At 59.7% G+C, this 57004-nt stretch carries 52 protein-coding genes and 1 other RNA gene (1 of these 53 cut by a window edge); 23 read left to right on the forward strand and 30 right to left on the reverse strand.

Features of this window, described 5'->3' with window-relative positions; all coding sequences use genetic code 11:
• The 3 genes from ACMX25_RS09160 to ACMX25_RS09170 all read right to left on the reverse strand — a co-directional run.
• Positions 1-572: YceI family protein (locus tag ACMX25_RS09160; protein ID WP_414949397.1), on the reverse strand; the 572-nt coding region annotated here is incomplete at its 3' end.
• A gap of 52 nt (positions 573-624) precedes the next feature.
• The gene (locus ACMX25_RS09165; protein WP_414949398.1) at positions 625-1197 is read right to left on the reverse strand and encodes a YceI family protein; all 573 of its coding nucleotides are present in this window, start codon (positions 1195-1197) and stop codon (positions 625-627) included.
• A gap of 146 nt (positions 1198-1343) precedes the next feature.
• Positions 1344-1904: a cytochrome b gene (locus tag ACMX25_RS09170; protein WP_414949400.1), complete on the reverse strand. Its 561-nt coding sequence runs from the start codon at positions 1902-1904 to the stop codon at positions 1344-1346.
• Between the two features lie 501 nt (positions 1905-2405).
• Here ACMX25_RS09170 and ACMX25_RS09175 point away from each other — a divergent pair.
• From ACMX25_RS09175 to ACMX25_RS09190, 4 genes are all read left to right on the forward strand, one after another.
• Positions 2406-3920: a paraquat-inducible protein A gene (locus ACMX25_RS09175; protein WP_414949402.1), complete on the forward strand. Its 1515-nt coding sequence runs from the start codon at positions 2406-2408 to the stop codon at positions 3918-3920.
• Positions 3913-5586 carry a PqiB family protein gene (locus tag ACMX25_RS09180; RefSeq protein WP_414949404.1) on the forward strand — a complete coding sequence of 558 codons (1674 nt, stop codon included), beginning with the start codon at positions 3913-3915 and terminating at the stop codon, positions 5584-5586. Before ACMX25_RS09175 ends, ACMX25_RS09180 begins: the two co-directional genes overlap by 8 nt.
• On the forward strand, positions 5583-6308 hold the full coding sequence (locus ACMX25_RS09185; protein ID WP_414949405.1) for a PqiC family protein: 726 nt from the start codon (positions 5583-5585) through the stop codon (positions 6306-6308). The genes ACMX25_RS09180 and ACMX25_RS09185 overlap by 4 nt, the downstream gene beginning before the upstream one ends.
• A 230-nt stretch (positions 6309-6538) precedes the next feature.
• Positions 6539-7156, forward strand: coding sequence for a glutathione S-transferase C-terminal domain-containing protein (locus tag ACMX25_RS09190; protein ID WP_414949406.1), 618 nt, complete (start codon positions 6539-6541; stop codon positions 7154-7156).
• 84 nt (positions 7157-7240) lie between these two features.
• On the opposite strand, the gene ACMX25_RS09195 is transcribed toward ACMX25_RS09190, so the two are convergent.
• The 4 genes from ACMX25_RS09195 to ACMX25_RS09210 form a co-directional block, all read right to left on the reverse strand.
• Complete coding sequence (locus ACMX25_RS09195; protein ID WP_414949407.1) at positions 7241-8266, reverse strand: alpha/beta hydrolase; 1026 nt, start codon at positions 8264-8266, stop codon at positions 7241-7243.
• Between the two features lie 689 nt (positions 8267-8955).
• Entirely contained in the window at positions 8956-9531 is a 576-nt protein-coding gene (locus tag ACMX25_RS09200; protein WP_414949408.1) for a TetR/AcrR family transcriptional regulator, read from the reverse strand.
• A gap of 341 nt (positions 9532-9872) precedes the next feature.
• Positions 9873-11024: a tRNA 2-thiouridine(34) synthase MnmA gene (gene mnmA / locus ACMX25_RS09205; protein WP_414949409.1), complete on the reverse strand. Its 1152-nt coding sequence runs from the start codon at positions 11022-11024 to the stop codon at positions 9873-9875.
• A gap of 38 nt (positions 11025-11062) precedes the next feature.
• Positions 11063-11548, reverse strand: coding sequence for an NUDIX hydrolase (locus ACMX25_RS09210; protein ID WP_414949411.1), 486 nt, complete (start codon positions 11546-11548; stop codon positions 11063-11065).
• Between the two features lie 223 nt (positions 11549-11771).
• Here ACMX25_RS09210 and ACMX25_RS09215 point away from each other — a divergent pair, with 223 nt between their 5' ends.
• From ACMX25_RS09215 to ACMX25_RS09275, 13 genes are all read left to right on the forward strand, one after another.
• Positions 11772-12923, forward strand: coding sequence for a Re/Si-specific NAD(P)(+) transhydrogenase subunit alpha (locus ACMX25_RS09215; protein WP_414949413.1), 1152 nt, complete (start codon positions 11772-11774; stop codon positions 12921-12923).
• A 1-nt stretch (position 12924) separates the two neighbouring features.
• The gene (locus ACMX25_RS09220; protein WP_414949414.1) at positions 12925-13254 is read left to right on the forward strand and encodes an NAD(P) transhydrogenase subunit alpha part 2; all 330 of its coding nucleotides are present in this window, start codon (positions 12925-12927) and stop codon (positions 13252-13254) included.
• Positions 13251-14693 (forward strand): NAD(P)(+) transhydrogenase (Re/Si-specific) subunit beta, encoded by a 1443-nt coding sequence (locus ACMX25_RS09225; RefSeq protein ID WP_414949416.1) that lies wholly within the window; start codon positions 13251-13253, stop codon positions 14691-14693. The genes ACMX25_RS09220 and ACMX25_RS09225 overlap by 4 nt, the downstream gene beginning before the upstream one ends.
• A 149-nt stretch (positions 14694-14842) precedes the next feature.
• The gene (locus ACMX25_RS09230) at positions 14843-16171 is read left to right on the forward strand and encodes a THUMP domain-containing class I SAM-dependent RNA methyltransferase (protein WP_414949418.1); all 1329 of its coding nucleotides are present in this window, start codon (positions 14843-14845) and stop codon (positions 16169-16171) included.
• Between the two features lie 31 nt (positions 16172-16202).
• Positions 16203-17609 (forward strand): aminopeptidase P N-terminal domain-containing protein, encoded by a 1407-nt coding sequence (locus tag ACMX25_RS09235; protein WP_414949419.1) that lies wholly within the window; start codon positions 16203-16205, stop codon positions 17607-17609.
• On the forward strand, positions 17599-18825 hold the full coding sequence (locus tag ACMX25_RS09240; RefSeq protein ID WP_414949421.1) for a UbiH/UbiF/VisC/COQ6 family ubiquinone biosynthesis hydroxylase: 1227 nt from the start codon (positions 17599-17601) through the stop codon (positions 18823-18825). The genes ACMX25_RS09235 and ACMX25_RS09240 overlap by 11 nt, the downstream gene beginning before the upstream one ends.
• A gap of 351 nt (positions 18826-19176) precedes the next feature.
• Positions 19177-20289: a tRNA dihydrouridine synthase DusB gene (gene dusB / locus ACMX25_RS09245; protein WP_414949423.1), complete on the forward strand. Its 1113-nt coding sequence runs from the start codon at positions 19177-19179 to the stop codon at positions 20287-20289.
• A complete protein-coding gene (locus ACMX25_RS09250) occupies positions 20286-20519 on the forward strand; it encodes a Fis family transcriptional regulator (protein ID WP_414949424.1) in 234 nt (77 codons plus the stop codon). Before dusB ends, ACMX25_RS09250 begins: the two co-directional genes overlap by 4 nt.
• A 105-nt stretch (positions 20520-20624) precedes the next feature.
• On the forward strand, positions 20625-22190 hold the full coding sequence (purH, locus tag ACMX25_RS09255) for a bifunctional phosphoribosylaminoimidazolecarboxamide formyltransferase/IMP cyclohydrolase (RefSeq protein WP_414949425.1): 1566 nt from the start codon (positions 20625-20627) through the stop codon (positions 22188-22190).
• A gap of 105 nt (positions 22191-22295) precedes the next feature.
• Complete coding sequence (ruvC, locus tag ACMX25_RS09260) at positions 22296-22838, forward strand: crossover junction endodeoxyribonuclease RuvC (RefSeq protein WP_031357515.1); 543 nt, start codon at positions 22296-22298, stop codon at positions 22836-22838.
• 21 nt (positions 22839-22859) lie between these two features.
• Complete coding sequence (ruvA, locus tag ACMX25_RS09265) at positions 22860-23441, forward strand: Holliday junction branch migration protein RuvA (protein WP_414949427.1); 582 nt, start codon at positions 22860-22862, stop codon at positions 23439-23441.
• Positions 23442-23529: 88 nt separating this feature from the next.
• The gene (gene ruvB, locus ACMX25_RS09270) at positions 23530-24594 is read left to right on the forward strand and encodes a Holliday junction branch migration DNA helicase RuvB (protein WP_414949429.1); all 1065 of its coding nucleotides are present in this window, start codon (positions 23530-23532) and stop codon (positions 24592-24594) included.
• Positions 24595-24636: 42 nt separating this feature from the next.
• On the forward strand, positions 24637-25578 hold the full coding sequence (locus ACMX25_RS09275) for an oxygenase MpaB family protein (protein ID WP_414949430.1): 942 nt from the start codon (positions 24637-24639) through the stop codon (positions 25576-25578).
• On the opposite strand, the gene ACMX25_RS09280 is transcribed toward ACMX25_RS09275, so the two are convergent.
• From ACMX25_RS09280 to tyrS, 3 genes are all read right to left on the reverse strand, one after another.
• On the reverse strand, positions 25575-26237 hold the full coding sequence (locus tag ACMX25_RS09280; protein ID WP_414949431.1) for a histidine phosphatase family protein: 663 nt from the start codon (positions 26235-26237) through the stop codon (positions 25575-25577). The two genes, ACMX25_RS09275 and ACMX25_RS09280, sit on opposite strands and share 4 nt — an antisense overlap.
• Before the next feature lie 89 nt (positions 26238-26326).
• Positions 26327-26785, reverse strand: coding sequence for a D-aminoacyl-tRNA deacylase (dtd, locus tag ACMX25_RS09285; RefSeq protein ID WP_414949432.1), 459 nt, complete (start codon positions 26783-26785; stop codon positions 26327-26329).
• Between the two features lie 4 nt (positions 26786-26789).
• Positions 26790-28046 carry a tyrosine--tRNA ligase gene (gene tyrS / locus ACMX25_RS09290; RefSeq protein ID WP_414949433.1) on the reverse strand — a complete coding sequence of 419 codons (1257 nt, stop codon included), beginning with the start codon at positions 28044-28046 and terminating at the stop codon, positions 26790-26792.
• 393 nt (positions 28047-28439) lie between these two features.
• Here tyrS and ACMX25_RS09295 point away from each other — a divergent pair, with 393 nt between their 5' ends.
• Positions 28440-29573, forward strand: a complete 1134-nt coding sequence (locus ACMX25_RS09295; RefSeq protein WP_414949672.1) for an anhydro-N-acetylmuramic acid kinase — start codon at positions 28440-28442, stop codon at positions 29571-29573.
• A gap of 109 nt (positions 29574-29682) precedes the next feature.
• On the opposite strand, the gene erpA is transcribed toward ACMX25_RS09295, so the two are convergent.
• From erpA to rplM, 3 genes are all read right to left on the reverse strand, one after another.
• Complete coding sequence (gene erpA, locus ACMX25_RS09300) at positions 29683-30048, reverse strand: iron-sulfur cluster insertion protein ErpA (RefSeq protein ID WP_031357523.1); 366 nt, start codon at positions 30046-30048, stop codon at positions 29683-29685.
• 251 nt (positions 30049-30299) lie between these two features.
• On the reverse strand, positions 30300-30692 hold the full coding sequence (gene rpsI, locus ACMX25_RS09305) for a 30S ribosomal protein S9 (protein ID WP_056355701.1): 393 nt from the start codon (positions 30690-30692) through the stop codon (positions 30300-30302).
• An 11-nt stretch (positions 30693-30703) separates the two neighbouring features.
• On the reverse strand, positions 30704-31132 hold the full coding sequence (rplM, locus tag ACMX25_RS09310; RefSeq protein ID WP_031357525.1) for a 50S ribosomal protein L13: 429 nt from the start codon (positions 31130-31132) through the stop codon (positions 30704-30706).
• A gap of 657 nt (positions 31133-31789) precedes the next feature.
• Here rplM and ACMX25_RS09315 point away from each other — a divergent pair.
• Positions 31790-32212, forward strand: a complete 423-nt coding sequence (locus tag ACMX25_RS09315) for an OsmC family protein (RefSeq protein ID WP_414949434.1) — start codon at positions 31790-31792, stop codon at positions 32210-32212.
• Positions 32213-32283: 71 nt separating this feature from the next.
• On the opposite strand, the gene rnpB is transcribed toward ACMX25_RS09315, so the two are convergent.
• The 3 genes from rnpB to pyrC form a co-directional block, all read right to left on the reverse strand.
• An RNA gene (gene rnpB, locus ACMX25_RS09320) (RNase P RNA component class A) lies at positions 32284-32701 on the reverse strand.
• A gap of 58 nt (positions 32702-32759) precedes the next feature.
• Positions 32760-33638: a DUF3025 domain-containing protein gene (locus ACMX25_RS09325; RefSeq protein ID WP_414949435.1), complete on the reverse strand. Its 879-nt coding sequence runs from the start codon at positions 33636-33638 to the stop codon at positions 32760-32762.
• Between the two features lie 59 nt (positions 33639-33697).
• Positions 33698-34780: a dihydroorotase gene (gene pyrC, locus ACMX25_RS09330; protein ID WP_414949437.1), complete on the reverse strand. Its 1083-nt coding sequence runs from the start codon at positions 34778-34780 to the stop codon at positions 33698-33700.
• A 358-nt stretch (positions 34781-35138) separates the two neighbouring features.
• On the opposite strand from pyrC, the gene ACMX25_RS09335 reads away from it, so the two are divergent.
• Positions 35139-36041 carry a class II glutamine amidotransferase gene (locus ACMX25_RS09335; protein WP_414949438.1) on the forward strand — a complete coding sequence of 301 codons (903 nt, stop codon included), beginning with the start codon at positions 35139-35141 and terminating at the stop codon, positions 36039-36041.
• A gap of 71 nt (positions 36042-36112) precedes the next feature.
• Positions 36113-36466: a YegP family protein gene (locus tag ACMX25_RS09340; protein ID WP_414949440.1), complete on the forward strand. Its 354-nt coding sequence runs from the start codon at positions 36113-36115 to the stop codon at positions 36464-36466.
• A 149-nt stretch (positions 36467-36615) separates the two neighbouring features.
• Here the strand turns inward: ACMX25_RS09340 and ACMX25_RS09345 are convergent, their stop codons facing one another.
• The 7 genes from ACMX25_RS09345 to ACMX25_RS09375 form a co-directional block, all read right to left on the reverse strand.
• On the reverse strand, positions 36616-37341 hold the full coding sequence (locus tag ACMX25_RS09345) for an amino acid ABC transporter ATP-binding protein (RefSeq protein WP_414949441.1): 726 nt from the start codon (positions 37339-37341) through the stop codon (positions 36616-36618).
• Entirely contained in the window at positions 37338-38015 is a 678-nt protein-coding gene (gltK, locus tag ACMX25_RS09350) for a glutamate/aspartate ABC transporter permease GltK (protein ID WP_414949443.1), read from the reverse strand. The genes ACMX25_RS09345 and gltK overlap by 4 nt, the downstream gene beginning before the upstream one ends.
• Positions 38015-38755, reverse strand: coding sequence for an amino acid ABC transporter permease (locus tag ACMX25_RS09355; protein WP_414949445.1), 741 nt, complete (start codon positions 38753-38755; stop codon positions 38015-38017). The genes gltK and ACMX25_RS09355 overlap by 1 nt, the downstream gene beginning before the upstream one ends.
• Positions 38756-38824: 69 nt before the next feature.
• Positions 38825-39718, reverse strand: coding sequence for a glutamate/aspartate ABC transporter substrate-binding protein (locus ACMX25_RS09360; protein ID WP_414949446.1), 894 nt, complete (start codon positions 39716-39718; stop codon positions 38825-38827).
• Between the two features lie 282 nt (positions 39719-40000).
• A complete protein-coding gene (locus ACMX25_RS09365; protein WP_414949448.1) occupies positions 40001-41323 on the reverse strand; it encodes a Glu/Leu/Phe/Val family dehydrogenase in 1323 nt (440 codons plus the stop codon).
• Positions 41324-41441: 118 nt separating this feature from the next.
• Positions 41442-42401, reverse strand: a complete 960-nt coding sequence (locus ACMX25_RS09370) for a LysR family transcriptional regulator (RefSeq protein WP_414949449.1) — start codon at positions 42399-42401, stop codon at positions 41442-41444.
• Between the two features lie 84 nt (positions 42402-42485).
• The gene (locus tag ACMX25_RS09375; RefSeq protein ID WP_414949451.1) at positions 42486-44381 is read right to left on the reverse strand and encodes an ABCB family ABC transporter ATP-binding protein/permease; all 1896 of its coding nucleotides are present in this window, start codon (positions 44379-44381) and stop codon (positions 42486-42488) included.
• Positions 44382-44676: 295 nt separating this feature from the next.
• Here ACMX25_RS09375 and ACMX25_RS09380 point away from each other — a divergent pair, with 295 nt between their 5' ends.
• Entirely contained in the window at positions 44677-45072 is a 396-nt protein-coding gene (locus ACMX25_RS09380) for an acyl-CoA thioesterase (RefSeq protein ID WP_165086138.1), read from the forward strand.
• Here ACMX25_RS09380 and ACMX25_RS09385 read toward each other — a convergent pair.
• Together ACMX25_RS09385 and ACMX25_RS09390 are read right to left on the reverse strand one after the other, a co-directional pair.
• Positions 45018-48221 carry a sensor domain-containing protein gene (locus ACMX25_RS09385; RefSeq protein WP_414949452.1) on the reverse strand — a complete coding sequence of 1068 codons (3204 nt, stop codon included), beginning with the start codon at positions 48219-48221 and terminating at the stop codon, positions 45018-45020. The genes ACMX25_RS09380 and ACMX25_RS09385 overlap by 55 nt on opposite strands.
• Before the next feature lie 311 nt (positions 48222-48532).
• Positions 48533-49009, reverse strand: coding sequence for a nitrate reductase associated protein (locus ACMX25_RS09390; RefSeq protein WP_414949454.1), 477 nt, complete (start codon positions 49007-49009; stop codon positions 48533-48535).
• Positions 49010-49203: 194 nt separating this feature from the next.
• On the opposite strand from ACMX25_RS09390, the gene fdhD reads away from it, so the two are divergent.
• Positions 49204-50052 (forward strand): formate dehydrogenase accessory sulfurtransferase FdhD, encoded by an 849-nt coding sequence (fdhD, locus tag ACMX25_RS09395; RefSeq protein ID WP_414949455.1) that lies wholly within the window; start codon positions 49204-49206, stop codon positions 50050-50052.
• Between the two features lie 59 nt (positions 50053-50111).
• Here fdhD and ACMX25_RS09400 read toward each other — a convergent pair whose 3' ends face one another.
• The 5 genes from ACMX25_RS09400 to ACMX25_RS09420 all read right to left on the reverse strand — a co-directional run.
• Positions 50112-50876: an enoyl-CoA hydratase gene (locus ACMX25_RS09400; RefSeq protein ID WP_414949456.1), complete on the reverse strand. Its 765-nt coding sequence runs from the start codon at positions 50874-50876 to the stop codon at positions 50112-50114.
• 88 nt (positions 50877-50964) lie between these two features.
• Entirely contained in the window at positions 50965-52164 is a 1200-nt protein-coding gene (locus tag ACMX25_RS09405; protein WP_414949457.1) for an acetyl-CoA C-acyltransferase, read from the reverse strand.
• Between the two features lie 24 nt (positions 52165-52188).
• Entirely contained in the window at positions 52189-54624 is a 2436-nt protein-coding gene (locus tag ACMX25_RS09410; RefSeq protein WP_414949459.1) for a 3-hydroxyacyl-CoA dehydrogenase/enoyl-CoA hydratase family protein, read from the reverse strand.
• 76 nt (positions 54625-54700) lie between these two features.
• Positions 54701-56488, reverse strand: a complete 1788-nt coding sequence (locus tag ACMX25_RS09415) for an acyl-CoA dehydrogenase C-terminal domain-containing protein (RefSeq protein ID WP_414949460.1) — start codon at positions 56486-56488, stop codon at positions 54701-54703.
• A gap of 87 nt (positions 56489-56575) precedes the next feature.
• A protein-coding gene (locus tag ACMX25_RS09420; protein ID WP_158937231.1) for a TetR/AcrR family transcriptional regulator crosses the window boundary here: on the reverse strand, positions 56576-57004 show its 3' portion. 171 nt of this gene lie beyond the right edge of the window; 429 of the gene's 600 nt are visible here — the last part of the coding sequence; its start codon lies off the right edge, out of view — the gene reads right to left on this strand; its stop codon occupies positions 56576-56578.

Raw genomic sequence — 57004 nt, forward strand, 5'->3', positions numbered from 1 at the left:
CCTTCGGCTTGAATATGCAGCGTCGTCTTCATCTTGAAGCCGTATGTCTTGCCATAATCCACGCCGAAGTCGCCGCGATCAAACGTGGCCGTCGATTCCGTGCCGCACACTTCTTTCTTCAGCATCGGGTTCGTGAAGCACTTGAACGATTCGATCTTCAGGTTCAGCGGCTTCGTCACGCCGTGCAGCGTCAGTTCGCCGATCACTTCAACCGGCACATCGCCCTTGTACTTCATCGACGTGCCCTTGTAGGTCGCTGTCGGGAACTTGTCGGCATCGAAGAATTGCGCGCTCTTCAGTTCACCGTTCAGCTTGTCATTGCCGATATCAATCGACGTCATGTCGATAGTCGCGTCCAGCGTGCCCTTCTGTTTTGCGCGATCGAGCGTCACGGTGCCGCTGCTCTTCGTGAACTTGCCGCGCCAGATCGAGATGCCGCCAAAGTGATCGGTTTCAAAGCTCGGGTACGTGTGGTTCGGGTCGAGTTGATACGTGACTTCTTCAGCCATCGCGTTGAACGAAACGGCCGCGAAAAGCGCGCCGGCGGCTGCAATCAGAAGGTTCTTTTTCATGAGTTTTCCAGAATGAATTTGTGAAGACCTAGGATCAAGGTTCGGTGAGCGCTTATTTCTTCGTTGCGACGAGGTGGAACTTGATGACGACTTCGTCGGCGACGACCGAGGTGTCTTTCCATTCGCCCGAGCCGACATCGAACTGCGTGCGTTTGATGGGCAATGATCCGTCGAAGGTTTGCGTCGCGCCCTGGCTCGTCACGGTGACCGGTACGGTGACGTTTTGCGACTTGCCCTTGATCGTGAGCTTGCCGCTGACGTTGAACTTCGTGCCGCCTGCCGGCGCGATGCCCGTCGAAACGAAAGTCGCCGTCGGGAAATGGGCTGTGTCGAACCAGTCCTTGTCAGTGGCCTGCTTGTTGTAGCTCTCGTCGCCGAGATCGTAGCTGCTCGTGTCGATGCTGAGATTCGCACTGCCGGCCGCTGGCTTGGCCGGATCGAAGTCGAGTTGCGCGGTGAACTTCTTGAACTTGCCTTCGACCGGCACGTTCATTTGCTTCGATGTCGCCGTCACCGTGCTTTTGGTCGTATCGACCTGGGCTTGGGCAAAAGCGGACACCGCCGCGACCAGCGATGCGGCGGATACGCCTGCAAGCAACCAACGGGAAAATTTCGCGTGTTTCATGTCTGTCCTGAGGCCACCGGGAAAACCGGTTGAACCGCTATTGAAAAGTCAAACGCAATCCGGCGCAACCCGTGCGGAGGAAACTGGCTATCAACAACAAGGAATCAATTACAGCTCATTTTCGATGAATGCGAACCGGACGATGTTTATCGAAGAAACGGAATCATGCGTGCGAGCAAGCCGTCACGATCGACGAATTGATGCTTCAAAGCAGCCAGCACGTGCATGACGACGAGCACGAGCAGGGTGTAATTCAGGTAAATGTGGACCATCTTCAGCGTGATTTTCAGCGCGTTGTCCGGTCCGATGATCGTCGGCAACGGCACCAGCCCGAGATACACGACCTGAATACCTGCGGCCGAGCTATACAGATAGCCGGACATCGGAATCACCAGCATCAGCGCATAGAGCAGAAAGTGCGTGAGGTGAGCGACGCCTTTTTGCCACGTGGGAATGCGTCGCGGCATGGCCGGAGCCTTATGCGTGGTGCGCCAGAGCACACGCACGACGGCCAGCGCGAAGACCGTCACGCCGATCCATTTGTGCCAGGAGAAATACTTGAGCTTGGTTGGCGTGAAACCGGGAATATCGGTCATGATCCAGCCAAGATAAAAGCCGCATACGATCAGCAGCGCGATCAGCCAGTGAAGGCCGATCGCGGTCCGGCTGTAGCTATCGGAGCTGGCGAAATTCGGGCTGCGTCCCATACGTGATCCACCAGAAAAAGTGCGCAATTGATGACTTGACCCAAGCGGTGTATCGCGCGTTATCCGCAATAACCCCGACGACAAGGTCTCAAGGCCGCCATCCTACCCGAACAAGTAAAAGCCGGCTTTCCGATAAAGAAATAGTTGCCGATCGGTCCACGCCCGCGTTACAAATCTGATATCAGTGGCTTGTGAAGCGGGCTGGTTTTCCAGGTTTTGTTCAAGAGAGCTTTGTCCAAGGTTAACGCGCCATCCACGCCGGCCATTCCATCTGGGCGATGGATCAAATCCAGTTATGCTCATCGGCAGGGGTCGCTGCAACGCCGGGCCTTAAAGCCGTGACGCGACGGCGAGTCAAGTCTCCGCGCTTCTTCCGCGTGGCGGCCCGCCGTTTGTTACCATGCCCGCTGGTCCGGCCCTTGCTGTTTTATGCAGCCGCCCCAGAACAACGACGTTCAAGAAACTAAAACAACACGCCAGCACGAGCCCAGTATTCCACCTATGGAAGAAGACGATCTAATCGCATGCCACGAGTGCGACACGCTGTTTCATAAGCGCGCCCTGCCGTCCCGCAGTTCCGCGAAATGCACGCGCTGCGGCGCCACGCTCTATCAGAGCGTGTCGTCGAATCTGGACAAGCTTTGCTCCATCACGCTCGCCGCGCTGATCACATTCTTGATCGCGCAGGCCTTTCCTATCGTGGAACTGGAAACGAACGGCATCACGTCGCAAACGACCCTGATTGGTGCAATCGTCGCGCTGTGGGGCGAGAACATGGAAGTGATCGCAACCATGGTTTTCTGCGCGACCATCCTTTTCCCGCTGACCGAATTGGTTGCCATGCTGTATTTGCTCGTGCCGTTGCGCGCGGGTTTCATTCCGGCCGGCTTCAGTCAGGTGCTGCGAGCGATTCAATTCGTGCGGCCGTGGGGAATGATCGAAGTGTTCATGCTGGGCATACTCGTCACGCTGGTGAAAATGGTGAGCATCGCCCGCGTCATTCCTGAGGCGGCGCTTTTTGCGTTCGGTGCGCTGACCTTGCTGTTCGCGGTCATCCTCACCTTCGATCCGCGCGCGCTGTGGGACATCGCCGAGCGTGTCAGCGGTCACGGACCGTTGCGATACACGCCTTTCGGCGGCCTCCGGTCCGGCTCGGTATCGGCTTATGCGACCACTTCGCATTCCGGCCCGGCATCTGATTTGTTGCATCCGTTCGTGCCAACGCGTGGGCCGCAGCAAAGTCCGCCGATCGGCACGCAGCGGATGCCTCCCGAGGCCTCCCGAGGCAGCCGCGCCACCGACCAAGCCATGACCGACAAGCCCAATATTCCCGACACGCCCGGCGCATCCGACGTCCCCGATGCCCCCGGATCTCCCGAGCCAGTATTCACGACGGCCAAGGAAGCCGGGCTGATCGCCTGTCACGCGTGCAACCGTGTGCAAAAGCGCGTGTTCACGGTTGAACGCCAGCTTTGCGTGCGTTGCGGTTCGCCGCTGCATCGGCGTAATCCGGACTCGGTCGCGCGCACCTGGGCGTTGTTGTTGTCCGCCGCGATCCTGTACATTCCGGCGAATTTGTATCCGGTGCTGCACACCTCGTCGATAGTCGGTTCCGAAGACGACACCATCATGAGCGGCGTGGCGATGTTCTGGAACGATGGCGACTATCCGCTCTCCGCGATCATTTTTATCGCCAGTATTCTCGTGCCGATGCTCAAGCTCGGCACGTTGGCGTTTCTCACCTGGGCCACCCAATCGGGCTCCAAGTGGCGTCCTCGCCAGCGCACGACGTTGTACAGAATCGTCGAAAAAATCGGCCGATGGTCAATGCTCGATGTCTTTGTCGTGACACTGACCGTCGCGCTCGTGCGCTTCGGCTCACTCGCCGTCATCACGCCAGGGCCGGGCGCACTTGCGTTCGGCTGCGTGGTGGTGCTCACCATGCTGGCCTCCATGCAATTCGACCCGCGACTGATGTGGGATCACATCGAACCTTCAGGAAAGAAACATGACTAGCCCGCAAGGTCCTTCGAACAACACCGTCAAAGGCCCGAGCGAGCCGTCGCGAAACGCGGGCGGCGGTGGTGGCTTGCCGCCCAATCTGCCTGAGCCGGTCATCGAACCGCGCAGCCGCTGGATCCCGTCGCTCGTCTGGGTAATTCCGCTGATCGCCGCGCTGATCGGCATCGTGCTCGTGGTGAAATCGGTGTCGGGACGCGGACCGACGATCACGATCAGCTTCGTGAGCGCCGAAGGCCTGGAGACAGGCAAGACCAAGGTCAAATACAAGGACGTCGATGTCGGCACGGTCAAGGAGATCACGCTGTCGAAAGACCACTCGCGCGTGCTCGTCGATGTCCAGTTGACCAAGGTCGCCGAGGACTTCGCGGTGAAGGACTCGCGCTTCTGGGTGGTGCGCCCGCGCGTGGCCGCCAGCGGCGTGACCGGACTCGGCACGTTGTTGTCCGGTGCGTATATCGGCGTGGATGCGGGGAAATCGAAAGAGGACGAAACCCATTTTGTCGGGCTCGAAACCCCGCCTGCGGTCACCGGCGATCAAAAAGGACGGCAATTCACCTTGCGCGGTGAGTCGCTGGGTTCCATCGATATAGGTTCGCCTATCTATTATCGGCGCGTGCAGGTCGGGCAAGTCGTCGGCTTTTCGCTCGACAAGGACGGCACGGGCGTCACCATGCAAGTGTTCGTGAACGCGCCGTACGATCAGTACGTCGGGACAAATTCGCGCTGGTGGCACGCAAGCGGCGTCGACCTGCGGCTGGATGCGAGCGGCTTCAAGCTGAACACGCAGTCGCTTGCGACCGTCGTGCTGGGGGGTATCGCCTTCCAGACACCGCCGAATCAGGAGCCCGGGCAGCAGGCGCCGGACAACATGACCTTCCGCCTTGGTTCGGACGAGCAGGACGCCATGCGCGATCCGGACGGCCAGCCAATCCGCGTGGTCATGAATTTCAACCAGTCGCTGCGAGGCTTGTCGGTGGGTGCGCCAATCGATTTCCGCGGCATCCTGCTTGGAAGCGTGACGGGTATCGGGATCGAATACGATGCGAAAACGCGCACCTTCCAGATGCCGGTGACCATGAACATCTATCCGGAGCGGCTGGGCAAGCGCTTCCGGGACGCGGTGCCGCGCCAGAACACCGTGGCCGGACAGGAACTGCTCCAGAAACTGGTGTCGAACGGTTTGCGCGGACAGTTGCGTACCGGCAACCTGTTGACCGGACAGCTTTATGTTGCGCTCGATGTCTTCCCGAAAGCCGCCAAGGCGACGGTGGACCCAAGCGCCGATCCGCTCGAGTTGCCGACCGTGCCGAATACGCTCGACGAGTTGCAACTTCAGGTAGCGGATATCGCGAAGAAACTCGACAAGATTCCGTTCGATGAGATCGGCAACAACCTGAACAGCGCGCTGAAGAACGCGAACGGCCTCTTTAACCAGCTCGGCACGCAAGTTGTGCCCGAAGCACGCGACACGCTTACCGCCGCGCGGAAAACCTTCAACGAGGCGCAAAGCACGCTGCAGCAAGACTCGCCGCTGCAGTCAGATGTTCATCAGGCGCTGCAGGAACTCACGCGGACATTGCAATCGCTCAACGCGCTCTCCGATTATCTGGAACGTCATCCGGAATCGCTCGTGCGCGGGAAACCAGGAGATAAGCCATGAGCTTGGCCAGAATATTCAAAACCGTCGGCGGGGTGTCGGCGATAGGTCTGGTCGCCGCGCTCGCCGCGTGCAGCAGTTCGCCGGCAAGCCGCTTTTATACGCTCGGCGGCAATGCCCCCACGGCGCCCGCGACGAGAACGGCCGCGCCCGCTTCGTTCTATCTGGAAGTGTCGCCGGTGGACATGCCGCCGCAAGTCGCGAAGAACCAGATGGTCGTGCAGGACGGCTCGGCGCAAGTCCGCGTGCTCGAGGACGAGCGCTGGGCGTCCCTTCCCGCCGACGAAGTCCGGCGCGCGCTGTCGGCGGATTTGACGCAGCAGACGGGGGCGATTGATGTTTATGGCACGCCGCATCCCGATGGCGTGCCGGTGTATCGCGTGAAGGTGAATGTTCAGAGCTTCGAGTCGTCGCCGGGCCGGCGCGCGTTCATCGATGCCGTCTGGAGCGTGCGCGGCGTGAACAACCAAGCAGTGCTGACGTGCCGGACGCAGGCCGAACAAACTGTCGATGCAGGCTATGACGCGCTGGTGGCTGGCCATCGGCGAGCGGTCGATCAACTCGCCAGGGAGATATCCGCCGGGATTCGCACGGTGAGTTCGGTGCCGGTTCCAGGAGCGTCTTCCGCTACAACGGGCAAGGCCGGAAAAGTTGTAGCTCGCGTGCCGTCAGTGCTTCCTTGTCCTCCGACTGCGATGTCCGCCAACGCCGCTCCGGCCCAGTGAGCACGGCTGACCGTGTTTTTGCGCCGTGCCACTGGGCGACGCGGTGCATAAACTGAAGCATCCGTCATGGGCATGACGTCGGGCCCCGAGACGCAACCCGGTTGCACCGAAAGGTGCGCCGGTTTTTTGTCGCCCGACCACAACGCCGCCATCCCAAATTTACAGTCGGCGCACGTCCGGGCGGTTAAGATCCATCTCCGTGACTACTCTTTGCAGAAACGACAACACAGATGATGAAACTGATCGGTTCGCTCAACAGCCCGTACGTTCGAAAGACGCGGATTGTGATGGCAGAAAAGAAAATCGACTGCGAACTGGTGCTCGAAAACGTCTGGGCATCCGATTCGAAAATCCATAGTTTTAATCCGCTCGGCAAGGTGCCGTGCCTGATTCTGGACGATGGCGAAGCCGTTTTCGATTCTCGCGTGATCTGCGAATACGTCGACACGCTCACGCCGGTCGGCAAACTGCTGCCGCAAGAACGCCGTGAGCGCACGGAAGTTCGATGCTGGGAAGCGCTCGCCGACGGCATGCTCGACGCCGCTGTCCTGATTCGCCTGGAAACTACCCAGCGCGAGGAAGGCCAGCGCAACGAGGCGTGGGTAGCGCGTCAGCAGCGCAAGATTGACGATGGCCTGAAGGCCATGTCGAAGGGGCTCGCCGCCAAGAACTGGTGCTCGGCGAATCACTTCACGCTCGCCGATATCGCTTGCGGTTGCGCGCTCGGATATCTCGATTTCCGTATGCCCAACGCCAACTGGCGCGAGGACTATCCCAATCTGGACAAGCACGTTCAGCGGTTGTCGCTGCGCCAGTCTTTCATCGATACATTGCCGACTGACGCTTAATCGGACGCCGGTCACGGCGTTAGCGAATGATTGCCACAAAAGAGCCCCACTCGCGTGGGGCTTTTTCGTGGCGCGGCGGCTCTCTTATTTCGCCAGCGCCTTCTTCAGCACGGTATTCGCCTGTTCGATCGCGGCACGCGTGGCTGGGGTGTTGGCCAATGCGTTCAACATTACGAAGTCGTGGATCGTCCCGGCGTAACGCACCGCCGTCACTCGGACGCCGGCCTGCGAAAGCTTGCGCGCGTACGCTTCGCCTTCGTCGCGCAGCACGTCGTTTTCGTCGGTGATGACGAGCGCAGGCGGCAAGCCCTTCAACTGATCAAGCGATGCACGCAGCGGCGACGCCGTGATTTTTTCCCGATCGGCGGCGTTGGGCGTGTAAGCGTCCCAGAACCATTTCATCGCGTTTTTGGTGAGCCACGGGCCATCGGCGAATTCGTTGTACGAGCCGTCGTCGAAATTCGCATCGGTGACCGGGTAGAACAACACCTGGTAACGCAGCGCCGGGCCGCCCTGCTCCTTCGCCATCAACGTCACGGCCGCCGCCATATTGCCGCCGACACTGTCTCCGGCCACGGCCATCCGCGTTGCATCGATATTGAACTGCTTTGCATGCTCGGCCACGTAGCGAGTGGCGGCGTAGGCTTCCTCTGTCGGCACCGGGAATTTCGTTTCCGGCGAGCGATCGTAATCTACGAAGACCACCGCGGCCTGCGCACCGTTCGCGATCTCACGGATCAGGCGGTCGTGCGTATTCTTGTCGCCCAGCACCCAACCGCCGCCGTGGAAATACATGATCACCGGCAGCACGCCCTTGGCATGAGCGGGACGTACGATCCGGATCGCGATCTTGCCTGTCGGCCCTGCTTCGATCACGCGGTCTTCAATCTGCGCGGCTTCCTTCGACACCGGCTGCGATTGAGCACCAGCAAGGACGTTGCGGGCATCGGCGGGAGAAAGGGTGTAGATCGGCGGACCTTTTTGCGCCGTGAGCGCATCGATAAACTGCTGCGTCGTGGGCTCAAGCACGGGAGCGGCTTGCGCGGCGGCGCTGACTCCAAGCAATGCAGCAACAGCGGAGGCGATGGCGAAGGACTTGAGCTTGTACATGGTTCTATTCCTGTTAGTAAAAGTACGGCGGTTTAGGGCCCGGTGCGAGAACCGGGTTGCTGCGATGGGTACGGCTGAAACACGGAATGCCGAAAACGGAGTACGAAAAACAAAAAACTGAGGATCGAGGAGCAGGTGACGGATATATAACGAATACATTTTTATCTACTACTAGATAGATAACCGAGTAACATGGCGAACATTGGCTAGCTTTTCTGTGAGTAGCCACGTCAACGCCAACGGAGACGACACTACTGACTCGCGCAACTTGCCTGCGGGCACTGGACAGGCGTTCGGCCACTGAACCCCGTCGCTCAGAAACGCAGTGCACGCCAGCCTGATCGGCTAAAAGTAAACAGTCGCTCCCGATTTACCATTGACATGCCAAGCCGCTGCTTCTGGACTGACTTCTTCAATACTTTTGGATGACGGTAAAAATAACTTCCAAATAACTTAAGGGCACATAAAATCGGCAACCAAAATCTACCTACCTGAAGATAGATAACTTGATAAATGCTGAATCTGGAACACGTCAAATCATTATTAACAATGATGTCGAAAGGCCAGCAGAGCGCACTCGTTTCAACACCTCGCGGCTTCACCCGTCTCATTATTCGATCCCCCTTCCCTCGGGACTCAATTCCTTCGAATAACCGCACCAAGTAATGCGTTTTCACTCACATCGTGAATCACCGTTTCACAGTTTGAGTGACTTCATCCAAACGCACCTTCGTGTGAAATAACCGGCAGGCCAACAGACTTCCCTGGTACGCCGCGAATAACGCTCGCGCCGCCACATCCGGCTTTCCGTTCACGCGTAGAGTTTCTTGCTTTTCGCCCTCGACCAACACCTTTGCCAGCCAGGTTTCGTTAGCTTTGAAAAAAGCTTGAACCGCATGGCGAACACCTTCGGGGAGCGATTCAATATCGGCAGCAAGCATTCCGCAAAGACAAACCTGATCGCCTTCGCCCACAATTTTGCCGAACAGCTTCACATAACGGTCCAACTTTTTCTCGGCGGTGGCAGAGCTATCGATGGCGTAAATAGACGACATCACATCTGCGCTGTATGTATTCACCGCTTCGAGCACCAGATCTTCCTTCGACGGAAAATAATAGTGAATGCTCGATGTCTTCACGCCGACCAACGTCGACAAGTCCCGATAACTAAACCCGTTGTAGCCGCGGGTCATCAGCAAAACCTGGGCGTGATCGAGCAATTGCTCGCGCACGGTATTTTTGTCAGGAGTCTTGTCGGTATTCATTTCGATTTTGGTTCGCTACTTCCACAGGGTTCGTCGCGCAGGTGCTGCCCGCTCGTGCTGCCTTGTGTACAGAGTGACGTTCTGATTAATCCGCTGCAACATAGCGATAATTTATCTACTAGAAGATAGATAGTCAAGCTCCGCGTACGATTTTTTGGGACGCTTTCCGCCAAACAACCGCAATATTTTCGTTCTGGGCTGCTCACAAGGAGCCCAAACGTTACCGGGTATGTACCGATTTTTTATAAATTACTGATTCGACCGCGTTTCCCGCAAGCTCTGCGCAGGAAAAAGCGGGCCGCAGCCCGCTCACATCCTGCACGATGATCTGAACCAGCAAACTACCTGGCCGTGAGCAATGCAGCGCCCGCGTCACGTCGCACAGGCTGGGCAGTTGCTGCCGATTCAATGATCCCGCCGCCCAGGCACACGTCGCCCTGATAAAGCACGGCTGATTGCCCGGGCGTGACGGCCCATTGGGCGTCATCGAAACGGAGCTCAAACTGCCCATCCGCCGGTCCTGACGCACCGACCACGCAAGGCGCATCCGATTGCCGATAGCGCGTCTTTGCCGCGCAAACAGTGGCTTCGACCGGCGCTGCCCCCGCGACCCAACTGGTATTGCCGGCCACGAGCGAGTGCGACAGCAGCCACGGATGGTCATGCCCCTGCACCACGTACAGCGTGTTCGACGCCATGTCCTTGCCCGCGACGAACCACGGGTCTCCGCTGCCGTCCTTGCTGCCGCCGAGCCCGATGCCCTTACGCTGACCGAACGTATAAAACGCCAGCCCGACATGCTCGCCGATCACTTTCCCATCGGGTGTTTTCATTGGACCGGGTTGCGTCGGCAGGTAGCGGTTCAGGAACTCGCGAAACGGCCGCTCTCCGATAAAACAAATGCCCGTGGAATCCTTCTTGGCCGCATTGGGCAAGCCGATCTGCGCTGCAATCTCACGAACCTTCGTCTTGGGCATCTCGCCGAGAGGAAACAGCGTCTTCGACAACTGCGCCTGATTCAGCCGATGCAAAAAGTACGACTGATCCTTGGTCGAATCGGTGGCTTTGAGGAGTTCGAACAGCCCGTCACGCTCACGCACGCGGGCATAGTGCCCCGTCGCGATGGTCTCGCCGCCCAGCGACATCGCATGGTCGAGGAAGGCCTTGAACTTGATCTCGGCGTTGCACAGCACGTCCGGATTCGGCGTACGGCCGGCCGAATATTCGCGCAGGAACTCCGCAAACACGCGATCCTTGTATTCGGCCGCGAAGTTGACCGCTTCCACGTCGATCCCGATCAGGTCCGCCACCGACACCACGTCGATCCAGTCCTGCCGCGTCGAACAGTATTCGCTGTCGTCGTCATCTTCCCAGTTCTTCATGAACAGGCCGATCACGTCGTAGCCCTGCTCCTTGAGCAGCCACGCAGTCACCGACGAATCCACGCCGCCCGACATGCCCACCACGACTTTCTGTTTTCCGGCCTTGCTCATCGCTCTCTCTACGTTACTTGCCTGAGGCTGAAATCAGCCTAGGTCCCAGCCTGCACCGGCGCCACCGAGTGCGTATGAATGAAGTCGAGCGGCACGCGGCGCCCGGCGAGGTAGTGTTCGAGGCATTCCAGCACGGCTGGCGACCTGTGCCGGTCGGCGCAAGCGCGCAACTCGTCAGCGGTCAGCCACATGGCCCGCACGATACCCGCGTCCAGCGCCATGCCCGGCGCCTCGCCCGATGTCGTGCCGCAGAACGTAAACCGCAAATACGTGACCGATCTTCCCGGCCGTTCAAAATGCGTCAGATACGTACCGACAAGCGCCTCCGGCTCAAAACGATGCGCGGTTTCCTCGAGCGTCTCGCGTTTCACGGCGTCGACGAGTGTTTCTCCCGCTTCCAGATGTCCGGCCGGCTGATTAATCTTGAGCCCGTCCGACGTGTGTTCCTCGATCACGAGAAAGCGCCCGTCACGTTCCACAATTGCCGCGACCGTCACGCGCGGTGTCCATCGTTCTGGTTTCATGGGACGGTATTTTACCGTTTTGCGCGTTTTTACGTCGCCCGCGGAGTTCGTGCACGTTGTTGTCCGATGGCGTCATTTTTCACAAAAGTTTCGGTTACAGTGACGATCAGTCGCAAATAACAGCTTAAATAACCGCTTAATCACGTGCAGGCTTGTTGCTGCAAATCAGCGCGAGCGACTACGCACGGCCATATTAAAAACTAGAACGTGAGGAGGATTGAAGATGCATATCGGAGTGCCTGCCGAAACGCGGGCGAACGAGGCGCGCGTCGCCGCCACGCCGGAGACGGTTAAGAAGCTCGTGTCGCAAGGTCACCGGGTCACGGTGCAGCGCGGCGCGGGTGTGCCAGCGAGTTATATCGACGATGCCTACGCCACTGCCGGCGCCGAGCTGGTCGATGTCAACACCGCGTTTGCCGCTGATCTCGTCCTCAAGGTTCATTCGCCCAACGAAGCCGAATTGCTGCTGCTGAAATCCGGCGCGGTGATTGCCGGCATGCTCGATCCGTTCAACGCCGATAACAACGCGCGCCTGGCCGCTTCTGGCATCACCGCATTTGCGCTGGAAGCCGCGCCGCGTACTACGCGTGCACAGAGCCTGGACGTTTTGTCGTCGCAGGCGAATATCGCCGGGTACAAGGCCGTGCTGGTCGCAAGCAATATCTATCAGCGCTTCATGCCAATGTTGATGACCGCCGCCGGCACCGTCAAAGCCGCGCGCGTGCTCGTGCTCGGCGCGGGCGTGGCGGGCTTGCAGGCTATCGCTACGGCCAAGCGGCTCGGCGCGGTGATCGAAGCCTCCGATGTGCGTCCCGCCGTAAAGGAGCAAATCGAATCGCTGGGCGCGAAGTTCCTCGACGTTCCCTACGAAACCGATGAAGAACGCGAAGCCGCGGTTGGCGTTGGCGGTTACGCGCGCCCTATGCCGCCAAGCTGGCTCGCGCGGCAATCCGCGCTGGTGGCCGAACGTGCAAAACAAGCCGATATCGTCATCGCGACCGCGCTGATTCCCGGCCGTCCCGCGCCTACGTTGATCGCCGCGGAAACCGTCCAGGCGATGAAACCGGGTTCGGTCATCGTCGATCTGGCAGCGGGTCGCGGCGCCGAATACGAAGGTCGTCGTGGCGGCAATTGTCCGCTGACCGAAGTCGATCAGGTCGTGACGAAACATGGCGTGCATCTGGTCGGTTACACGAATCTCGCTTCCATGGTCGCCGCCGATGCCTCCGCCCTCTACGCTCGCAACCTGCTTGATTTCATCAAGTTGATTGTGTCGAAGGAAGGGACGCTGAACATCGATATGGCCGACGATATTGTCGCCGCCACGCTCCTGTGCCGCGACGGCCAGGTCACGCGCGGAATAAAAGGAGACTGACATGGAACTGGTAAATCACACGGTCATCAACCTGATCATCTTCGTGCTGGCGATCTACGTCGGTTATCACGTGGTGTGGAACGTCACCCCCGCGTTGCACACGCCCTTGATGGCGGTGACGAACGCGATTTCCGCGATCGTGATCGTCGGCGCAATGCTTGCAGCCGGCCTGACGATAGGCGGTGCCGGCAAGTTCTTCGGCACGCTCGCGGTGTTGTTGGCGGCGGTCAATGTGTTCGGCGGCTTCCTGGTCACGCGGCGAATGCTCGAGATGTTCAAGAAGAAAGCGCCCAAGCAGATTACTAACGCTTCGAAGGGGGCCGCGCAATGAGCATGAGCGTTGTCACTCTCCTGTATCTCATCGCCTCGGTGTGTTTCATCCAGGCGCTCAAAGGGCTGTCGAATCCGAAGACGGCGCGCATCGGCAATACGTTCGGCATGGCCGGCATGGCGATCGCGATTCTCACGACCATCGCGTTGATCGTGAAGCAGGCAGCGGCGCTGGGGTCGGATCTGTCGCTCGGGCTTGGCTTGCTGTTCGCGGCGCTCGTGGTCGGCGGTGCAGTTGGCGCGTACGTCGCGGCGAAGGTCGAGATGACGAAGATGCCGGAACTTGTCGCCGCGATGCACTCGCTGATCGGTCTGGCGGCGGTATGTATTGCTTATGCCGTTGTTTCGGAACCCTCAGCATTTGGTCTTGCCGCGTTGGGTGAACCGATTCCCGTGGGCAATCGCGTGGAATTGTTTATTGGCACGTTTGTGGGTGCGATCACGTTTTCCGGGTCGGTTATTGCGTTCGGCAAGCTCTCGGGCAAGTATCAATTCCGCTTGTTCAAGGGCGCGCCGGTCGTGTATCCCGGCCAGCACATGATCAACCTGCTACTGGCTATCGCGATGCTTGGGTTCGGCATTATCTTCATGCTGACGCAATCGTGGTTGCCGTTCGTGATCATGACGCTGATCGCGTTCGCGCTCGGCGTGCTGATCATCATCCCGATCGGCGGCGCGGATATGCCCGTGGTCGTGTCCATGCTGAATTCGTATTCGGGCTGGGCGGCGGCCGGTATCGGCTTCTCGTTGAATAACCCGATGCTGATTATTGCCGGCTCGTTGGTGGGATCGTCGGGTGCAATTCTGTCGTACATCATGTGCCGCGCGATGAACCGCTCGTTCTTCAACGTGCTGTTGGGCGGGTTCGGTAACGAAGGCGGTGCGGCGGCAACGGGCGGTGCGCAAGAGCAACGTCCGGTGAAATCCGGTTCCGCCGATGACGCCGCGTTCATGCTCGGCAATGCGGAAACGGTGGTGATCGTGCCGGGTTATGGCTTGGCAGTGGCGCGCGCTCAACACGCGCTGAAGGAACTCACCGATAAGCTGCTCGAGAAAGGCATCGACGTGAAGTACGCGATTCACCCGGTGGCTGGTCGGATGCCTGGGCATATGAACGTGTTGTTGGCTGAAGCCGAAGTGGACTATGAGTTAGTCCACGAGATGGAAGATATCAACGGTGAGTTTCAGCAGACGGACGTGGTGCTCGTGCTCGGGGCGAATGACGTGGTGAACCCGGCGGCGAAGACGGACCCGAAATCGGTGATTGCGGGCATGCCGATTCTGGAGGCTTATCGGGCGAAGACGATCATCGTGAACAAACGGTCCATGGCGGCGGGTTATGCCGGGCTGGATAACGAACTGTTCTATATGGACAAGACGATGATGGTTTTTGGGGACGCCAAGAAGGTGATCGAGGATATGGTTAAGGCGGTGGAGTGAGGTTGTTGTAGCGAAAGACGAAACGCCGGTGTGCTCTTGCAGGCCACCGGCGTTTTTGTTGATCTGTAGTGCCCGCCAGCGTATAGCCCGTTCCCTTCCCCTCCCCCGCGTACAATATCCCCCTTTGATTCCCAAAAAAGCACCGCCCCATGGCCACTACTTTCCTTTTCGACTGGTTTGTCCCCTGCCCGCGCGGTCTCGAGGCCCCGCTTGCGGCCGAACTCAGCGAAATCGGAGCGAAGCACATCGAGGGCTCGCAATTCAGAACCGGCAAGGAAGTCCCGGGCGGCGTGCATTTCCGCGGCTCATGGGCCGCCGGCATGGCCGCCAACCTGCATTCGCGCATCGCAAGCCGCGTGTTGCTGAAACTGGCGCAAGGCCCGTATCGCAGCGAACACGACATCTACGAACTCGCATACCAGCAGCAATGGGAAAAATGGTTTTCGCCGAACGAAACCATTCGCGTCGACATCACCGCGATCAAATCCCCGTTACGCAGCCTGGAATTCGCGACCTTGCGCGTGAAAGACGCCGTCTGCGACCGCTTGCGCGAATTGACCGGCAACCGTCCGAGCGTCGACACAGCGCAACCCGACGTCCGCGTCTTCGCGTTCCTCACGCTGAACGAATGCACGCTCTACCTCGACACCTCCGGCGACCCGCTCTTCAAACGCGGCTGGCGCCTGGATAAAGGCGCAGCCCCCTTGCGTGAAAACCTCGCCGCAGGAATCTTGCGCCTGACCGGCTGGACGCCGGGCACGCCGCTTTACGATCCGATGTGCGGCAGCGGCACCTTCCTCGCCGAAGCGGCGCAAGTCGCGCTGAACATCGCACCGGGCGTTGACCGCAGTTTCGGCTTCGAAAAGCTGAAGCAATATGACGTGAACGCGTGGCAAAAGCTGAAAGGCGCAGCCGTCGATGCCAAACGCGCCGCGGCATCATCGCGTGAGGATATCCAGATCTACGGCAGCGACATTTCCGGCGACATGCTCGACAAGGCGTACTCGAATCTGGAACGCGCGGGTTTGCCGGAGTTGTCGTTGAAACAACTCGATGCGCGCCACATGACGCCACCGTCGGACACCCCCGGCATCCTGGTCGCGAATCCGCCGTACGGCGAACGGATCGAAGTACGCGGACGCGGCCCGCGCGGCGAGCTTCGCGAACCGAAGAATCGCGGTCACGACGAAGACGAGGACGCATTCATCCGCGCGCAGCCGGACCCCGCCGACCAGGAGTTTTTCATCTCCTTCGGCAACGCGATGAAACAGCAGTTTCCGGGTTGGCGCGCGTACGTGCTGACATCGGATCGAAAACTGCCGGGCATGCTGCGGCTGCGTGAATCGACGAAAACGCCGCTGTTCAACGGCGCGCTCGAATGCCGGCTGTTCCGCTTCGACATGATTGCCGGCAGCGTGCGCAATCGCCCGGCCGCAGCGGAACCCGCCGCCGATCAAGCGCCCGAATCGAAGGAGTGAAGCCGGGCGGAGGCGGCGCTACAATCGCTGAATGAACTCATCGACTGAAGCCCAATCCTTATTAGCCGTCGACGTCTACCGCAGCCGCCGTGACCGCGTCCTCGCGGCGCTGCGGGAATCGGGCGGCGGCGTGGCAATCGTTCCGACGGCGCGCGAAGTCATGCGCAACCGCGACGCCGATTACCCGTTCCGCCACGACAGCTATTTCTATTACCTGACGGGCTTCACGGAACCGGAAGCAACGCTGGTCCTCAACGCCAGCGCTGACGCAGCTGACCCCGCCGCCATCCTGTTCTGCCGCGAGAAAAACGTCGAACGCGAAACGTGGGAAGGTTTCCGATACGGCCCGGTAGGCGCGCGTCTCGCGTTCGGTTTTGACGCAGCGTTCCCCATCGATCAGCTCGATACGGAAATGCCCCGCCTCCTCGCCGATAACCCCGCGCTGCACTACGCGCTCGGCAGTTCCGGCGAGCTCGACGAGCAGGTTCGCGGCTGGCTCGCGGCGGTTCGGGCACAGAGCCGGATCGGCGTGAAAGCGCCGACGAAAGCAATCGATCTGCTGCCGGTGCTCGACGAAATGCGCCTCATCAAGGACGCGCACGAACTCGAGATCATGCGGCGCGCGGGCACGATCTCGGCCCAAGCGCACCGCCGCGCGATGCAAACCTGCCGCCCCGGCATGCACGAATACGAAATTGAAGCCGAGTTGCTCTACACGTTCTGCCGACGCGGCGCGCAAGCGCCCGCGTACGGCACGATCGTCGCGGCCGGCGCGAATGCGTGCACGCTGCACTATCCGGCCGGCAACACGATCGTGCGCGAGGGCGACCTGATCCTGATCGACGCCGCGTGCGAGCTCGACGGCTACGCATCCGACATCACGCGTACGTTTCCGGCCAGCGGTCGGTTCACATCGGCGCAAAGGGAAATCTACGACATCGTGCTGGGCGCGCAATATGCCGCCGTCGATGCCACCCGCGAAGGCGTCAGTTTCGACGCGCCGCACGAAGCCGCCGTTCGCGTATTGGCGCAGGGTTTGCTGGACACGGGGATCATTGACCGCAACAAGTTTGCCACCGTGGACGATGTCATCGCCGAGCGGGCTTATCAGCGTTTCTACATGCATCGGACGAGTCACTGGCTCGGCATGGACGTGCACGATGCCGGCGATTATCGCGACGCCCACGCGCAACTCGACGATCAGGGCGCGCGCGCGTGGCGCACGTTGAAGGCGGGCATGACGCTGACCATCGAACCGGGTCTGTATATTCGCGCGGCCGAGGACGTGCCGGAACGGTATGCAGATATCGGTATCCGGATAGAGGATGACGCGATCGTCAACGCGAATGGTTGTGAGTTGATGACACGCGAAGTGCCCGTCGATGCCGACGAAATCGAAGCCCTGATGCGCGACGCGCAAACACCCGATGCAAATTGAAACCGCGGAAACTATCGGCCACGCGCCGCCAGCCGATTATCACTTCGATATCGCCATCGTCGGTGCAGGTCCGGTCGGGCTCGCGCTCGCCGGCTGGCTGGCGAAACGGAGCGCGACGTCGCGCTTGTCGATAGCGTTGATCGATTCGCGCGCGCCTGACGCGGCGTCCTCCGATCCGCGCGCCATCGCGGTGTCGCATGGCAGTCGCGCGATGCTCGAGTCATCGCTCGGTTTTCCCGCCGATGCCACGCCGATCAAACGCATTCACGTCTCGCAGCGCGGCCAGTTCGGCCGCACGCTCATCGATCACGATGAACACGGCCTGCCCGCGCTCGGCTACGTCGTGCGTTATGGCTCGCTGGTTGCAACGCTCGCGCAAGCGGTCAGCAAAACCAGCGTGCATTGGTTCACGGAAACCACGGCATCAACACCTTTGCACGACCATGATGGCGTCACGCTCCCGATTCATTCGGCCACCGGCGACCGCACGATCCGCGCGCGCATTCTGGTAAATGCCGAAGGCGGGTTGTACAAGGAAGCGGATGCTTCGCCCCCCCTTTCCGCCGACGTCAAGAACACGCGCGATTATGGCCAGACGGCTATTGTCGGAACGGTGAGCGTATCGGCGCCGCAACCAGGCGTCGCGTGGGAACGCTTCACGCCCGAAGGACCGATCGCGCTGCTGCCAAGCGGCGGCGCGCGCCAGGCAGACTACGCGCTCGTCTGGTGCTGTGACCCTGAAGAGGCGGCGCGGCGCTCGCAACTCCCCGACGCCGGATTCCTCGCTGAACTCGGCTCCGCGTTCGGTGAGCGCATGGGCCGCTTCACGCGCATCACCGGACGGGCAATGTTCCCGCTCGGCCTGAATGCGTTGAATGCACTGGTCGACCGGCGCACGGTCGCTATCGGAAACGCTGCGCAAACGCTGCATCCCGTTGCAGGGCAAGGACTCAATCTGGGTCTGCGTGATGCGCACGCGTTGTGCGACGCGTTATCGACGAATGGCCCGACTACCGTCGCGTTGAGTCTCTTTGCGCAACGGCGCGCATTGGACCGGCGCATGACGATTGGCGCAACCGATACGCTCGCGCGTCTTTTCACCGTCGATTTCCCCCCACTCGCCGCGATGCGCGGGTTGGCTTTGAGCGGGCTTGAGCTCGTCCCGTCGGTTAAAACCGTGCTGGCGCGACAGATGATGTTCGGGCAACGGCGCTGACTTCGAGCGAGTGCGGAGAGCAGCATTTTTAGTTATGGATGCCGCGCCGCGCAGATTCTCCTAAGCTGCTCACGATGGACACGCGTCAGGCACTTACGCTCCACTGTTTCTCCGACGCGCCTTGCATGAGATCCGACTCGGCCTAACGCGCTGACCACATCAAACATGCGTTCAGTGCACTGCATTCATCTGTCGATAGTTGTAGCTTTTCCTCTATTACGTTCGCGAGATTCATAGAAGATTTAACAACTTGCGCGTCGATTGGACTTAATTGGCCCAGCGCGTTCGCGTTAAAATAGCCGTTTCCTTAAGCGCTTTTGCATCCCTTTATCCGGGAACACCGCGAGTTTCATGCCTATTTCCACACCGGCCATCGGCCCCCACATTTTGCGCAACAACTTGTTTGTCGCCCCCATGGCCGGGGTGACGGACCGCCCGTTCCGGCAGTTGTGCAAACGCATGGGAGCCGGTTACGCGGTGTCCGAAATGGTCGCGTCGAATGCGCAACTCTGGAAAAGCGAGAAAACGCTCCGTCGCGCGAATCACACCGGCGAAGTCGAGCCTATTTCCGTGCAAATCGCCGGTGCCGATCCGAAAATGCTCGCCGAAGCCGCGCGTCACAACGTGGCGAACGGCGCGCAGATTATCGACATCAACATGGGCTGCCCAGCCAAGAAAGTCTGCAATGTGGCGGCTGGGTCGGCATTGCTGCAAAACGAAGCGCTGGTCGCGCAGATCGTGCAGGCGGTGGTGAACGCAGTCGGCGTGGGCCCGGACTCCGTGCCCGTCACGTTGAAGATCCGCACAGGCTGGAATCGCGAGAACAAAAATGCGCTGAACATTGCGCGCATTGCGCAAGACGCGGGTATTTCCATGCTGACCGTGCATGGCCGCACGCGCGCCGATCTCTACAAGGGCGACGCGGAATACGAGACCATTGCAGCCGTCAAAGCGTCCGTACGTATTCCGGTGGTGGCCAACGGCGACATCGCCACGCCGGAAAAAGCGCGCCACGTTCTGGCCATTACCGGTGCGGATGCAATCATGATCGGCCGCGCCGCGCAGGGGCGCCCGTGGCTCTTCCGGGAGATCGAACACTTCCTGGCAACCGGCGAATATTTGCCGGCGCCGCGTATCGACGAGATCCAGCAACTGATGAATGAGCATCTCGAAGATCACTATGATTTCTATGGCGAATTCACGGGCGTTCGTACAGCGCGCAAGCACATCGGCTGGTACACTCGCGGCCTTTCCGGCGCCAACACGTTCAGACATCGGATGAACACGCTGGATTCCACACGCGAACAATTGCTCGCCGTGAACGAATTCTTCGACGCCCAAAAGGCGTTGTCCGACCGTCTCGTCTATGTCGAAGAACTCGGCGGGGACGGCGACCGCGGCGGCAACGACGAAGCTGAAGAATCGTGCGACGGGCAGAACCACACAGACCGACTAGCCGCATGAGCAGACACAACATAGAACAATGCGTCCGCCAGAGCCTGGACAATTATTTCCAGGACCTGGACGGGTCGAAACCGCACGACGTCTACGAAATGGTGATTTCGTGCGTCGAAAAGCCGATGCTGGAAGTTGTGCTGAAGCAAGCCGAGGGCAATCAATCGCTCGCGGCGGAATATCTGGGCATCAACCGCAACACGCTGCGCAAGAAGCTGCAACAGCACGGACTGATTTAACGCAGTTGTCTTATTGATGTACCACCCGGACCGTCGCGGCGTACGGCGGTCGACTCGAATTCCTGATTCCCCTCGACTCCCCTACCGGCTCCCGCCGTTCCCATCATGATCAAGCAAGCGCTCCTTTCCGTTTCCGACAAGTCTGGCATCGTCGAATTTGCGAAATCGCTGTCGGAGTTAGGCGTTAGCCTGCTCTCGACCGGCGGCACCGCGAAACTCCTGGCCGATGCCGGTCTGCCTGTCACCGAAGTCGCCGACTACACCGGTTTCCCGGAGATGCTCGACGGCCGCGTGAAAACGCTGCACCCGAAGGTTCACGGCGGCATCCTCGCGCGCCGCGATCTGCCGGAACACATGGCCGCGCTCGAACAGCACGACATTCCGACTATCGACCTGCTTGTCGTGAACCTGTATCCGTTCGTGCAGACGGTGTCGAAAGAAGAATGCTCGCTGGAAGACGCGATCGAAAATATCGATATTGGCGGCCCGACCATGTTGCGTTCGGCGGCGAAAAATCATCGTGACGTGACGGTGATTGTCGATCCCGCGGATTACGCGATCGTTCTCGACGAAATGCGCTCGGCGAAAAACACCGTCAGCTACGCGACGAACTTCAAGCTCGCCACCAAGGTGTTTGCCCACACGGCGCAATACGATGGCGCGATCACGAACTACCTGACGAGCCTGACCGACGAGTTGCAGCACAAGAGCCGCAACACGTATCCGTCGACGTTCAACCTCGCGTTCACCAAGGTGCAGGATCTGCGATACGGCGAGAATCCGCATCAAAGCGCGGCGTTCTATCGCGATCTCACCACACCGGCCGGCGCGCTCGCGAACTACGAGCAACTGCAGGGCAAGGAACTGTCGTACAACAACATTGCCGACTCCGACGCTGCGTGGGAATGCGTGAAGACCTTCGACGTGCCCGCCTGCGTGATCATCAAGCACGCGAATCCGTGCGGCGTGGCGATTGGCGCGGACGCACACGAAGCGTATTCGAAAGCGTTCCAGACCGATCCTACGTCGGCGTTCGGCGGCATCATCGCGTTCAATCGTGAAGTGGATAAAGCGGCGGCGCAAGCTGTTGCCAAGCAGTTCGTGGAAGTGCTAATGGCGCCCTCGTTCAGCGACGCAGCCAAGCAGATTTTCGCGGCGAAGCAGAACGTGCGTCTGCTGAAGCTCGATCTCGGTGACGGGCATAATGCATTCGATCTGAAGCGCGTTGGCGGCGGCTTGCTCGTGCAGTCGCTGGACTCGAAGAACGTCCAGCCGCACGAATTGCGCGTGGTCACGAAGCGTCACCCGACGCCGAAGGAAATGGACGACCTGCTGTTCGCGTGGCGTGTTGCCAAGTACGTGAAGTCGAACGCCATTGTGTTCTGCGGCGGCGGCATGACGATCGGCGTGGGCGCGGGCCAGATGAGCCGCGTGGATTCGGCGCGCATTGCCAGTATCAAGGCGCAGAACGCTGGCTTGTCGCTGGCCGGATCGGCGGTGGCATCGGACGCGTTTTTCCCGTTCCGCGACGGCCTCGACGTGGTGGTCAACGCTGGCGCGACCTGTGTCATCCAGCCGGGCGGTTCCATGCGCGATGACGAAGTGATTGCCGCTGCGGACGAGCACAACATTGCGATGGTCCTGACCGGAACGCGTCACTTCCGGCACTAAGCACGCTTTACCTTCGGAGAGCCCGGTAGCCGGCAGGCGCACCGGGCTTTTTACTTTTTGCGCCGCGCTGTTAGTATCGCAAGCACTACGTTCCAACGGCACTCCATGAGAATTCTCGGTATTGACCCGGGCCTGCGCGTGACGGGGTTCGGCGTTATCGACAAGACCGGTCAAACGCTGACCTATGTGACGAGCGGCGTCATCAAGACCGCCGACGCCGATTTGCCGTCGCGTCTCCACACGATCTTCGAAGGTATCTCGACACTGGTCCGGCAACACGCGCCCGACCAGTCCGCGATCGAAAAAGTGTTCGTCAACGTTAATCCGCAATCCACGCTGCTGCTCGGCCAGGCGCGCGGCGCTGCAATCTGCGGCCTGGTCGCGAGCGGCGTGCCCGTCGCCGAATACACGGCGCTGCAGTTGAAGCAAGCCGTGGTGGGCTACGGCCGCGCAACGAAAGAACAAATGCAGCAAATGGTCGTGCGCTTGCTCGCGCTCACGGGGGTGCCGGGCACCGACGCCGCCGATGCGCTCGGCATGGCCATCTGCCACGCGCACGCAGGCGGCGCGATGACTGCGCTCGGCGAGATCGCACCATCGCTGGCTAAAAAGGGCCTGCGCGTACGGCGCGGCCGCCTCGTCGGCTAACTCCACTACAAGTTCCTCACCATGATTGGTCGCATTGCAGGCGTTTTGCTGGAAAAAAACCCACCGTACTTGCTCGTTGATTGCGGCGGCGTAGGCTACGAGATCGCCGTACCCATGAGCACCTTCTACAACCTGCCGAACAGCGGCGAAAGGATCGTGTTGCTGACTCAGTTGATCGTTCGTGAAGACGCGCATTTGCTGTACGGCTTCGGTACGCAACAGGAGCGCACGACCTTCCGTGAACTGCTCAAGATCAGTGGCATTGGTGCACGCATGGCGCTCGCTGTTCTGTCCGGCATGAGCGTTCAGGAACTCGCGCAGGCCGTGACGATGCAGGACGCCGCGCGGCTGACGCGCACGCCCGGCATTGGCAAGAAGACGGCCGAGCGCCTGCTGCTCGAACTGAAGGGCAAGCTTGGCGCGGATCTGGGCACGGCAACGGGCACGGTGAGCGGCCCCGATCACGCGAGCGATATCCTGAATGCATTGCTGTCACTGGGTTACTCCGAAAAAGAAGCGCTGATGTCGGTCAAGAATGTTCCGGCCGGCACGGGCGTCTCGGAAGGCATCAAGCTGGCCCTGAAAGCGCTCTCCAAGAGCTAGTCAGGCCAGTCTCTCACGCGGCTGATCCGGCCAACAGTCGGCCGATCGGCCAGCTTTTCGTGTTCGAGCCACGCGGTACAATCGACGCATGATAGAAACCGACAAACTCGCTGCCGAACGCATCATTTCGGCTACTCCCGTCTCGCCGAACGAGGAAGTGTTCGAGCGCGCGCTGCGGCCGCGCGATCTCGATGAATACGTCGGGCAGGAGAAGATCCGCGATCAGCTCCAGATTTTTATCGAGGCCGCGCGGCGGCGCTCCGAGGCGCTCGATCACGTTCTGTTGTTCGGGCCGCCGGGTCTCGGCAAGACCACGCTGGCGCATATCATCGCGCGGGAGATGGGCGTTAATCTGCGGCAGACGTCGGGACCGGTCCTGGAACGCGCCGGCGACCTCGCCGCGCTGCTGACCAATCTTGAGAAGAACGATGTGCTTTTCATCGACGAAATCCACCGGCTGTCGCCGGTCGTCGAAGAAATTCTGTATCCGGCGCTCGAGGATTATCAGATCGACATCATGATCGGTGAAGGTCCCGCGGCACGCAGCGTCAAGCTGGATTTGCAGCCGTTCACGCTGGTTGGCGCGACCACGCGGGCTGGCATGCTGACCAATCCGTTACGCGATCGCTTCGGCATTGTGTCGCGGCTGGAGTTCTACACCGCTAGCGAACTGGCGCGGATTGTCACGCGCTCGGCGTCGCTGCTGAAGGCGGATATTGTCCCGGAAGGGGCGTTGGAAATTGCGAAGCGGGCGCGTGGCACACCGCGCATTGCGAACCGGTTATTGCGGCGCGTACGTGATTACGCTGAAGTAAGAGCGGACGGCAACATCACAGCCGACGTCGCCGATGCCGCGTTGAAGATGCTCGACGTCGATCCGGTCGGCTTCGACCTGATGGACCGGAAACTACTGGAAGCCATCCTGCACAAATTCGATGGCGGTCCGGTCGGCGTCGACAATCTGGCAGCAGCTATCGGCGAAGAACGCGACACCATTGAAGACGTGCTGGAACCCTATTTGATTCAGCAGGGATATTTACAGCGCACGCCGCGCGGGCGCGTTGCCACGTTACTCACGTATCGCCACTTTGGGCTAGCCGCTCCCGACGCCGGCCCGGTCCGCGAACTGTGGGATGCCAACACAGATAGCTGAGCCAGCGGCGTCAGCGTAATAGCCCCTTGGATAGCCGAAGCGATGTCCGATCAAGCCAGTCCGCGCCCTGACGATTCATCCGGTTTCGCCGGCTCGTTAGTCAAGCGAGTGCGCTCCCGACTTGCCAACGGCGTCACGAGCCTGACTACCGGCAGTGGGCCATCGCTGGATTATTCGTCGCCGCCGGGCGACCCGGGACTGTTCGGACCGGACGCAATTTGCTGGAAAGTCCACGCCGACTTCACGTCCATGATGACCGGCGGCGTCAGCGCCCTGCTGCTTCAAGCCCTTCACCCAATAGCGCTCGCGGGCGTCTGGGACCATTCCACCTTTCGCACCGATATTCTCGGACGCCTGCGCCGCACGGCCACGTTTATCGCGGGTACGACCTACGGCAATAAGCATGACGCGCTTGCGCTCATCGAACGTGTAAAGCAGATTCACCTCTCCGTGACGGGCACGGCCCCCGACGGACGGCCATATCGTGCAAGCGATCCCGAGTTGCTGAGGTGGGTTCACGTCGCGGAAGTATCGAGTTTCCTGAAAGCGCATTTGCGATATGTGAACCCGTTGCTTTCCCGCGAGGCACAGGATCGCTATTACGCGGAGACGTCGACCATAGCCGAGATGCTCGGCGCGACCAATGTGCCGAAGAGTTGCGCGGAGATCGACAATTATCTGGCGTTAATGCAGCCACAGCTGGAAGCAAGCGACCGTACCCGGGAAGTGCTGAAGGTGCTGATGAACGCACCAACGCCGAGTGTCGCGATGAAACCCGCCAGCGCGCTAATCCTGAACGCGGGTGTGGACCTGCTGCCTGACTGGGCGCAATCGATGCTCGGATTCAGCGCACTCTCGACGCTACGTCGCGCGTGGACGCGGCCAGGCATCAAGATGATTGCGCCGTTGATACGTTGGGCGCTGAACAATGGCGTGTCCAAACGAGCCCGTCGCCGCGCGGCGATGAAGCCTGATTTGCTCTAGCGCGGGACTTCCTTGAGGTCGTCGTCGCTGCCGGGGGACGAAAGATGCGCGACATCGCCCCAGGACACGATCTTCGTTTGACCGTTCTCAAAGTCCACTACATTAATACTGGAATTCAGCAGCGGCCAGTCGCGTGGCGCGTCGAGCGGCACGCCGCGCACGAACCGGTAAATGCAATCCAGCACCCCTCCGTGGGCAACAACGGCAATGCGTCCGTCCGGATGCGCGGCCGCGATCGGCTCGACAGCGTTCAGCACACGTTGTGAGAATGCTCGTTGCGATTCACCTGCGGGCGGCGAGAAGTCCGGATTGTGGCTCTGCCAGATCGCGTATTCCTCGGGATACTTCCCCCGGATCTCATCGCTGCTGTGACCTTGAAAGTCACCGTATAAACGCTCGCGCAGACCTGCGTTCAAGTTCAGCGTCAAACCAAGCGCATCTGCAAAGGGTTGGGCCGTTTGCTGAGCGCGCAGCAGATCGCTGCAATAGATGGCGTCCAGCTGGGCGCCGGCTTTCGACTCCTGTAAGAGACGCTGCGCCAGTTGCCCTGCTTGCACCATGCCACTTGAAGCCAGCGGAATATCAATGTGCCCCTGAATACGCTTGATGCGATTCCAGTCGGTTTCGCCGTGCCTGATGAAGAGAACTTGCGTGGTCATGAGATACGTGAAATTCCGGAAGATGCCCCTGGAACGACGGGTGCAGTGACAAAACTCAGGGGACGTCCCGGGGACATCTCAAAGACGTCTCAGGGACGAACTTGTAGCCAGAACGTGACGGGCCCGTCGTTGACCAGCGACACTTGCATATCCGCGCCGAACTCGCCCGTTTCGATAATGGGATGCGCGGCGCGTGCTTGCGAAACGAAGTAATCAAACAGCTTGCGGCCTTCTTCTGGCGGCGCAGCCGGTGTGAAGCTTGGCCGCAGCCCGCTGGAGGTATCGGCGGCGAGGGTGAATTGCGATACCAGCAACACGCCGCCCGCGCGCCCGGCGCCATCTATGTCCCGCACCGGCAGATTCATTTTGCCGGCGGCATCGCTAAAAACCCGATACGCCAGCATCTTCGCCAGGAGCTTGTCGGCGACTGCGGGCGTGTCGCCTCGCTCCGCGCACACAAGCGCCAGCAAGCCGGCATCGATCGCACCCGTCACGCGGTCGCCCACACGAACGTCAGCTCGCAAGACACGCTGAATGAGTGCGATCACGCGCTTACGCTGCCAGCGTGACGCGCGCGAAGCGGCGCTTGCCGACCTGCACCACAAACTCGCCCGCTTCGATCTTCAAGCCCTTGTCCGACACGATCGCGCCGTCGATCTTCACGCCACCCTGTTCGATATTGCGCAGCGCTTCGCTGGTCGAAGGCACCAGCCCGGCTTGCTTCAGCAGTTGCCCGATCGCGAGCGGAGCGCCATTGAGCGTCACCGACGGAATTTCGTCCGGCACACCGCCCTTCGCACGATGGTTAAAGTCTTCCAGCGCCCGCTCAGCGTCAGCCGGCGAATGGAAACGCGTAACGATCTCCTGCCCCAGCAGCACCTTGAAATCCCGCGGGTTGCGACCACCCTCGGCTTCGCTTTTGAAACGCGCAATCTCTTCCATGCTTCTAAACGACAGCAATTCGAAGTAGCGCCACATGAGCGTGTCAGAGATGCTCATCAGCTTGCCGAACATGTCTGAGGGCTTCTCGCTAATGCCGATGTAGTTGTGCTTCGACTTCGACATCTTCTCGACGCCGTCCAGCCCTTCCAGCAGCGGCATGGTCAAGATGCATTGCTGCTCCTGGCCGTATTGCTTTTGCAATTCACGGCCAACCAGCAGGTTGAACTTCTGGTCCGTGCCGCCGAGTTCGAGATCGGCATTCAGCGCAACCGAGTCGTAGCCTTGCATGAGCGGATACAGCAACTCATGAATCGAAATAGGCATTCCACCCTGGTAGCGCTTCGTGAAATCCTCGCGCTCAAGGATCCGCGCGACCGTATAGCGCGACGCGAGCTTGATCATGCCGTCGGCGCCGAGCGGCATGGACCACTCGCTGTTGTAACGCATCTCGGTCTTTTCACGATCGAGCACGAGCGCAGCCTGCTCGAAATAAGTCTTCGCGTTCTCTTCGATCCGCTCACGCGTCAACGGCGGCCGCGTGGCGTTACGCCCTGACGGATCGCCAATCAGCGACGTGAAGTCGCCGATCAGGAAGATCACCGTGTGGCCAAGGTCCTGCAACTGACGCATTTTGTTCAGGACAACCGTATGGCCGATGTGAATATCGGGCGCGGTCGGATCGAGCCCAAGCTTGATACGCAGCGGCTTGCCACTTGCGGCGCTTCGAGCCAGCTTCTGTGCGAACTCGGCTTCAATCAGTAGCTCGTCACAGCCCCGTTTCGCGATGGCAAGAGCCGCCTGCACTTCGTCGGTGAGGGGCAAGGTTTTCGCAGCCGAAGCCGGAGCGTCGTTCGGTTCAGTGGTCATGCTTGCAACTTTTCGGGTGATTTATTCGGGGCGCTAACAGGCGCCAATCGGGCAACAGCCGCTGTTTCGAGATTCGTCCATGCTCACGTTCGGACACGGAAAAAACGCGCGGCATTCGCTTGTTCAGGCAACGGATTTTACGTGATGTCGACTTCCTTCGCCCCATTTTCCCCGCGCGTTGGCCATTCGGCCATGTTTCGGACGCCGGGAAGCCGAATACAACGCGCGAAACGTGACCGAATGGCCAACGGCTTAACGCGCGGCATCGATGCGTGGATAATCGGTCCATCGCGGCCGCTTTGGCCGTAAGAATTGCATCGATGGCTGCTAAAACCCGGTCATCGGTGAACCCGCATCGAACAGGAGAGCAACGTGGCGCGACGGACCGAGGCGATGGAAACAGGCGATATGGCGGACGGCGTGTACTTTGGGCTGATGTCGGGTACGAGCATGGATGGCGTGGATGGCATTGCCGTCCAGTTCACCGCCGGTAAGCCGCCCGTTGTGCTCGGAGAGGCCCATGTCGGATTCTCGCAAGGCCTGCGCGACGCGCTCTTCGCCCTTCAGACCCCTGGCGACAACGAACTGGAACGCGAAGCCCTTGCAGCCAACGCGCTGGCCACGCGTTACGCCGTGTGTTGCCACGAACTGGCAAGCATGAGCGGCTATTCGTCCGCAAAAGTCCGCGCGATCGGCGTACACGGGCAGACCGTGCGTCACAGGCCGGAAAAGGGTTACACGCGGCAAATCAACAATCCCGCGCTGCTCGCAGAAATGACCAACGTCGATATAGTTGCCGACTTCCGCAGCCGCGATGTCGCCGCCGGAGGCCAAGGCGCGCCGCTCGTCCCGGCCTTTCACGCGACCATTTTCAGCAGCAAGAACGAGACGCGCGTGGTCTGCAATCTGGGCGGCATCAGCAATATCACCATTCTCTCGGCCAACGGCAGTGTTCATGGCTTCGATTGCGGACCCGCGAACGCATTGCTGGACGAATGGGCGCACCGGCATCTGAAACGCCCCTTCGACGAAGGCGGTCATTTCGCGGCACGAGGCCAGGTGCATCGCCCGCTGCTGAACACGCTGCTCAACGAACCGTTCTTCGAACAGCAGCCACCCAAAAGCACCGGCCGGGATCTGTTTAACCCCGCGTGGCTCGATACCAAGCTCGTCGGTTTTGAAACGCTATCGCCCGAAGATGTACAGGCCACGCTTGTCGCGTTGACTGCCATCACCGTGGCGAGAGAGATCGAGCGGCATGCTTCCGATTGCCGCGCGGTCTATGTTTGCGGCGGCGGCGCCCGTAATCCGGTGTTGATGCAGGCTATCCAGCAGGCGCTTGGAGAGAGCGGCGTGGCGGGTGTCCGCCTGATGACCACTGAAGCGCTCGGCGTGCCGCCACAGCAGGTGGAAGCATTGGCATTCGCATGGCTTGCAATGCGCTGCGTGGCCCGTAAGCCGGGTAATGTCTCAACGGTGACAGGCGCCGCCGGGGAACGGGTCCTAGGGGCGATTTATCCGCGTTGAAGTCTCGTGAGGTCTCGTTGAGGCCTGAGGCTGCACAAAACAAAAACGGAGCCCGAAGGCTCCGTTTCACAACATCATTTCGCCGCGCAGTCGATTCAACTAATCACAATCAAGCCGAGAACGACGAGCCGCAACCGCAGGTGCTGGTTGCATTCGGATTCTTGATCACGAACTGCGCCCCGTTCAAATCGTCTTTGTAGTCAATCTCAGCGCCGACGAGGTATTGATAGCTCATTGAATCGATCAGGAGCTGTACGCCAGCTTTGTCCATCACGGTGTCGTCTTCGTTGATGGCTTCGTCAAACGTAAAGCCATACTGGAAACCCGAACAGCCGCCGCCTTGCACGAACACACGCAGCTTCAATTCCGGATTACCTTCTTCGTCGATCAGTTGCTTGACCTTGTCAGCTGCTGCGTCGGTGAAAACAAACGGCAACGGCATTTCGGTCGTGGGGGTATCGGTGACAGCGTTCATTCGAACTCTCCAAAAAAGCTTCTAGGGACTATTGTAGGGCTGATCTCAATATCGTGCTGGAAGCCCATGTAATCAATAGGCTATCGGTCCACACTATCCCGAAATTGCCGTGGCTGCTTGGAACATCGCCAAAAGACTGCTGCAATCTGTTGAGCATCCGCCACGAAAGCCACGAAAAAAGCCGCCAGCGCATACACGCAGGCGGCTTTTCGAGCCATTTCGCCGCAAAAACGACGAAACCGCCAAACAGCTTAACGCTTCGAGAATTGTTTCCTGCGACGTGCCTTGTGGAAACCAACCTTCTTACGTTCAACTTCACGAGCATCGCGGGTAACGAAGCCAGCTTGCGACAGCGTGGGCTTCAGCGTTGCGTCGTAGTCCATCAGCGCGCGGGTGATGCCGTGGCGAACTGCACCGGCCTGACCCGTTTCGCCGCCGCCGTTCACGTTGACTTTGATGTCGAACGTGGTGGCGTGGCTCGTCAGTTCGAGCGGCTGGCGCACGATCATCAGCGACGTTTCGCGCGAGAAGTAATCAGCAATGGGCTTGCCATTGACAATGATCTCGCCCGTACCGGACTTGATGAACACGCGAGCAACGGCGCTCTTGCGGCGGCCCGTACCGTAATTCCAATTACCGATCATATGGGCTCCCTTTAGATCTCGAGCGCTTTAGGCTGTTGAGCCGTATGCGGATGCGTTGCGCCAGCGTAGACCTTGAGCTTCTTGATCATCGCGTAGCCGAGCGGACCTTTCGGCAACATGCCTTTAACGGCCTTCTCGAACGCGCGGCCCGGGAAGCGTTCTTGCATCTTGTTGAACGTCGTTTCGTAGATGCCGCCCGGATAGCCCGAGTGACGATAGTACTTCTTGTCAGTACCCTTGTTGCCCGTGACGCGCAACTTGCTGGCGTTGATGATGACGATGAAATCGCCAGTGTCGACGTGCGGGGTGAACTCGGGTTTGTGCTTGCCGCGAAGTCGGGCGGCCACTTCACTGGCGACACGTCCGAGAACCTTATCCGTCGCGTCAATCACGTACCATTCACGCGTCACCTCATGGGCTTTTGCGGAAAACGTCTTCATGATCGATCCAAAAAATAATTCTGCCCTGCTTTGTCCCGCTTGTATGAAAGTGCGCATCGAGGCGCGTGCGGGCTCTCCCTGGTTCTCACCCGCGGGCATGGTGCGGATAGAGAACTTTGAATTATAAGGGAAATTTCGATGTGAAGTCAAAATTTGCCTGTCGGCCAGTTGAATTCACCCAGATTTAGCGTTGAGCGATGACATTGCGGGGAACTTCGCGAGCGACCCGCCGGGCTCGATCTGACCAAAACCCACGTTAAAGCAGACGAAAAAAAGCCCGAACCTTGGGCTCGGGCTGAATCCACCTAGGAGGAGGTGGAGGAGACAGAGCAAGTATATGAAGGGCTTTTGTGCAAAGCAAGTAAATTTGCATTATGGAATTGAATCTCACAATGTAAAATTAAGAAAGCGCAAAAATTACTACAATTTATTATTTACAATCAATCACTTATCTAAAAATCAAAAACCCTTACACTCCCGAATCGCACTCGAAACACCTTATTTTCAGCAGGGAAATCGCTAATTCGTCTAATGTATTGCAACGCAGCAATGCCGTGTCGCTGGCGCAATTGATGACATCGCTGCGATTCCTACAATCAGCTAAAACGCTACAATCAAGACGAGTAGACAAGCGTCTTCTCGCATTGGAGTTTTCTCATGGAATGCAAAGTTAGCTGGATGGGGCAGGACGGAATGGCGTTTGCCGCGGAAACGGGCAGCGGCCACCTGGTCACAATGGATGGCGCGCCCGAAGGCGGCGGCCGCAACCTTTCGCCGCGGCCAATGGAAATGGTCTTGCTCGGCACGGGCGGCTGCACCGCGTACGACGTCGTGATGATCCTGAAGAAAAGCCGTCAGGAAGTCGTGGGTTGCTCCGTAACGCTCAAGGCCGAACGCGCAAGCGAAGATCCGAAGATCTTCACGAAGATCCACTTCCACTTCACGGTGACAGGCAAGAACCTGAATCCCGCGACGGTCGAACGCGCAATCACCCTCTCGCACGACAAATACTGCTCGGCGTCGATCATGCTGGCGAAGACGGCTGAATTGACCCATTCCTTCGATATCGTCGCGAGCTGATTCCGCGCTCGAAGAAATGCAGGACGAAAAAAAGCCGACGTCATCACCGACGCCGGCTTTCTTTTTGAATCTCACAAAGCAGGCCGATAAGCCGGATTCTGTGCACGCCTCACGCCCGAAAGCGTAACGCGCGTGGCAGCCATTCCTCTAGTCGCGCCATTACTGGCGCGCTCAAGCTCCCTACCCGCAGACGAGACGGAGGCACCGTCCTGCATCACGAGGATGCGCGCCTGCCTATTTGGAATTGCTCCGGGTGGAGGTTACCTTGCCGGTCTGCCTTGCAGCAGCCGCGGTGCGCTCTTACCGCACCGTTTCACCCTTACCTGATCCCCGAACTTGCGCCCGGGGCCATCGGCGGTTTGCTTTCTGTTGCCCTGTTCCGCGTGTCGCCACGGATGGCCGTTAGCCATCACCCTGCCTGGTGGAGTCCGGACTTTCCTCGCCCTCTCCGGCCGAAACCGGATCAGCCGCGACTGCCTGGCCTACTTTGCGCCGATGATTTTAGCATGGGGGGTGCCGCGGCCTCACGGTTGGGCACTTGCACATGCTAAGCCCGCAACCGGCGGCCGGATCGAAAGACCTGAGGGTCATCGTAGAAAGACGCGGCTTCGTTTGCAGGCCACCAGCCCGGCACGCCCAGCACCGGTAGCGGCGTGAAGCATCGGCTGGAAATGGCTTCGTTCTTAAGCTGTTCAGCTACTGCGTGGTCGAGGATCGCGCGGCGGCCGGTATCGGTGGCGGAGAAATAAGCGGGCTCTACTTCCACGATCCAGGCGTGTCCCGTGCATGCCTTGTAAGGCGCAACCAGCTTTTCCAAAAGCGCGTGGCCGAAGATGCGCGCCTCGCATCGAAAGCCCCAGGCGGCGCGTTGGTCGACCAGCAACGTGCGCCATTCGAAGGCTCGAAGTGCTGCGGCCAGCGAAGCGTCTGCACAGGCAACGAGGATCGCGTTTTCATCGAAGAGCGTCAGGGCATCACGCGCTGCGCCTCTTGTGGGACCGATGCCGAACACATCGATTTCCGCAGCCTGACGGGCGTTCAACGCCGCCTTGATGCGCGGATACTGGAACCACATTGAGCCATTGAAGAAATCGTGCAAGTTGTAGCGCGTGGGCACGCAGCCCGTCTCGGCAATATGCCCTTCGTACGAGGCACCCGTCGGCAGTTTGTCCTGAGCGATGAACGAAAGCGGCTCGCCACGTCCGGTCACGCGCGAGTCGGCGTGTGCATCGACGTTAAGAGTCGACAGATAGGCTGAGTAGCTAGTGAGCGCGGCCCGACGCCAGCGCTCGCCACGTTCGGCTAGCGGCGCAAGCCACGGACTTGACCAATCGATATCCATAAAGCGCTGCGCGGCGAGGGTATCGGTTGACGGCGATGCCGTTTCCGCGTTGTCAGGCTTCAGTGAATTTTCACGATCGGACATACGAGTAGCTCAAGAGGCACGGGGTTTCGCTCAAAGCCCCGAGCGTGCCCCGGCAACCGTCACTCCATGCGCCAGCCAATCGATTCACCGCCGCCCAGCGGCACGATTTCATCATCGCCCGCCATGAATTCCGCTGGGAGCGTCCAGGGTTCGCGACGCAGCGTCACGCTCTCTTTCGAGCGCGGCAAACCATAAAAGTCTGCGCCGTGGAAACTCGCGAAACCTTCAAGGCGATCAAGCGCGCCGGCTTGATCGAACGCTTGCGTGTAGAGCTCCAGCGCGTGCAGCGCCGTGTAGCAACCGGCACATCCGCACGCGTGCTCCTTCAAGCCCTTCGCATGCGGCGCGCTGTCGGTGCCGAGGAAAAAACGCGGATTGCCCGAGGTCGCCGCAGCGAGCAGCGCCACCCGATGCGTCTCGCGCTTGAGCACCGGCAAGCAGTAGTAATGCGGCCGGATTCCGCCCACAAACAATGCATTGCGGTTGTACAGCAGATGATGCGCGGTCAGCGTGGCGCCGGTCGGGCCGTCGGCATCGCGGACGTAATCAGCAGCGTCTTTCGTCGTGATGTGCTCGAACACGACCTTCAGCGCGGGAAAATCGCTGCGCAACGGCGTCATCACCCGATCGATAAACACCTTCTCGCGATCGAACATATCGATAGCCGGGTCTGTCACTTCACCGTGCACGAGCAGCGGCAAGTCATGCTTTTGCATCGCTTCCAGCGTTTTCGCGCACTTCGCGATGCTCGTCACGCCTGCATCCGAATTGGTCGTTGCGCCCGCCGGATAAAGCTTCACGCCATGGACAAAACCGCTCTCGCGGGCGCGGCGAATTTCGTCGGGCGGCGTGTTGTCGGTGAGATAAAGCGTCATCAACGGCTCGAAACGCGCACCCGGGCCGTCTGTGGGCAACGCCGCCAGAATACGCCCGCGATACGCTGCCGCCATGTCGGTCGTTGTCACCGGCGGTCGCAGGTTCGGCATGATGATCGCGCGGCCGAACTGCCGTGCCGTATGCGGCAGCACGGCCGCAAGCACCGCGCCGTCGCGTACGTGCAAATGCCAATCGTCGGGACGCGCAAGCGTGATCGAGTCAACGGAGTCAATGGTAGAGGCGGAAGCAGGCGTGGAAGCGGACATTGGCGTGATGGCGATGAAAATAATCGGATGACGGAAACGCAGGGACAGTGACGGCCGCGAAACCAAAAAGCATGAACACGGACGGGAAACGCAAGCGTGAATGAGGCACCGGCACGCGGCGCGAACGAATCACTGAATCATGCGCCGAGAATGCGCGCTTAATGAAGCTGACAGCAAAGCACCCATCCCAATCGGTCAGTTTTTCTCCCGCCAGCTGACGCGTACCGTGGAAATTCCACAACGATGCCATCTACAGTCGGAAGCCGCGATTTTTTGGCGGTTTCGTCGGTGCTATGCTTTGGTTAAGCCGTATTGTAACGGTTAGCTCCATTCACCCAGTCTGTCTGCAGCCTCAGCAATGTGCCAACTTCTCGGAATGAACTGCGCGGAACCAACGGACGTGACCTTCTCGTTCACCGGTTTCGCGGCGCGTGGCGGCGTTACCGACCATCACGCGGACGGCTGGGGCATTGCGTTCTTCGAGGACAAGGCGTGCCGCCTTTTCATCGATCACCAGTCGTCGGCCAGTTCACCGCTCGCCGAAATGGTGAAGCGATATCCGATTAAATCGAAGAACACAATTGCGCATATCCGCAAGGCGACGCAAGGGCACATCCTGCTGGAAAACTGCCATCCGTTCATGCGCGAGTTGTGGGGACGGCACTGGATTTTCGCGCACAACGGTGACCTGCAAGACTACAAGCCCTGCCTGAGCGGACAATATCAACCGGTCGGCACCACGGACAGCGAGCTGGCATTCTGCGCCTTGCTGCAAGGCCTGCGACGCGAATTCCCGGGCTGCCAGCCGCCGCTGGACGAACTGTTCGCGGCGCTTGAGCGGCTCACGCGCGAAATTACGCAATTCGGCGTATTCAATTTCCTGATGTCGAACGGCCAGGCGCTGTTCACGCATTGCTCCACGCATCTGTATTACCTCGTGCGCAGTTGGCCGTTCTCCACGGCGCATTTGATCGACGCCGACATGTCGATCGATTTCGCGAAATACACCACGCCGGAAGATCGCGTCGCGGTGATCGCCACGTCGCCGCTTACCGACGACGAAATCTGGACGCGCTTCGCACCCGGCGATCTCGCTTTGTTCCAGCACGGCGCGTTGCTCAAGACGGTCAATGTGCCGGTGCCGGCGGATGTCGCGGAGAAAGCGCGCGAGCCGCTGTGCAAGGTTTGCGTTGAATCGGTGCTGCGGGTTGAGACTATCGAGACGACGGCGGATGTGGAGACCGAACTAGGTATCGAATGAATCGAGAGTAGTTTCGCGGCAGAAGGATCACCTGAACTCACGCTTGTTCCACTCTCCAGGGAGCTCATGCAATGTCAGGAAAATTCGTCATCGACCGTGCCCGCAACGGCCAGTTCTATTTCAACCTGCGGGCAGCCAACGGCGAACCGATCCTCAAGAGCGAAACGTATGTGACGCGTGCGTCGGCCGAACATGGGATTGCGTCCGTCAAGGCAAATGCGCTGATCGACGAAAGGTACGAGCGCAAGACGGATAAAAGCGGCGCGCCTTATTTCAACCTGAAGGCTGGCAATCACGAAATTATTGGCGTCAGCGAGGCGTACAGCAGCGCAGCGGCGAGAGATGCCGGGATTGAATCGCTGAAGAAAAATGCGCCCGATGCAGTGACACAAGACAACACGAAAGCAGCGTCAACCAGCGAGTGACGCTGGACTACGAAGACAAAAAAAATGGCCTTTCCAGCTCACGCCGGAACGGCCATTTTTTCGTCGCGTGCTTCTTGAAAACAATGGAAACAACGCGGCGGGTTAGCCGGTCAGGCAGCGCTAACCGAACCAAAACCCGCGTCAAGCAATCAGTGCAAGATCTTCGCCAAGAAGTCTTTCGCCCGATCCGACTTTGGATTCTCGAAGAACGCGTCCTTCTTGTCGTCTTCCACAATGAAGCCCTTGTCCATGAAGATCACGCGATGCGCGACCTTCTTCGCAAAGCCCATTTCGTGCGTGACGCACATCATGGTCATGCCTTCCTGCGCCAGTTCGACCATTACGTCGAGCACTTCGTTGATCATTTCCGGATCGAGCGCGGACGTGGGTTCATCGAAGAGCATGGCAATCGGGTCCATCGATAACGCCCGCGCAATCGCCACCCGTTGCTGCTGCCCGCCGGAGAGCTGACCGGGGAATTTATCGGCTTGCGTGGAAAGTCCCACGCGCTCCAGCAGCTTCAATCCCTTCGCCGTTGCTTCGTCCTTCGAGCGTCCCAGCACCTTGATCTGCGCGAGCGTCAGGTTCTGCACGATCGTCAGATGCGGAAACAGTTCGAAGTGCTGGAACACCATGCCGACTTTCGCGCGCAGCTTCGACAGGTTGGTCTTCTTGTCGCCGATCGATTGACCATTGATCGTGATCTCGCCCTTCTGGAACGGCTCGAGTCCGTTCACGGTCTTGATCAGCGTCGACTTACCCGAGCCCGACGGACCGCACACCACCACTACTTCGCCTTTTTTGACTTCCGTCGTGCAATCGGTGAGCACTTGAAACGGGCCATACCATTTCGAAACATTCTTGAGTGAGATCATCGAGCGACCTTTTTCTGAAGACTTTTGACGAGACCGGATGCGACCAGGCACACCACGAAATAACAAGCGCCGGCGAACAACACCATTTCGACGGTCGTACCGTCGCGATCGCCCACATTCGTTGCCGTGCGGAAAAAGTCCGCGAGGCTGATCACATACACCAGCGACGTATCCTGGAACAACACGATAGCCTGCGTGAGCAGCAGCGGCACCATGGCGCGAAACGCCTGCGGCAGCACGATCAGCCTCATGGACTGCGTGTACGTCATGCCGAGCGCGAACGCCGCGTTCACCTGCCCGCGCGACACTGCCTGAATGCCGGCACGGATGATCTCCGAATAATACGCGGCCTCAAACAACGAGAACGCGACCATGGCGGAGGCTAAACGGATATCGATTTCCGGCGATAACCCCAGCACATTCTGCAGGAATTGCGGCACGATCAAAAAGAACCACAGCAGCACCATCACGAGCGGAATCGAACGGAACAGCGTGACATAGCCCTTCGCGAACCATTCGAGCGGCTTGATTCCCGAGAGGCGCAACAGCGCCAGCACGGTGCCCCAGAGAATGCCGAACACGAGCGCGAGCAGCGTGATCTTGAACGTGATGATGGCGCCGGTCCAGAGCGTAGGCAGCGAGCTCAGCACACTGCTCCAATTGAAATGATGCATCACTTGCCTCCAATGTAGCCGGGCAGCCGAGTCTTGGCTTCGACCACTTTCATGAGTTGCATGACGATCAGATTGATCAGCATGTAGGCAAGCGTCACGGCGATAAACGACTCATACGACTGCGCGGTGTAATCGACGAGCTGCCGTGCCTGCGCCGATAATTCGAGCAAACCGATGGTCGACGCCACCGCCGAGTTCTTGAACACGTTCAAAAATTCCGACGTGAGCGGCGGCACGATGATGCGATACGCAACCGGCATCAAAATGTACCGGTAGGTCTGCCATTCGGTGAAACCCATGGCGAGACCGGCGGCGCGCTGTCCGCGCGGCAAGGCCGCAATGCCCGAGCGCACTTGCTCGCACACGCGTGCTCCGGTGAACAACCCGAGGCAGATGATGGATGATGAATAGAACTGCGCGTTCGGCGGCAACTGCTTGAACCAGTTACCAATGGATGGCGGCAGCAATTCCGGTATCACGAGATACCAGATGAAGAATTGCACAAGCAGCGGGATATTACGAAAGATGGCGACATACACCGTGCCGATGGCAGCCAGCTTGCGGTTCGGCACAGTGCGAAGAATGCCGAACAACGAGCCGACGACGAGCGCCACGATCCAGGACGCGAGCGACACGGTAACGGTCACCCAGAAACCGGAAATGAGCCAGCCGAGATAGGTGGTGGGCTCGCCGGTCGAGACAGGGCTTAGGAAAACGCCCCAATTCCAGTGGTAGGACATGGACTCCCTCCAAAAGAAAACGGAAGAAGCAGTGCTCCTTCCGTTTCCATCAATCAAGTAGAACCGAGATTAATCGATTGCCTTGTCGTTCGGGTTCTTGAAAAGCGCCTTCATGTCATCGCTTTCCGGGAAGTTCAGGTTAAGACCCTTCGGCGGAATCGGACTTTCAAACCACTTCTTGTAGATCTTGTCGCCTTCGCCCGAGGTTTCGACCTTGGCGATAGCGTCATCGACTACCTTCTTGAACTCCGGATCGTTCTTGCGCAGCATGCAGCCATAAGCTTCACGCGATTGCGGCGTGCCCACGATCACGAAATCCTGCGGGTTGCTCGACTTTGCACGTTCGCCGGCCAGCAACGCGTCGTCCATCATGAACGCAACAGCGCGTCCCGTCGACAACGTCAAAAACGAGTCGCCGTGATCCTTTGCGCTGATGATGTTCATGCCCATGTTCTTGTCCTGGTTCATCTTGCGAAGCAGGCGTTCGGACGTGGTTCCAGCAGTCGTTACAACGGTCTTGCCCTTGAGGTCGTCGAAGTCCTTGACCCCCGAATCCTTCTTGGTCATCAGGCGCGTGCTGATCACGAAGATGGTGTTCGAGAAAGCAACTTGTTGCTGACGTTCGAGGTTGTTCGTCGTCGATCCGCACTCGAGGTCGATCTGGTTACCCGTCACGAGCAGCAAGCGGTTTTGCGACGTCACCGACTTTTGTTGAATCTTCAGGTTCGCCATGTTGAGCTTTGCCTTGACGGCGTCGACCACCTTCAAAGCAAACTCATACGAATAGCCGATGACCTGTTGCTTGTCGTCGTAATACGAGAACGGAATCGACGACTCGCGGAAACCCAGGTAAATGTTCCCTGAATCTTTGATTTTCTTGAGCGTATCGTTGTTTTGCGCTTGCGCGCCCGATGCGAAAAGTCCCAGCGCAGCAAGCAGCAGCGCAGCTTTTTTAATCTTCATAATTTGATCTCCTTGGCGAAAACGGCGCAATTTTAGCAGGGTAATAAATTTGAAAGAATGAATGTTGTCCACAGTTGTTATTTTTGAGACACCCGCTTTAATGTGCGGCTGAGCGGGGGTTTCAGCACTTTCAATTGACGCTGGTTCTGCCCTAATTTTCTTGGTCTTTTTACGCGAAAAGCCCGGCGGCGTCCCGAAGGACGCCGCCGGGCGTCTTGATGCTTTTCGCGTTAGCGCGGCTTCATGAAAGCGTGCGCACGCAAACGTTTTTAATGCCTGAAATCATGGGTACAGACCGCGCATTTCGCGCGCTTGCAGAATCCGCGTACACGCGACAATGAACGCCGCCGTCCGCACGGAAACCGAATGTTCGCTCGCCACTTGCCACACAGCCGCGAATGCTTCGCGCATCACGCGTTCGAGTCGCTGGTTGATTTCGTCTTCGGTCCAGAAAAAGCTCGAGAAGTCCTGCACCCATTCGAAGTACGACACCGTCACACCGCCCGCATTCGCGACCACGTCGGGGATCACGAGAATCCCCTTGTCATGGAGAATGTCGTCGGCTGCCGTGGTGGTCGGGCCGTTGGCGCCTTCCACGACAATCTTCGTCTTGATCTTCGGCGCGTTCTCTTCTGTGATCTGGCCTTCGAGTGCGGCCGGAATCAGGATGTCGCTTTCAATGGTCCAGAACTCGTCCTTCGATACCGGGTCCGCGCCTTCAAAACCCGCCACGCCACCGTGCTTGCCGACGTGCTCGAACAATGCGACTGCATCGATACCTGACGACTTGTATAACGAGCCAGTGTGATCCTGGACCGCCACCACTTTCGCGCCGGCTTCCTGGAACAAGCGTGCAGCGATCCCGCCGACGTTACCAAAACCCTGCACGGCGATACGCGCGCCTTCAATATCGAAGCCAATCCGGCGTGCTGCTTCCGAGCCGACGACAAACACGCCACGGCCGGTTGCTTCTTTACGCCCGAGTGAACCGCCGAGCGAGATCGGCTTGCCGGTCACAACGCCGGTCGCCGTCTGGCCCATATTCATGGAGTACGTGTCCATCATCCACGCCATGATCTGCTCGTTCGTGTTGACGTCGGGCGCGGGAATGTCCTGGTTCGGTCCAATGATGATGCCGATTTCGCTGGTGTATCGGCGTGTCAGGCGCTCGAGTTCACCCCGCGACAACGTGCGCGGATCGACGCGGATACCGCCCTTCGCGCCGCCGTACGGCACGTTCACGGCCGCGTTCTTCACGGACATCCACGCCGACAACGCCATTACTTCGGAAAGCGTAACGTCCTGGTGATAGCGCACGCCACCCTTGCCCGGACCGCGCGACATGTTGTGCTGGACCCGATAACCTTCGAAGTGCGTAACCGTGCCGTTATCGAGCTCGATAGGGCAATCGACGATCAGAATGCGCTTCGGGCGCTTGAGAGTTTCAATCCAGCGCGACAGCGAGCCGAGATACGGCGCCACACGATCGACCTGCTGGAGATAGTTGCCCCAAGGGCCAAGGTGCGTGGAATCGAGGTAGGAGGGAATGGCGTGTTGAACGACGGGAATAGCAGAAGCGGTGCGGTCTTGTTGCGGCGATGACATCGAAACCCCAGCGTTATGTGGAATGGCTTCATTGTCGAAAATTCGCTTATTGAAATCCAATGCCGTTTCATCATTGCGTTATGTTTTTCTTGCATAACGGCTGGAAGGCTTATGTAGATTAGGTTTCCACAGGCCTCGATACCTCCTCGCCCACCGCTTCCCAAAGATTACGCATGAGGGCTTGCCGCGGATCGTCTCCCTTCGATGCCATTTTGTCCCGGTACAAACGGATTTCCATCGTGAGCGTGAACTGACCTGCCGGCGTGCCGCGCGTTCCCCGATCGAGCCGGATCAAGCGGCCTTCCTCGACCTCGTTGGCCACCGCGCTGTGCGGCAGGAAAGCGACGCCGTGACCGGCCAGCGCCATCGCTTTGAGACCTTCGGCCATGTCGGTTTCATAAACCTTGTCGAGATAAAGACGTGCCGCCGATGTCGCGATGATCACCTCCGTCATGCGACCGAGATAAGCGTTAGGGGTGTACGAGAGATACGGCGTGGGGGCATCGGCGGTAGCGGGCAACGTGTAGCGCGCGCGGCCCCCCTTGTTCACCGATGAGAACGGGCTGATGGGTTCGGTGCCGAGCGTGAGCATGTCGTAACGGGCAGGATCGAGCGCCATCGGATGGCTCGGATGGTGATAACCCATCACGAGGTCGCAGCCGCCTTCCACTAGAGATAACACGGCGTCGTGCACGTTCAGAGCGCGCAAACGCGTGTTGATGCGCCCAAGCCGCGCTTCTATGTGGTGAAGCCAGCGCGGGAAATAGGTCAGCGAGAGCGTGTGGGGAACCGCGAAGTCGATGGTCGCATCGGGCACGCCGGTCTGCCCGCGCAATAGCGTGCGCGCTTCGTGGAACTGCGAGAGCATGGCGAGCGCCTGCTCGTAGAAGACCTGACCGGCTTGCGTGAGACGCGTCGGATACACCGAGCGGTCGATAAGATCCGTGCCCAGCCACGCTTCGAGCGCCTGAATCCGGCGCGAGAAAGCCGGCTGCGTAATGTGCCGCAGTTCAGCCGAGCGGCTAAAACTGCGCGTCTCCGCGAGCGAGACGAAATCTTCGAGCCATTTCAGTTCCATGCGGCTCCTTCGGCCTGATTGGGGATGCTCCCTGAACAAGTCCGCATTTTACCGTTGTGCTCGCGAGGACTTCGCCGCGACGTTTCAAGCCCGTGCCGACTCGCCCACTTCCACCGCGTCGCTCCCACCCTCTTCCGGCTCCGCTGCCTTCTGCTGCTGCAACGCCCACATCTGCGCAAACAGTCCACCGGCTCGCACCAGTTCCGCGTGCGTACCGCGCTCCACGATCCGCCCGTGATCCATCACGATAATCTGCTGCGCATGCACGACCGTCGACAACCGATGCGCAATGATCAACGTCGTCCGTTCCTGCGCGATCAGATCCAGCTCATGCTGAATCGCGCGTTCGGATTTTGAGTCGAGAGCGGACGTGGCTTCATCGAAGATGAGAAGCGGCGGGTTCTTCAACAACGTCCGCGCGATTGCCACGCGCTGTTTCTCTCCACCCGACAGCTTCAACCCGCGCTCACCCACCGGCGTCTCATACCCGGCCGGCAGACTTTCGATGAACTCATGAATATGCGCTGCCCGCGCCGCCGCGATCACTTCATCGCGTGAAGCCGAAGGCCGACCGTACGCAATGTTGTAGTAGATCGAATCGTTGAAGAGCACCGTATCCTGCGGCACGATACCAATCGCCGCACGCAGCGAATCCTGCGCGACATCGCGGATATCCTGGCCATCCAGCAAAATCCTCCCGCCTTGCTCGCGGTCGAGATCGTAGAAACGAAACAGCAGACGGCCAAGCGTCGATTTGCCCGAACCGCTATGGCCGACAACCGCCGTCGTGGTCCCGGCGCGAATCGTAAAGTCCACGCCATGCAGGATCGGCCGCGCGCGCTCATACGAAAAACTCACGTTCTCGAACCGGACCTCAGCGCCCTTTGCGATCAGCGGCGGCGCGTTCGGCACATCCGGCACTTCACGCCCGGCGCCGAGCAAGGTGAACATGCGGTCCATGTCGGTGAGACTCTGCTTGAGCTCGCGATACACCACGCCCAAAAAATTCAGCGGGATATACAACTGCAGCATGAACGTGTTGATCAGCACGAGATCGCCGAGCGTCAGATGCCCGGCAATCACGCCCTGCGTTGCGCGCCAAAGAATAAATACAAGCCCCGTGCCAATGATGAATTGCTGCCCAAAGTTAAGCACCGAAAGCGAACGCTGCGAACGAATAGCAGCCGTCCGATAGCGCCGCAGGTTTTCATCGTAACGCTGCGCTTCCCACTCTTCGTTGCCGAAATACTTCACGGTTTCGTAGTTCAACAACGAATCGATGGCACGCGAATTCGCCTTCGAGTCGAGCTCGTTCATCGTGCGCCGGAAGTGCGTGCGCCATTCGGTGAGCTTGATCGTGAACACGATATACGTCACCAGCGCAATCAACGTGACGATCGCGTAATACGCCTCGTATTTCGCGACAAAAAATCCGAGCACGAGGCCGACTTCCACGAGCGTCGGCAAGATGCTGTAGAGCGAATACGAAACGAGTTGCTGAATGCCGCGCGTGCCGCGTTCAATATCGCGCGACATGCCGCCGGTTTGCCGGTCGAGATGAAACCGCAGCGAGAGCGAATGCAAATGCCGGAACACTTTCAACGCGAGTTGCCGCACCGCGCTTTCCGTGACTTTCGCGAACAGCATTTCCCGCAATTCGGTGAATAACGACGTAGACAGGCGCACGACCGCATACGCCACGACCAGCAAACCCACGCCACTCACCAGGATGATCGCAGCGGAATCCTGCGCGCGTCCGAGCGCGGTCAGGTGCTGGATGGAACTGAGGCTGTCGATGACCTTTTTCATCACGATCGGCACGCCCAGATTCGCGACTTTCGCGCCGATCAGGCATGTCAGCGCGAAACCAACGCGCCATTTGTACGTGGTCAGGTACGGCAGCAGCGAGAGAATGGTCTGCCAGTCGTTGCGCGGGCCTTTGGCGACGGGAACCGGTTCGGAAGGAGAATTGCGGCGCATGGATTCAAGGTCTGCAGAGGTCCGCGCCGCATTAAAAAACGGGCTCGGACGAGCGAGGTATCGCGGGGCGGGCGCCCGTCTCAAAATGCGGGCTTTCCCGTACAATTCGATGTTTCCCGGCGTCGGGAATGCTCGGTAAGCCACTCGACAGACGCCGTAAAAACACGCTGGAACGGGGTGAAAGACCTAGACTCGCCCGAGCGCCAGCAACATCGTTTAATCCTGCATTGTCGCAGAAGGTGCCACGGCGCGCTGACCCGCTGGCATCCCGCCACTCTTTCATGGAAATCCGCTCGTGACCCAATCCCTGCAACTCCCCAACAAACCGGTCGCGCTGCGCGTAGTGCCGCAACCGTCCGATGCCAACGTCCACGGCGATGTCTTCGGCGGCTGGATCATGGCGCAGGTGGACATCGCCGGATCGATCCCTGCCAGCCGGCGCGCGAATGGCCGCGTGGCGACCATTTCGGTGAATTCGTTCGTGTTCAAACAACCGGTGTTCGTCGGCGATTTGCTGAGCTTTTATACGGATATTGTGAAGACGGGCAATACGTCGGTGACGGTATCGGTCGAGGTCTATGCACAGCGCATGAGCCTGACCGAAGACGTGGTGAAGGTGACGGAAGCCACGCTGACCTACGTGGCCACCGACAGCGACCGCCGTCCGCGCGCACTGCCCGCGCTCGACTGACCGGCTGGACTCTCGCGCACATCGAGTTGCAGGGTGGTCCGGCTGTTCAGCAGCATCGCGGGAATGTCGCTCGCCGGCAGCGGCTGCGAGAAGAAAAATCCCTGCATCTCGTCGCAATCGCGGGCAACGAGAAAGTCCAGTTGCGCCGCCGTCTCCACGCCCTCCGCGATCACCCGCAACTCAAGCGAGTGAGCAAGCGCGATGATCGCTGAAGTAATCGTTTCATTGCCGCCCGGCGAGCCGATATCCGCAACAAACGAGCGATCGATCTTCAACCGGTCCACCGGGAAGCGCTTCAGGTAGCTGAGGCTTGAATACCCGGTCCCGAAATCGTCGATGGCAATGCTGATGCCAAGCGCCGCCAGCTCCGACAGCGTGGTCACGGTGTCTTCCCCGTTGTGCATGATCGCGCTCTCGGTGAGCTCGATTTCCAGGTAATGCGGCGCAAGCCCCGTTTCCGCCAGCACGGATGTCACGAGAACGCGGATATCGCGTTGCTGGAATTGCCGCGCCGACAGATTCACCGACATCCGCGCCGGCGGCAATCCTTCATCCTGCCACGCCTTGTTTTGCCGGCACGCCTCGCGCAGCACCCACTCCGACAACGGCCCAATCAGCCCGCATTCTTCGGCCACCGGAATAAATGCGCCCGGCGAGACCAGCCCAAACTCCGGGTCCATCCAGCGCACGAGCGCTTCCATGCCGACAATCTCGCCGGTGCTCAGATCGACTTGCGGCTGGTAGTGCAGCAGGAATTCGCCGTCGCGCAACGCCCGGCGCAAACGCCGCTCGACGTCCATCCGCGCCCCCACGCTGGCATTCATTTCGGGCTGATAGAACTGATACGTGTTGCGCCCCATGTCCTTCGCTCGATACATCGCGATATCGGCTTTCTTGAGCACGGTTTCAGCGTCATCGCCATCTTGCGGGAACAGGCTCGCTCCCATGCTGCAGCCGACATACATCTCCGTGCCATCGAGCCATACGGGGTCCGAAATGGCGGTCCGCACGCGCTCCATCCAGGCGATCAGCGCGCTTTCGCAGGCCATGTCGGGAAGCACGATCACGAACTCGTCGCCGCCGTGGCGCGCGACCGTATCGCCGGTGCGCCCGCAACGCGCCAGCCGCTCGGCGACCACCGCGAGCAAGCGGTCACCTACGCTGTGGCCAAGGCTATCGTTGACGTTCTTGAAACCATCGAGATCGACGAAAACTACGGCCAGCGAGGTCCCCTCCTGACGCGCCCGGTCAATCGCGTCTTGTAGCCGGTTACGCAGCAGATTGCGGTTGGGCAGCCGCGTCAGCGGGTCGTAGTTAGCCTGATATTCGAGCTGCTCCTGATAACGGACCACTTCGGTGACATCGTTAATTACGCCGACGTGATGCGTCGTGCGGCCCTGCGCATCCGGCACGGGCGCGATGAACAGCTGATTCCAGAACAGCACGCCATCCTTACGATAATTGCGCAGGACCGCGCTCGCTTCCCGGTTCGCGGCCAGACCCGTGCGGATTGCTTCAAGGCCTTCCTGGTCGAGATCGTCGCGCTGGAGGAACCGGCAATCGCGGCCCACAATGTCCGCCGGGTCGTAACCCGTAATGCGTTTGAACGCCGGATTCGCATATTCGATCACGTTGCCCGTGGCGCTCGTGCCAGTAATGAGCACGGCGTTCACGCAGGCATCGAGCGCACGGCTTTGCAGGCGCAGCGCCAGTTCAGCGCGCTTGCGCTCGGTCGTGTCATCGTACGAACCCAGCACGCCGATAATCCGCCCCGCCCCGTCGAGCAGCGGCATCTTGCTGGTGATCGACGCGCGCACTTCGCTGTCGCGCTCGACGTCGCATTCCAGGTTCATCAGCGGCTCGCCCGTCGCGATAACCCGGCAGTCATCCTCACGAAGTTGCGCGGCCGAGCGCCACCAGGGCAGATCGGCGTCGGTCATGCCAACGACCTGTTCTTTGCTGGTGAGATCGGCATCGCGGGCAAACGCGGAATTGCAGCCCAGATAACGCGAGTCCCGATCCTTCCAGAAGATCCGCTGCGGAATATTGTCGATAAGCGATTCCAGCATCTGCTTCGAACGCCGTGCCTCGGTCTCGGCATTGATACGGTCGGTGACATCGTTGGCGAGCATGAAAATGCCCGGATGCCCCGAATAGGTCAGCCCGTGTGACGAGATGTCAGCGCTCACCTGCGTACCGTCGCGACGCTTGTGCCGCCAGACACTCGCCGGCCGTTGTGCGCCCGTCTGTCGCGGCTGATTGCCGACGGGCATGCCTGCGTGGCGTGCGAGAACGGTGGCGAACCGGTCGAAGTCGTCGTCGGCGTGCAGGTCGCGCACGCTCATCGACATGAATTCGAGTTCGTTGTAGCCGTAATGCGCGAGCGCGGCCGGATTCACCGCCACGAAGCGATACGTCGCGGCTTCGACAATCCACATGGGCACCGGATGCGCGTCGAACAGATCGCGGAAACGTTCGTTGCTGCGTTGCATCGCCCGGGCAATCCGCAGCTTGTCGCGCGCCGATTTCTCGTGGCGCGCGAAGGTGTAGATCAGCGCGGCGCCGCCGGCGAGCATGGTCAGGATCAGCAGGATCACCGCGCGGCTGGACGCCAGCGCGGATTCATTGAGCGCCACCGCGAGCGAATCGGCTTCCCTTGCACGCAGGACCGTCAGTTCGACATCGAGTGATTGCTGGTCTTCGGTGAGACGGCGGACCGCTTGCTCGGCCCAGCCGCGGGACCCGCCGGGTTGGTCTATGGCGGCGCGTTCGAACGCCGATTGAGCGTCGCGTTTCGCGATGCGCGCGCTTTCGCCGAGCAGGTAGAACGCGCCTTTCATGTCGGGTTCGTAATCGATCTGGGCCCGCAGACCGCTTTCCAACGCGTTGATATGCTCTGTACGCGTCTCGCGCACATCGACTGGTGTGAGTACCCCGCTTGCCTCGTACCAGCTTATTTCCGGGAGGATTTCACCCAGGGCGCTGCGATACGCGTCCAGGTCGCGCATCAGGTTGAGCGAGCGCCCCGTGCGCGCGTCCGCATCGCTTTGGCGATCGATTTGCTGGTAGGCGACGAACGCGTTCGCCCCCATGGCGATCAGTACGACGGCCAGGTTCACCAACAAGCGGCGGGAAAAGAATGAGTTCATGTGGGTTCGATCGCCGTCCGGGCGGCGGGGCCGGGAAGACGGGGGCACGTCTTCGCATCGATTTCCGTGTATCGATGGCTAATTATCGGCAGGCGTTCGGGGGAATTTAGGGTGGACGCTTAAAAGACGCGGTTTTGAGGGGTTTCGCGTGCGTGGCGCAAGCGAAAGACGTGGCGCGTTTGACAAGTTTGTCAGGTTTGGGGCGCAGCGCAAGCCTCGACCGGACCCGCTCGCCGGGGATCCGGTTCACGCACGCGGAACGCATCCGGTCGGTTTTCACCACAGGCAGCCCCACATGCTCAACGAAGCTTTTAGTCGGCGAGACCGAACTCCCGCATCGCCGGAACGAAGTCGTGGTTGACATCGGCCTTACGCGATAACTTCGCCAGCGCGTAACGCTGGAACCGCGATAGCTCCGACCACCGGCCAAGACTCGGCGAGTTGATCCCGCACAAACTGCTTTGGCGAATCACGGTTTCAGGCACGACGTCGGTATGCGCCCAGATTGGATCGCTATCGGGTTCGAAGGTCTCCGGCTTCGCGTCGGCGTGCGTTCGCAGCATCTCGGCAAGCGCCTGGTCGAAATTGGGTTCGATCGCAGCGTCGTCTTCAACCGGAAAGCGCGCGAGCAGTTCCCGGTCGCTGTACGGCAGTCGTCTCCACTGATCGAGCGAAATGATCCGGCCGAAGCGGTCCAGGTTAAAGCGCACGACGAGCGGAATAAAGCTCAGATTCTCAGTCGACTCCAGTTCGAATCCGAACAGGCGCGGAGCGTCGTAAAGTGCCATGAGGTGCCTCGTTGGCGTGATTGGACAGGGAAAGCGGGTGAGGCCGCGGTAGGTTATCGTAGGGCCTTGAACGGCTTTATAGTGTGTCTGCTGCCCCATAGAGGAGCAAGCGGTGTGCCCGAATTTATCTCGACAATACTCATGAGTAGCGGCTAAAACGCGACATCGAAAGCAATCAGCAAGTGAGCCATGCAATGAATGACACAGACATCGACGATCAACCGGGCTACGTACAGCGCCCCGTGCGGCGGCACCGGCTGGGCGAAACACGCGACGCCGCCGATGACGTCGGCCAGGAATGGCCCGTCGCGCTCGTGTACAACGGCATTTCGCACGCGGTCATGATGTGCACGCCGCGCGACCTGGAAGCGTTCGCGGTGGGCTTTTCGCTGACCGAAGGCATTGTGGAGCGCGGCAGTGACATTCACGACATCGAGGTATTTTTCCACGATACCCCTGCCAGCGACACCTTGCCACACGCTGAAGTGCATCTGCAGGTGGTGCAGCAGGCATTTGTCGCGCTGAAGCAAAAACGCCGGGCATTGGCCGGACGAACGGGCTGCGGCGTGTGCGGGATCGAGAGTATCGACTTGCTCGATCTGCAGCCTGAACGCGTGCCCGATACCGGCTTTTTGAAGCGTCTTGCGAGCGACGCCATTGCTCACGCCGCGCGTGAATTGCCGGCGCACCAGCAGTTATCGAAGCTGACGGGGGCATTGCACGCAGCCGCCTGGTGCGATGAAAGCGGCGCGGTCAAATACGCATTCGAAGACGTGGGCCGCCACAACGCGCTCGACAAATTGATCGGGCATCTGGTGCTGCAACGCGTGGACACTACGCAAGGTTTCGTATTCCTTTCGAGCCGGGCAAGCTACGAACTCGTGCGCAAATCGGCACGGGTCGGTGTGCCGATGCTCGTCACCATTTCCGCGCCTACGTCGCTGGCAATTTCCATCGCGGAAAAGGCGGGGTTGCGGCTGGTGAGTTTTGCGCGGGAAAACGGCTTTGTGGACTACGGCTGCGTGGACGGCGCCACGCGTTAAGCGTGGCCCTTGGCACTTCTTGCCACTTGAGCCCTCGGTTTATCCGAGAGCCCAAGCTTTTAATTGAACCGGCTGAAATCCGGCTTGCGCTTCTCAAAGAAAGCCGTGAACGCCTCCTTCGCTTCGGGCGCGGTCAGCATGTGGGCGAAGTGCTCCGCCTCTGCCGCCATCTGCGCGCTGATTTCTCCAGCCTGACCGCCCTTCATCAACGCTTTGGTCGCCTTCAACGATGCCGGCGGCAACGCCGCGAGTTTCTTCGCCTGTTTCATAGCAAACGCGTCCACTTCTTCCGCCGATAAAACCCGGTTCACGATCCCCATATTTGCGGCCTCAGCGGCATCGAAAGATTCGCCCAGCAGAAGTTTCTCCGCCGCGCGCTGATAACCCGCAATGCGCGGCAAGAGCAAACTCGACGCCGCTTCGGGACACAACCCAAGCTGCACGAACGGCAGCGCGAACTTGGCCGTCGACGCTGCGTAGACCAGGTCGCAATGCAGCAGCATCGTCGTACCGATACCCACCGCCCCGCCGCTTACCGCTGCCACCACCGGCTTCTGCGCGGTGCTGATGCGGCGCAAGAACTGGAACACCGGCGCGTCCTGCTTCGCGGGCGGCGCCTTCATGAAGTCCTCGATGTCGTTGCCCGCGCTGAACGTATCGCCGACTGCGCGAATCAGCACGACGCGCACGGCGGGGTCGTTTTCGGCATCGAAGAAAGCGTCGGCCATTGTTTGGTACATCGCGGCGGTTAACGCGTTCTTCCGGGCCGGACGGTTGATGGTGATGCTCAACACGCCATCGACGTGTTCGGTGATGATGTCCATTCCTGTCTCCTGAACGAATCCTGAATGAAGAAACGGTCCGCGAACCGGGTGGTGCGCGAACCGTCGTTTTGCATTGGCTAATACGTGATTACATCCGTTCGATAATGCCCGCCGCGCCCATGCCCGTTCCCACGCACATGGTCACCATGCCGTACTTCAGGTTGCGCCGGCGCAAGCCGTGCACGACCGTGGCGGCACGAATGGCGCCGGTCGCGCCAAGCGGATGGCCCAATGCGATCGCGCCGCCAAGCGGATTGATTTTCGACGGATCGAGTCCAAGGTCCTGAATCACAGCCAAGGATTGCGCAGCGAATGCTTCGTTGAGTTCGATCCAGTCGATATCGTCCTGCGTCAATCCCGCCGCTTTCAACGCTGCAGGAATGGCTTCCTTCGGCCCGATACCCATGATTTCCGGCGGCACGCCACGCACCGCAAAACTCACGAAACGCGCGAGCGGCGTCAGGTTGAATTGCTTCAGGATCTTCTCGCTGACCACGATCAACGCACCCGCGCCGTCGGAAGTCTGCGAGCTGTTGCCGGCCGTGACCGAACCTTTTGCCGCGAAGACGGGACGCAATTTGGCGAGCCCTTCCATTGTCGTGTCCTGACGCGGGCCTTCGTCGTTCCTGATCTCGCGCGAATTCACGCGAATCTCACCTGAGGCAAGATCCGGGAAACGTTCGTTCAGCGTGAAGGCGGCGATTTCATCGTTGAACTCGCCGGTGCGTTGCGCTTCCAATGCGCGTCGATGCGATTCCACCGAGAACGCATCCTGCGCTTCGCGGCTGATCTTCCAGCGCTCGGCCACGCGTTCGGCGGTCAAGCCCATGCCGTAAGCAATGCCGACGTTCTCGTCGCGATCGAAGATATGCGGCGACAGCGACGGCTTGTTGCCCATCATGGGCACCATGCTCATCGACTCGCATCCGCCTGCGATCATCACGTCCGATTCACCGACGCGAATGCGGTCAGCGGCCATCGCCAATGCGGTCACGCCCGATGCGCAGAAGCGGTTCACGGTCACGCCGCCAACCGAGTTCGGCAGGCCTGCGAGCAACGCGCCGATACGCGCCACGTTCAGGCCTTGCTCGCCTTCGGGAATCGCGCAACCGATGATTGCGTCTTCGATCAGCTTCGTATCCAGCCCGGGCACTTGCGCGACGGCTGAACGGATCGCGTGGACGAGCAGTTCGTCCGGCCGCGTGTTCTTGAACATGCCGCGCGGCGCCTTGCCGATAGGCGTCCGGCTCGCGGCGACAATATATGCGTCCTGCACTTGTTTGCTCATTTGCAGCTCCAAAAGGTGCGCGCGTTAGTTACGAACCGGCTTACCGGTTTGCAACATGCCCATGATCCGTTCTTGCGTCTTTGCGGTGCCGAGCAACTCGACAAACGCACGACGCTCGAGCGCCAGCAGCCATTCTTCGTCGACGAGACTGCCTGCTTCCACATCGCCGCCGCACACCGCTTCCGCGATACGGCTAGCGATCAGGAAATCGTGGTCGCTGATAAAACGGCCATCGCGCATGTTCACGAGCGACGCCTTGATGGTCGAAATTGCCGAGCGTCCTGCAACGGGGATTTGCACGGCACGCAACGGCGCGCGATAACCTGCAGCGCTCAAAGCGCGCGCTTCCTTCTTGGCGATATCGAGCAATTCGTGCACGTTGAAAACGATCGTGTCGGAGGGTTTGAGATACCCCATCGCGCGAGCTTCCAGCGCCGATGCCGACACCTTCGCCATCGCGGCGTTTTCAAACGATTTCTGCACGAATTTCAGAAGATCGCTGGTTGCATTCACGGCGCTGGCCGCGGTCGCTGCGCGCAACGCCGCTTCCTTCAAACCACCGCCAGCGGGCACCAGACCCACACCGACTTCCACCAGCCCCAAATAGCTTTCGATGTGCGCAACCCGCTTCGCCGAATGCAGCGCGAGTTCGCAACCGCCGCCGAGCGCGATGCCCGACACCGCCGCCACCACCGGCACGCTCGCGTACTTCACGCGCAACATGCCCTGCTGGAAATTCTTCACAAACGGTTCGATACCCTTCGCGCCGCCCATCATGAACGCGGGCATCGCTTCTTCAAGGTTCGCACCGGCCGAGAACGCGCCGCCCGGATTACCGAGTTTCAACGCGGACGTTTGCCAAATGACGACGCCGTTGTACTTGGCTTCAGCGAGTTCGATCGCCTTCGTCAAACCTTCGATCACCGACGGTCCAATCGTGTTCATCTTGCTCTTGAACGACACGATCACGACATCGTCTTCGCCCGCGCGGTCATCGACCCACGCACGCACGGCGTCGGTTTCGAACAGCGTCTTGCCGTAGGTCTTCGGATCGACACCTGTTTCACCGATCAACGGTGCGCGGAATACCTGCTTCTTATAAACGTCGAGCGATGAACGCGGGACGTACCTGGAAGCTGTAGCCGACCACGATCCTTCAGCCGTATGCACGCCGCCCTTCTCGGCCACAGGACCGTCGAACACCCACGATGGCAACGGCGCTTTCGACAACGCCTTACCCGCATCGATATCTTCCTGCACCCACTTCGCCACTTGCGTCCAGCCAGCCGCTTGCCAGCCTTCGAACGGACCTTCGTTCCAGCCAAAACCCCAGCGGATCGCGAGGTCGATATCGCGCGCGTTGTCTGCAACGGACTCAAGATGTACGCCGATGTAATGAAACACATCGCGGAAAATGGACCACAGGAATTGAGCCTGCGGATGTTCCGATTCGCGCAGCAACTTCAGGCGTTCAGCCGGTGGACGCTTCAGGATACGGCCGACGAGTTCATCCGCCTTGCCGCCGCCATCGACGTAGGTTCCCGTCTTCGGGTCCAGCACCTTGATCGCCTTGCCTTCTTTCTTGTAGAACCCAGCGCCCGATTTTTGCCCCAGCGCGCCGTTCTTCACCAGACCGGCGAGCACAGCCGGCGTTTCATACAACGCGAAGAAGGGATCGTCCGGCAGGTTGTCCTGCATCGTCTTGATGACGTGCGCCATGGTGTCGAGACCGACCACATCCGCCGTGCGAAACGTCGCCGATTTCGCGCGGCCAAGACGTGCGCCCGTGAGGTCATCGACTTCATCGAAACGCAGTCCGAACTTCTCGGCTTCTGCAATCACCGCAAGAATCGAAAACACGCCCACGCGATTTGCGATGAAATTCGGCGTGTCCCTTGCCCGCACGACGCCCTTGCCCACCACGCTCGTCAAGAACGTTTCAAGTTGATCGAGAATCTGCGGCTGCGTGGTATCGGTCGGAATCAGTTCGACCAGATGCATGTAGCGCGGCGGATTAAAAAAGTGCACGCCGCAAAAACGCGCCTTGAGTTCATCGGAGAAACCCTTCGACAACTCCGTGATCGACAGCCCCGACGTATTGGTCGCGAAAATCGCTTTCTCGCCAATGTACGGCGAGACCTTCTTGTACAAGTCGTGCTTCCAGTCCATGCGCTCGGCGATCGCTTCGATCACGAGATCGCACTCTTTCAGCTTCTCGATGTCATCGTCGTAATTCGCGGGCTGGATGTATTGCGCGTCGTCCTTCACGCCGAACGGCGCGGGCGACAGCTTCTTCAGATTTTCGATCGCCTTCAACGCGATGCCGTTCTTCGGACCTTCTTTTGCCGGCAGGTCGAACAGCAGGACTGGCACCTGGGCGTTGATCAGGTGCGCAGCGATCTGCGCGCCCATCACGCCGGCGCCGAGTACGGCCACCTTGCGTATGTTCAGATTGCTCACGTGTGTCTCCGGGAGAGGGTTTCGATATGACGATGCGCCGCATCCTGTGAAAGATGCGGCGCAGTGCAAAAGAGGCCTAGAACAAGGCTTCGTCGTAGTCCATCAGCGTCTTCGATCCGGCGCGCGCGGCGCGAATCGTCGATGCCGTTTCAGGCAGCAACTTGGCGAAGTAGAAACGTGCAGTGGCGAGCTTCGCCTTGTAGAACGGATCGCCTTCGGCTTCCTTGTCCAGCGCGATGCGTGCCATGCGCGCCCAGAAATACGAGAACACCAGATGCCCGACGGTACGCAGATACGGCACGGAAGCGGCGCCGACTTCGTCCGGATTCTGCATCGCCTTCATGCCGATTTCCATGGTCAGCTTCTGGACCTTATCGCCGATATCCGCGAGCGGGTTGATGAACTCCTGCATCTCCGGCTTCACGCCTTCTTCCTCCACGAAGTCGGTCACGAGCTTGCCGAATTTCTTCAACTTCGCGCCCATGTCGCCGAGAATCTTGCGGCCGAGCAGATCCAGCGCCTGAATCGAATTCGTGCCTTCGTAGATCATGTTGATGCGAGCATCGCGCACGTATTGCTCCATGCCCCATTCGGCGATAAAGCCATGGCCGCCGTAGATCTGCATGCCCATGTTGGTGCCTTCGAACGCGTTGTCCGTCAGGAACGCCTTGATGACCGGCGTGAGCAGCGCGACGAGGTCGGCGGCGTCTTTGCGCGCGGCTTCATCGGCATGGGACAGTTCTTTATCGATGTTCAGCGCAGCCCAGTACGTGAAAGCGCGACCGGCTTCGGCATAGGCTTTCTGCGTGAGCAACATACGGCGAACATCCGGATGCACGATGATCGGATCAGCGGCTTTTTCCGGCGCTTTCGGACCGGTCAGCGAACGCATTTGAAGACGTTCCTTCGCGTACACGAGCGAGTTCTGATAGGCAATTTCCGTCAGCCCCAGGCCTTGCATGCCGACGCCCAGACGTGCGGCGTTCATCATCACGAACATGGCGTTCAAGCCCTTGTTCGCCTCGCCAACAAGCCAGCCTTTCGCGGAGTCCAGGTTGATGACGCACGTGGAATTGCCGTGAATGCCCATCTTGTGTTCGATGGAACCGCACTTCACGCCATTGCGTTCGCCGGGAGCGCCGGCGTCCGTCGGAATGAACTTCGGCACGATGAAAAGCGAGATGCCCTTCGTGCCAATGGGCGCACCCGGCAGACGAGCCAACACCAGATGCACGATGTTCTCAGCCAGGTCATGTTCGCCGCTGGAGATGAAAATCTTCGTGCCGCTGATGGCGTACGAACCATCGCTGTTCGGTTCGGCCTTCGTGCGCAGCAGCCCCAAGTCCGTGCCGCAATGCGGCTCGGTCAGGCACATGGTGCCGGTCCAGGTGCCGTCGACGAGTTTCGGCAAGTACGTCTTTTGCAACTCCGGCGCGCCGTGCGCGTGAACACATTCATACGCGCCGTGCGACAAGCCGGGGTACATCGTCCATGCTTGATTCGCCGAGTTCAGCATTTCGAACAGCGCGTTGTTCACGAACGCGGGCAAGCCCTGGCCGCCGTATTCCGGATCGCAACCCAGTGCCGGCCAGCCCGCTTCCACGTATTGCTTGTAGGCTTCCTTGAACCCTGCCGGCGTGCGCACGACACCATCGCCTTCGTACGTGCAGCCTTCACGGTCGCCAATCTGGTTCAGCGGAAAAAGCACCTCGGCGCAGAACTTGCCGGCCTCTTCGAGAACCTGATTGATGGTATCCGCGTCGAGGTCGGCATGCTTTGGCATGTTCTTGACCTCGGCTTCCACATTGAGCAATTCGTGCAAGACAAATTGCATGTCACGCAGCGGCGCTGTGTACTGTCCCATTTTTCTTCTCCAAGTGTCCAGGAAGCTTGGGCCTTGGTCGCCGCCGAATCTGCCGTAAAGCTTGCCCTCTGCTGATCCGCCTGACGCCTAATGACCGTTGCTTTGATATGAAACAATCGTTTTTTCCAGCGCGTCCCGCGTCAGTTGCACCGCCTCCGGCAAGTGCAGGAAACGCGCATCATGATGCAGGCCGAGCGTGAAGCTATAAAGTTCAAACAGCATCAGCGCCGGATCGGTGTCCGAGCGCAAATGCCCTTCATCTTTTGCCTGGTTGATCGCGCGCGTGAGCGCCGCTCGCCAGGTGGTCACGCTGTGCACCAGTTGCTCGCGGACCGCACTGTCGGCACGATCGTCGTACTCCACCGCGCCGCTGATGTAGATACAGCCCGTTGTCACTTCCTCGATGCGCTTTTCCATCCAGCGCGCCAGCATTGAACGCAAACGCGGCAACCCGCGTGCTTCGCGCAGGCTCGGATAGAACACTTCATCTTCAAAGCGACGGTGATATTCCTTCAC

This window comes from Caballeronia eucalypticola (assembly GCF_047608185.1).
Taxonomy (GTDB): Bacteria; Pseudomonadota; Gammaproteobacteria; order Burkholderiales; family Burkholderiaceae; genus Caballeronia.

Excerpts from the sequence above, each read along its gene's own strand:
- ruvA (WP_414949427.1), top strand. The coding sequence starts at position 22,860 with ATGATTGGTCGCATTGCAGGCGTTTTGCTGGAAAAAAACCCACCGTAC.
- ACMX25_RS09370 (WP_414949449.1), bottom strand. The coding sequence starts at position 42,401 with ATGGAACTGAAATGGCTCGAAGATTTCGTCTCGCTCGCGGAGACGCGC.
- ruvC (WP_031357515.1), top strand. The coding sequence starts at position 22,296 with ATGAGAATTCTCGGTATTGACCCGGGCCTGCGCGTGACGGGGTTCGGC.
- fdhD (WP_414949455.1), top strand. The coding sequence starts at position 49,204 with ATGAATGACACAGACATCGACGATCAACCGGGCTACGTACAGCGCCCC.
- ACMX25_RS09170 (WP_414949400.1), bottom strand. The coding sequence starts at position 1,904 with ATGGGACGCAGCCCGAATTTCGCCAGCTCCGATAGCTACAGCCGGACC.
- ACMX25_RS09390 (WP_414949454.1), bottom strand. The coding sequence starts at position 49,009 with ATGGCACTTTACGACGCTCCGCGCCTGTTCGGATTCGAACTGGAGTCG.
- rpsI (WP_056355701.1), bottom strand. The coding sequence starts at position 30,692 with ATGATCGGTAATTGGAATTACGGTACGGGCCGCCGCAAGAGCGCCGTT.
- ACMX25_RS09385 (WP_414949452.1), bottom strand. The coding sequence starts at position 48,221 with ATGAACTCATTCTTTTCCCGCCGCTTGTTGGTGAACCTGGCCGTCGTA.
- ACMX25_RS09210 (WP_414949411.1), bottom strand. The coding sequence starts at position 11,548 with ATGAAACCAGAACGATGGACACCGCGCGTGACGGTCGCGGCAATTGTG.
- tyrS (WP_414949433.1), bottom strand. The coding sequence starts at position 28,046 with ATGACCACTGAACCGAACGACGCTCCGGCTTCGGCTGCGAAAACCTTG.
- ACMX25_RS09175 (WP_414949402.1), top strand. The coding sequence starts at position 2,406 with ATGGAAGAAGACGATCTAATCGCATGCCACGAGTGCGACACGCTGTTT.
- ruvB (WP_414949429.1), top strand. The coding sequence starts at position 23,530 with ATGATAGAAACCGACAAACTCGCTGCCGAACGCATCATTTCGGCTACT.
- ACMX25_RS09225 (WP_414949416.1), top strand. The coding sequence starts at position 13,251 with ATGAGCATGAGCGTTGTCACTCTCCTGTATCTCATCGCCTCGGTGTGT.
- ACMX25_RS09340 (WP_414949440.1), top strand. The coding sequence starts at position 36,113 with ATGTCAGGAAAATTCGTCATCGACCGTGCCCGCAACGGCCAGTTCTAT.
- ACMX25_RS09325 (WP_414949435.1), bottom strand. The coding sequence starts at position 33,638 with ATGTCCGATCGTGAAAATTCACTGAAGCCTGACAACGCGGAAACGGCA.
- ACMX25_RS09235 (WP_414949419.1), top strand. The coding sequence starts at position 16,203 with ATGAACTCATCGACTGAAGCCCAATCCTTATTAGCCGTCGACGTCTAC.
- ACMX25_RS09360 (WP_414949446.1), bottom strand. The coding sequence starts at position 39,718 with ATGAAGATTAAAAAAGCTGCGCTGCTGCTTGCTGCGCTGGGACTTTTC.
- ACMX25_RS09275 (WP_414949430.1), top strand. The coding sequence starts at position 24,637 with ATGTCCGATCAAGCCAGTCCGCGCCCTGACGATTCATCCGGTTTCGCC.
- ACMX25_RS09335 (WP_414949438.1), top strand. The coding sequence starts at position 35,139 with ATGTGCCAACTTCTCGGAATGAACTGCGCGGAACCAACGGACGTGACC.
- ACMX25_RS09295 (WP_414949672.1), top strand. The coding sequence starts at position 28,440 with ATGGAAACAGGCGATATGGCGGACGGCGTGTACTTTGGGCTGATGTCG.
- ACMX25_RS09280 (WP_414949431.1), bottom strand. The coding sequence starts at position 26,237 with ATGACCACGCAAGTTCTCTTCATCAGGCACGGCGAAACCGACTGGAAT.
- mnmA (WP_414949409.1), bottom strand. The coding sequence starts at position 11,024 with ATGAGCAAGGCCGGAAAACAGAAAGTCGTGGTGGGCATGTCGGGCGGC.
- ACMX25_RS09230 (WP_414949418.1), top strand. The coding sequence starts at position 14,843 with ATGGCCACTACTTTCCTTTTCGACTGGTTTGTCCCCTGCCCGCGCGGT.
- rplM (WP_031357525.1), bottom strand. The coding sequence starts at position 31,132 with ATGAAGACGTTTTCCGCAAAAGCCCATGAGGTGACGCGTGAATGGTAC.
- ACMX25_RS09240 (WP_414949421.1), top strand. The coding sequence starts at position 17,599 with ATGCAAATTGAAACCGCGGAAACTATCGGCCACGCGCCGCCAGCCGAT.
- ACMX25_RS09315 (WP_414949434.1), top strand. The coding sequence starts at position 31,790 with ATGGAATGCAAAGTTAGCTGGATGGGGCAGGACGGAATGGCGTTTGCC.
- ACMX25_RS09200 (WP_414949408.1), bottom strand. The coding sequence starts at position 9,531 with ATGAATACCGACAAGACTCCTGACAAAAATACCGTGCGCGAGCAATTG.
- ACMX25_RS09185 (WP_414949405.1), top strand. The coding sequence starts at position 5,583 with ATGAGCTTGGCCAGAATATTCAAAACCGTCGGCGGGGTGTCGGCGATA.
- ACMX25_RS09375 (WP_414949451.1), bottom strand. The coding sequence starts at position 44,381 with ATGCGCCGCAATTCTCCTTCCGAACCGGTTCCCGTCGCCAAAGGCCCG.
- pyrC (WP_414949437.1), bottom strand. The coding sequence starts at position 34,780 with ATGTCCGCTTCCACGCCTGCTTCCGCCTCTACCATTGACTCCGTTGAC.
- ACMX25_RS09180 (WP_414949404.1), top strand. The coding sequence starts at position 3,913 with ATGACTAGCCCGCAAGGTCCTTCGAACAACACCGTCAAAGGCCCGAGC.
- erpA (WP_031357523.1), bottom strand. The coding sequence starts at position 30,048 with ATGAACGCTGTCACCGATACCCCCACGACCGAAATGCCGTTGCCGTTT.
- ACMX25_RS09195 (WP_414949407.1), bottom strand. The coding sequence starts at position 8,266 with ATGTACAAGCTCAAGTCCTTCGCCATCGCCTCCGCTGTTGCTGCATTG.
- dusB (WP_414949423.1), top strand. The coding sequence starts at position 19,177 with ATGCCTATTTCCACACCGGCCATCGGCCCCCACATTTTGCGCAACAAC.
- purH (WP_414949425.1), top strand. The coding sequence starts at position 20,625 with ATGATCAAGCAAGCGCTCCTTTCCGTTTCCGACAAGTCTGGCATCGTC.
- ACMX25_RS09165 (WP_414949398.1), bottom strand. The coding sequence starts at position 1,197 with ATGAAACACGCGAAATTTTCCCGTTGGTTGCTTGCAGGCGTATCCGCC.
- ACMX25_RS09405 (WP_414949457.1), bottom strand. The coding sequence starts at position 52,164 with ATGAGCAAACAAGTGCAGGACGCATATATTGTCGCCGCGAGCCGGACG.
- ACMX25_RS09365 (WP_414949448.1), bottom strand. The coding sequence starts at position 41,323 with ATGTCATCGCCGCAACAAGACCGCACCGCTTCTGCTATTCCCGTCGTT.
- ACMX25_RS09415 (WP_414949460.1), bottom strand. The coding sequence starts at position 56,488 with ATGGGACAGTACACAGCGCCGCTGCGTGACATGCAATTTGTCTTGCAC.
- ACMX25_RS09215 (WP_414949413.1), top strand. The coding sequence starts at position 11,772 with ATGCATATCGGAGTGCCTGCCGAAACGCGGGCGAACGAGGCGCGCGTC.
- ACMX25_RS09190 (WP_414949406.1), top strand. The coding sequence starts at position 6,539 with ATGATGAAACTGATCGGTTCGCTCAACAGCCCGTACGTTCGAAAGACG.
- ACMX25_RS09250 (WP_414949424.1), top strand. The coding sequence starts at position 20,286 with ATGAGCAGACACAACATAGAACAATGCGTCCGCCAGAGCCTGGACAAT.
- gltK (WP_414949443.1), bottom strand. The coding sequence starts at position 38,015 with ATGCATCATTTCAATTGGAGCAGTGTGCTGAGCTCGCTGCCTACGCTC.
- ACMX25_RS09345 (WP_414949441.1), bottom strand. The coding sequence starts at position 37,341 with ATGATCTCACTCAAGAATGTTTCGAAATGGTATGGCCCGTTTCAAGTG.
- ACMX25_RS09220 (WP_414949414.1), top strand. The coding sequence starts at position 12,925 with ATGGAACTGGTAAATCACACGGTCATCAACCTGATCATCTTCGTGCTG.
- ACMX25_RS09400 (WP_414949456.1), bottom strand. The coding sequence starts at position 50,876 with ATGGACATCATCACCGAACACGTCGATGGCGTGTTGAGCATCACCATC.
- ACMX25_RS09355 (WP_414949445.1), bottom strand. The coding sequence starts at position 38,755 with ATGTCCTACCACTGGAATTGGGGCGTTTTCCTAAGCCCTGTCTCGACC.